This window comes from Halomonas smyrnensis AAD6, assembly GCF_000265245.1.
In the GTDB taxonomy this organism is placed as follows: Bacteria; Pseudomonadota; Gammaproteobacteria; order Pseudomonadales; family Halomonadaceae; genus Halomonas; species Halomonas smyrnensis.
In genome coordinates, this window is sequence record NZ_AJKS02000010.1 from 57,018 (window position 1) to 108,127 (window position 51,110).

Annotated in this window: 47 protein-coding genes (1 of these 47 only partly in view); 25 read left to right on the forward strand and 22 right to left on the reverse strand. The window is 70.5% G+C overall.

Annotation, left to right across the window (positions count from 1 at the left end; translation table 11 throughout):
* From UYS_RS0211730 to ehuR, 3 genes are all read right to left on the reverse strand, one after another.
* Positions 1–332, reverse strand: the 5' portion of a protein-coding gene (locus tag UYS_RS0211730; protein ID WP_016855705.1) for a nicotinamidase. Its footprint begins 238 nt before the window's first position; 332 of the gene's 570 nt are visible here — the first part of the coding sequence; its start codon is at positions 330–332; its stop codon lies off the left edge, out of view.
* Positions 333–400: 68 nt separating this feature from the next.
* A complete protein-coding gene (locus UYS_RS0211735; protein ID WP_016855706.1) occupies positions 401–1,336 on the reverse strand; it encodes a 2-hydroxyacid dehydrogenase in 936 nt (311 codons plus the stop codon).
* A 16-nt stretch (positions 1,337–1,352) separates the two neighbouring features.
* Complete coding sequence (ehuR, locus tag UYS_RS0211740) at positions 1,353–2,756, reverse strand: MocR-like ectoine utilization transcription factor EhuR (RefSeq protein ID WP_016855707.1); 1,404 nt, start codon at positions 2,754–2,756, stop codon at positions 1,353–1,355.
* Between the two features lie 206 nt (positions 2,757–2,962).
* Here ehuR and doeA point away from each other — a divergent pair, with 206 nt between their 5' ends.
* The 10 genes from doeA to UYS_RS0211790 all read left to right on the forward strand — a co-directional run bounded on the left by doeA (position 2,963) and on the right by UYS_RS0211790 (position 16,532).
* Positions 2,963–4,162: an ectoine hydrolase DoeA gene (doeA, locus tag UYS_RS0211745; RefSeq protein ID WP_016855708.1), complete on the forward strand. Its 1,200-nt coding sequence runs from the start codon at positions 2,963–2,965 to the stop codon at positions 4,160–4,162.
* A gap of 10 nt (positions 4,163–4,172) precedes the next feature.
* A complete protein-coding gene (doeB, locus tag UYS_RS0211750) occupies positions 4,173–5,213 on the forward strand; it encodes a N(2)-acetyl-L-2,4-diaminobutanoate deacetylase DoeB (RefSeq protein WP_016855709.1) in 1,041 nt (346 codons plus the stop codon).
* A 121-nt stretch (positions 5,214–5,334) separates the two neighbouring features.
* On the forward strand, positions 5,335–5,814 hold the full coding sequence (locus UYS_RS0211755) for an Lrp/AsnC family transcriptional regulator (RefSeq protein ID WP_040478371.1): 480 nt from the start codon (positions 5,335–5,337) through the stop codon (positions 5,812–5,814).
* A 170-nt stretch (positions 5,815–5,984) separates the two neighbouring features.
* On the forward strand, positions 5,985–6,854 hold the full coding sequence (locus UYS_RS0211760) for a carbon-nitrogen hydrolase family protein (RefSeq protein WP_016855711.1): 870 nt from the start codon (positions 5,985–5,987) through the stop codon (positions 6,852–6,854).
* 38 nt (positions 6,855–6,892) lie between these two features.
* Positions 6,893–8,512, forward strand: coding sequence for a biotin carboxylase (locus UYS_RS0211765; protein WP_016855712.1), 1,620 nt, complete (start codon positions 6,893–6,895; stop codon positions 8,510–8,512).
* Positions 8,513–8,568: 56 nt separating this feature from the next.
* Positions 8,569–9,558 carry a C45 family autoproteolytic acyltransferase/hydrolase gene (locus UYS_RS0211770; protein WP_016855713.1) on the forward strand — a complete coding sequence of 330 codons (990 nt, stop codon included), beginning with the start codon at positions 8,569–8,571 and terminating at the stop codon, positions 9,556–9,558.
* A gap of 35 nt (positions 9,559–9,593) precedes the next feature.
* Entirely contained in the window at positions 9,594–12,371 is a 2,778-nt protein-coding gene (locus UYS_RS0211775) for an aminotransferase class I/II-fold pyridoxal phosphate-dependent enzyme (RefSeq protein WP_016855714.1), read from the forward strand.
* A 183-nt stretch (positions 12,372–12,554) separates the two neighbouring features.
* Complete coding sequence (locus UYS_RS0211780; RefSeq protein ID WP_016855715.1) at positions 12,555–14,036, forward strand: NAD-dependent succinate-semialdehyde dehydrogenase; 1,482 nt, start codon at positions 12,555–12,557, stop codon at positions 14,034–14,036.
* Positions 14,037–14,307: 271 nt separating this feature from the next.
* Positions 14,308–15,717: an aminotransferase gene (locus UYS_RS0211785; protein WP_016855716.1), complete on the forward strand. Its 1,410-nt coding sequence runs from the start codon at positions 14,308–14,310 to the stop codon at positions 15,715–15,717.
* 140 nt (positions 15,718–15,857) lie between these two features.
* Complete coding sequence (locus UYS_RS0211790; RefSeq protein ID WP_016855717.1) at positions 15,858–16,532, forward strand: haloacid dehalogenase type II; 675 nt, start codon at positions 15,858–15,860, stop codon at positions 16,530–16,532.
* 7 nt (positions 16,533–16,539) lie between these two features.
* Here the strand turns inward: UYS_RS0211790 and UYS_RS0211795 are convergent, their stop codons facing one another.
* The gene (locus UYS_RS0211795) at positions 16,540–17,274 is read right to left on the reverse strand and encodes a DUF3047 domain-containing protein (protein ID WP_016855718.1); all 735 of its coding nucleotides are present in this window, start codon (positions 17,272–17,274) and stop codon (positions 16,540–16,542) included.
* Positions 17,275–17,473: 199 nt separating this feature from the next.
* On the opposite strand from UYS_RS0211795, the gene UYS_RS0211800 reads away from it, so the two are divergent.
* Positions 17,474–17,932: a DUF302 domain-containing protein gene (locus UYS_RS0211800; RefSeq protein WP_026068523.1), complete on the forward strand. Its 459-nt coding sequence runs from the start codon at positions 17,474–17,476 to the stop codon at positions 17,930–17,932.
* Position 17,933: 1 nt separating this feature from the next.
* Here the strand turns inward: UYS_RS0211800 and UYS_RS0211805 are convergent, their stop codons facing one another.
* The 7 genes from UYS_RS0211805 to UYS_RS0211835 form a co-directional block, all read right to left on the reverse strand.
* Complete coding sequence (locus tag UYS_RS0211805; protein WP_016855720.1) at positions 17,934–18,128, reverse strand: zf-HC2 domain-containing protein; 195 nt, start codon at positions 18,126–18,128, stop codon at positions 17,934–17,936.
* Positions 18,125–18,703 (reverse strand): sigma-70 family RNA polymerase sigma factor, encoded by a 579-nt coding sequence (locus UYS_RS0211810; protein WP_026068524.1) that lies wholly within the window; start codon positions 18,701–18,703, stop codon positions 18,125–18,127. Before UYS_RS0211810 ends, UYS_RS0211805 begins: the two co-directional genes overlap by 4 nt.
* A gap of 131 nt (positions 18,704–18,834) precedes the next feature.
* On the reverse strand, positions 18,835–19,473 hold the full coding sequence (locus UYS_RS17745; protein WP_016855722.1) for a DUF2064 domain-containing protein: 639 nt from the start codon (positions 19,471–19,473) through the stop codon (positions 18,835–18,837).
* A 34-nt stretch (positions 19,474–19,507) separates the two neighbouring features.
* The gene (locus UYS_RS0211820; protein ID WP_016855723.1) at positions 19,508–20,152 is read right to left on the reverse strand and encodes an ATP-binding cassette domain-containing protein; all 645 of its coding nucleotides are present in this window, start codon (positions 20,150–20,152) and stop codon (positions 19,508–19,510) included.
* Positions 20,149–21,828 carry an ABC transporter permease gene (locus UYS_RS0211825; protein WP_016855724.1) on the reverse strand — a complete coding sequence of 560 codons (1,680 nt, stop codon included), beginning with the start codon at positions 21,826–21,828 and terminating at the stop codon, positions 20,149–20,151. Before UYS_RS0211825 ends, UYS_RS0211820 begins: the two co-directional genes overlap by 4 nt.
* Positions 21,829–21,877: 49 nt before the next feature.
* Positions 21,878–23,113, reverse strand: a complete 1,236-nt coding sequence (locus tag UYS_RS0211830) for an ABC transporter substrate-binding protein (protein WP_016855725.1) — start codon at positions 23,111–23,113, stop codon at positions 21,878–21,880.
* A 57-nt stretch (positions 23,114–23,170) separates the two neighbouring features.
* A complete protein-coding gene (locus UYS_RS0211835; protein WP_016855726.1) occupies positions 23,171–24,259 on the reverse strand; it encodes a phosphotransferase in 1,089 nt (362 codons plus the stop codon).
* 443 nt (positions 24,260–24,702) lie between these two features.
* On the opposite strand from UYS_RS0211835, the gene UYS_RS0211840 reads away from it, so the two are divergent.
* From UYS_RS0211840 to UYS_RS0211855, 4 genes are all read left to right on the forward strand, one after another.
* The gene (locus UYS_RS0211840; protein WP_040478381.1) at positions 24,703–26,232 is read left to right on the forward strand and encodes an NfeD family protein; all 1,530 of its coding nucleotides are present in this window, start codon (positions 24,703–24,705) and stop codon (positions 26,230–26,232) included.
* A gap of 74 nt (positions 26,233–26,306) precedes the next feature.
* A complete protein-coding gene (locus UYS_RS0211845; RefSeq protein ID WP_016855728.1) occupies positions 26,307–27,077 on the forward strand; it encodes a slipin family protein in 771 nt (256 codons plus the stop codon).
* A 577-nt stretch (positions 27,078–27,654) separates the two neighbouring features.
* Positions 27,655–29,145, forward strand: coding sequence for a SulP family inorganic anion transporter (locus UYS_RS0211850; RefSeq protein WP_016855729.1), 1,491 nt, complete (start codon positions 27,655–27,657; stop codon positions 29,143–29,145).
* Between the two features lie 89 nt (positions 29,146–29,234).
* Complete coding sequence (locus tag UYS_RS0211855; RefSeq protein WP_016855730.1) at positions 29,235–30,089, forward strand: universal stress protein; 855 nt, start codon at positions 29,235–29,237, stop codon at positions 30,087–30,089.
* Between the two features lie 153 nt (positions 30,090–30,242).
* Here the strand turns inward: UYS_RS0211855 and UYS_RS0211860 are convergent, their stop codons facing one another.
* The 4 genes from UYS_RS0211860 to UYS_RS0211875 form a co-directional block, all read right to left on the reverse strand.
* On the reverse strand, positions 30,243–30,701 hold the full coding sequence (locus UYS_RS0211860; RefSeq protein WP_016855731.1) for a DoxX family protein: 459 nt from the start codon (positions 30,699–30,701) through the stop codon (positions 30,243–30,245).
* Entirely contained in the window at positions 30,698–31,507 is an 810-nt protein-coding gene (locus tag UYS_RS17750; RefSeq protein WP_016855732.1) for an HvfC/BufC N-terminal domain-containing protein, read from the reverse strand. The genes UYS_RS0211860 and UYS_RS17750 overlap by 4 nt, the downstream gene beginning before the upstream one ends.
* Complete coding sequence (bufB, locus tag UYS_RS0211870) at positions 31,504–32,391, reverse strand: MNIO family bufferin maturase (protein WP_016855733.1); 888 nt, start codon at positions 32,389–32,391, stop codon at positions 31,504–31,506. The genes UYS_RS17750 and bufB overlap by 4 nt, the downstream gene beginning before the upstream one ends.
* Positions 32,392–32,456: 65 nt before the next feature.
* Positions 32,457–32,738 (reverse strand): BufA1 family periplasmic bufferin-type metallophore, encoded by a 282-nt coding sequence (locus tag UYS_RS0211875; protein WP_016855734.1) that lies wholly within the window; start codon positions 32,736–32,738, stop codon positions 32,457–32,459.
* Between the two features lie 297 nt (positions 32,739–33,035).
* Between UYS_RS0211875 and UYS_RS0211880 the strand changes: the two genes are divergently transcribed.
* Positions 33,036–33,398: a RidA family protein gene (locus UYS_RS0211880; protein ID WP_016855735.1), complete on the forward strand. Its 363-nt coding sequence runs from the start codon at positions 33,036–33,038 to the stop codon at positions 33,396–33,398.
* Positions 33,399–33,501: 103 nt separating this feature from the next.
* Here the strand turns inward: UYS_RS0211880 and UYS_RS0211885 are convergent, their stop codons facing one another.
* The 3 genes from UYS_RS0211885 to UYS_RS0211895 are packed head-to-tail and all read right to left on the reverse strand — an operon-like array spanning position 33,502 to position 36,628.
* Entirely contained in the window at positions 33,502–35,013 is a 1,512-nt protein-coding gene (locus tag UYS_RS0211885; protein WP_016855736.1) for a PhnE/PtxC family ABC transporter permease, read from the reverse strand.
* Positions 35,010–35,744 carry an ATP-binding cassette domain-containing protein gene (locus UYS_RS0211890; protein WP_016855737.1) on the reverse strand — a complete coding sequence of 245 codons (735 nt, stop codon included), beginning with the start codon at positions 35,742–35,744 and terminating at the stop codon, positions 35,010–35,012. The genes UYS_RS0211885 and UYS_RS0211890 overlap by 4 nt, the downstream gene beginning before the upstream one ends.
* A 29-nt stretch (positions 35,745–35,773) precedes the next feature.
* The gene (locus tag UYS_RS0211895; RefSeq protein ID WP_016855738.1) at positions 35,774–36,628 is read right to left on the reverse strand and encodes a putative selenate ABC transporter substrate-binding protein; all 855 of its coding nucleotides are present in this window, start codon (positions 36,626–36,628) and stop codon (positions 35,774–35,776) included.
* 181 nt (positions 36,629–36,809) lie between these two features.
* On the opposite strand from UYS_RS0211895, the gene UYS_RS0211900 reads away from it, so the two are divergent.
* From UYS_RS0211900 to UYS_RS0211920, 5 genes are all read left to right on the forward strand, one after another.
* Positions 36,810–37,559 carry a FadR/GntR family transcriptional regulator gene (locus tag UYS_RS0211900; protein WP_016855739.1) on the forward strand — a complete coding sequence of 250 codons (750 nt, stop codon included), beginning with the start codon at positions 36,810–36,812 and terminating at the stop codon, positions 37,557–37,559.
* A gap of 66 nt (positions 37,560–37,625) precedes the next feature.
* Entirely contained in the window at positions 37,626–38,774 is a 1,149-nt protein-coding gene (dgoD, locus tag UYS_RS0211905) for a galactonate dehydratase (protein WP_016855740.1), read from the forward strand.
* A gap of 11 nt (positions 38,775–38,785) precedes the next feature.
* Entirely contained in the window at positions 38,786–39,766 is a 981-nt protein-coding gene (locus UYS_RS0211910) for a 2-dehydro-3-deoxygalactonokinase (protein WP_016855741.1), read from the forward strand.
* Between the two features lie 16 nt (positions 39,767–39,782).
* The gene (locus UYS_RS0211915) at positions 39,783–40,394 is read left to right on the forward strand and encodes a 2-dehydro-3-deoxy-6-phosphogalactonate aldolase (protein WP_016855742.1); all 612 of its coding nucleotides are present in this window, start codon (positions 39,783–39,785) and stop codon (positions 40,392–40,394) included.
* Complete coding sequence (locus UYS_RS0211920) at positions 40,391–41,266, forward strand: SMP-30/gluconolactonase/LRE family protein (protein WP_156821614.1); 876 nt, start codon at positions 40,391–40,393, stop codon at positions 41,264–41,266. Before UYS_RS0211915 ends, UYS_RS0211920 begins: the two co-directional genes overlap by 4 nt.
* Before the next feature lie 161 nt (positions 41,267–41,427).
* Here UYS_RS0211920 and UYS_RS0211925 read toward each other — a convergent pair whose 3' ends face one another.
* Positions 41,428–42,291 carry a MurR/RpiR family transcriptional regulator gene (locus tag UYS_RS0211925; protein WP_016855744.1) on the reverse strand — a complete coding sequence of 288 codons (864 nt, stop codon included), beginning with the start codon at positions 42,289–42,291 and terminating at the stop codon, positions 41,428–41,430.
* A 229-nt stretch (positions 42,292–42,520) separates the two neighbouring features.
* On the opposite strand from UYS_RS0211925, the gene zwf reads away from it, so the two are divergent.
* The 4 genes from zwf (at position 42,521) to UYS_RS0211945 (ending at position 46,108) form a co-directional block, all read left to right on the forward strand.
* Positions 42,521–44,029, forward strand: coding sequence for a glucose-6-phosphate dehydrogenase (zwf, locus tag UYS_RS0211930; protein ID WP_016855745.1), 1,509 nt, complete (start codon positions 42,521–42,523; stop codon positions 44,027–44,029).
* A gap of 1 nt (position 44,030) precedes the next feature.
* Positions 44,031–44,696 (forward strand): 6-phosphogluconolactonase, encoded by a 666-nt coding sequence (gene pgl, locus UYS_RS0211935; RefSeq protein WP_016855746.1) that lies wholly within the window; start codon positions 44,031–44,033, stop codon positions 44,694–44,696.
* A gap of 29 nt (positions 44,697–44,725) precedes the next feature.
* The gene (locus tag UYS_RS0211940; protein WP_026068526.1) at positions 44,726–45,388 is read left to right on the forward strand and encodes a bifunctional 4-hydroxy-2-oxoglutarate aldolase/2-dehydro-3-deoxy-phosphogluconate aldolase; all 663 of its coding nucleotides are present in this window, start codon (positions 44,726–44,728) and stop codon (positions 45,386–45,388) included.
* A 276-nt stretch (positions 45,389–45,664) separates the two neighbouring features.
* Positions 45,665–46,108, forward strand: a complete 444-nt coding sequence (locus UYS_RS0211945) for a hypothetical protein (protein WP_016855748.1) — start codon at positions 45,665–45,667, stop codon at positions 46,106–46,108.
* A gap of 94 nt (positions 46,109–46,202) precedes the next feature.
* On the opposite strand, the gene UYS_RS0211950 is transcribed toward UYS_RS0211945, so the two are convergent.
* From UYS_RS0211950 to ptsP, 3 genes are all read right to left on the reverse strand, one after another.
* The gene (locus UYS_RS0211950) at positions 46,203–47,954 is read right to left on the reverse strand and encodes a PTS fructose-like transporter subunit IIB (RefSeq protein WP_016855749.1); all 1,752 of its coding nucleotides are present in this window, start codon (positions 47,952–47,954) and stop codon (positions 46,203–46,205) included.
* Entirely contained in the window at positions 47,951–48,925 is a 975-nt protein-coding gene (gene pfkB / locus UYS_RS0211955) for a 1-phosphofructokinase (RefSeq protein ID WP_016855750.1), read from the reverse strand. The genes UYS_RS0211950 and pfkB overlap by 4 nt, the downstream gene beginning before the upstream one ends.
* Positions 48,925–51,110: phosphoenolpyruvate--protein phosphotransferase (gene ptsP / locus UYS_RS0211960; RefSeq protein WP_016855751.1), on the reverse strand; the 2,186-nt coding region annotated here is incomplete at its 5' end. The genes ptsP and pfkB, both read right to left, overlap by 1 nt.

Genomic DNA, 51,110 nt, shown 5'->3' on the forward strand with positions numbered 1-51,110 from the left:
TCGGCGTCGAAGGCGGTGGCCTTGCTGACGCGGAGCGTATCGGCGTCGAGGTCGAGCTCTGGGTGGAAGTCGGCGCCGGGGGTGTCCTGCACGCAGTGCACCGGCCAGGGGCCGCCGCGGTGGACGAAGCTGACATGATCGATGGGGTGCCAGTCCCGGGAGGCGACGATCGGCGCACCGCCGGCCCGGGCGGCGGCGATCTCGGCGTTGACGCCCGGCACCAGGGCGTTGCTGCCGGCGACGGCCAGGGCGCCGCCCTCGCAGAAGTCGTTCTGCATGTCCACCACCAGCAGCGCGTCCGCGGGGCCGTAGTCCAGCTGGGCTTGCGGCATCGTTTCCTCCTTCGGGGTCGCTGACGTCCCCTTCAGCGTATGCCCTGAGCCGGCGTCTGTGTCGGGCATCAGTAACCCGCCTCGGGGTCGATGGTCTCGACGTCCTCGCCGGCATCCATGGCGCGCAGCGCCTCGGCCACTTGGTCGAGCGCCTCGCCGAGCGGCGTGGGGCCGGCCATGTGCGGGGTGACCAGCACCCGCGGATGTGACCACAGCGGGCTCGATGCCGGCAGCGGCTCCTCGGGGAAGGCGTCGAGCAGCGCGCCGCGCAGCCGGCCTTCTGCCTCGCCGTCGCCCAGGGCGTCGAGCAGCGCCGCCTCGTCGATCAGGCTGCCACGCCCCGGGTTGATCAGGCTGGCGCCCTCGGGCAGCGCGGCCAGGGCCTCGGCGTCGATGATCTCGCGGGTCGCCGGCGTGCCGGGCAGCAGCAGCACCAGGCTCTTCACCTCGGGCAGCAGCTCACGCAGGCCGTCGCCGCCGTGATGGCAGCGCACGCCGGGCAGCGTCCTGGGCGAGCGGCTCCAGCCGTGCACCGGGAAGCCGTCGTCGGCCAGCGCCTGCGCCACCCTGGCGCCGATGGCGCCGAGTCCCAGCACCCCCACCGACCAGTCGGCCTTGTCGACCGGCGGACACTCGCGCCACTCGGTGCGTGCCTGCTGGCGGCGATAGCGGTCGAAGTCGCGCTGGAAGTGCAGCACGCCGTAGCGCGCGTAGTCGGCGATGGGCCCGGCCATGCCGGCGTCGCGCAGCTTGACGATGGGCACGCCCCGGGGCAGGGCGGGATTGTCGAGCATGGCGTCGACCCCGGCGCCGAGATTGACGATGCCCTTGAGCGCGGTGAGCTCGCCGAGCAGTGCGGCGGAGGGCTTCCAGGCCGCCAGGTAGTCGGCGCGGCGGCGCTCGTCGGCGGGGGCGGCGCTGGTGAGGATCTCGGCGTCGGGCAGGCGTTCGGCCAGGGCCTCGCGCCAGGCCTCGGCGGCGTCGGTGTGAACCAGGACTCGCATGACGTTCTCCTTCGTGTCAGTAGATGATCTGCATCGGCGGCGGTGCCTCGTCGAGCAGCGCGGCGAGGCGCGACAGGGCGCCTTCCAGGCGTTCGAGGTCCGGTTCGGCGCCGAGGCTCAGGCGGATGCGTCGCGGCGCCGGAGTTTGCTCGACCATGAAGGGCGTGGCGGTCGTGACGGTCATGCCTTCCTGCTCGGCCTGCTGCTGCAGCTCCTCGGGCCGCCAGGCCACGGGCAACGACAGCCACAGGTGCAGGCTGGAGGGGCGGGCGCTGAACTCGTGGCCGCCGAGCAGGCGGCCGGCCAGGCGCTGGCGCTCGCTCAGCCGCTGGCGCTGTTCGTCGGCCAGCTGCGCCAGGGTGTCGTCGGCGAGCCAGGTGTCGGCCAGCTCGAAGATCAGCGGAGTGGCCATCCAGGTGGTGGCGCGCATGCGCGGCAGGGTGTGGTGCAGCTGGCCGCGGGGCACGCTCAGATAGCCGGCGCGCAGCCCCGGCAGGGCGACCTTGGTCAGGCTGGTGACGTGGAAGCACAGCTGCGGCAGCCGGGCGGCCAGCGGCGTGAGCCCCGGCGGCTCGAGCAGCGCGTGGACGTCGTCCTCGATCAGCCATACGCCGTGGTGGTCGAGCACCCGCGCCACGGCGTCGCGTCGGGCCTCGTCCATGGTCGCCCCGGTGGGGTTGAGCTGGGTCGGGGTCAGGCACACGGCGCGCGGCCGCAGGCGCCGGCAGGCCAGGTCGAGGGCTTCGGGAATCACCCCGCGCTCGTCGATGGCCACGCCGCGCAGCTGGAAGCCCAGGGTGCGCGAGAGGGCGATCAGGCCGTGGTCGGTGAGCGCCTCGGTGAGCACCAGGTCGCCGTGCTGGACCACGGTGGAGATGGCCAGCATCAGGCCGTGGGCGGCGCCGTTGCACAGCACCCGGTCCTCGGGGCCGCCGGGCACGCCGAGGGTGTCGGCCAACCAGTCGCTGGCGCGCTCGCGCTGGTGGAGCAGGCCGGCGATGGGGCGGTTGGCGGCGATCACCTCGGGGCGCAGCTGCTCGGCCAGCGAGGCCAGGGTCTCGCGAAAGCGCAGCTGGTGGCTCGGAGTACACACCGGATGAGCGATGGAGAGGTCGACCAGCGTGCTCTCCTGGCGCGGCTCCTGGCCGCGCAGGTAGGCCGACTCCCGGGCGTCGTCCAGGGCGTTGATCCAGGTGCCGCTGCCCACGCGCGACTGCACCAGGCCCATCTTCTCGGCCTGGGCGTAGGCCCGCGAGACGGTCTGCACGCTCACGCCCAGCGTCTCGGCCAGCCGGCGGTGGGGCGGCAGCCGAGTGCCGGGCGTGAGCTCGCCCTGGCGGATCGCCTCGGACAGCGCGCGGGCGATGGCCAGGTACTTGGGGCCGCTGTCCTGAAGGAAGGGGGTCAGGTCGATTGTCATGATCCAATAAAGCCTTTGACCGTCGGCCAAGTGGGGGTGCTAGTATCGGCAGAAAGACATTGACTGAAATTGTCATGCATTGTGATGTCATCAATCATGACAATTCAAGCGGCCCCTCGCATGGCCGTCAACCGCCTTGGCGCCCCGGCATCTCCCGGCATGGAGATGGCCGGTATCGGTGACGTGATCGTTGGACGAGCGATTTCATGATTCAGGTTTCCCTTCCTTTCACTCGCGAGGAGTACGCCGGCCGACTGTGGAAGGTCCGCGCCGAGATGGCGAGCCGCGGCATCGACGTGCTGATCATCAGCGACCCCTCGAACATGGCCTGGCTGACCGGCTACGACGGCTGGTCCTTCTACGTGCACCAGTGCGTGCTGCTCGGGCTCGAAGGCGAGCCGGTGTGGTACGGCCGGCGCATGGACGCCAACGGGGCGCTGCGCACCTGCTGGATGGACCCCGAGAACCTCACCTACTACCCGGATCACTACGTGCAGAATCCGGACATGCACCCCATGGAGTACCTGGCCCAGTCGATCATGCCCGATCGCGGCTGGCACCAGGGCGTGGTGGGCATGGAGATGGACAACTACTACTTCTCGGCCAAGGCCTATCAGTCGCTGCTGCGCGAGCTGCCCCACGCCCGCTTCATGGACGCCAACGGCCTGGTCAACTGGTGCCGGGCGATCAAGTCGGCCCAGGAGATCGAATACATGCGCATCGCGGCCCGCATCGTCGAGGGCATGCATTCGCGCATCCTCGAGGTGATCGAGCCGGGCCTGCCCAAGAGCAAGCTGGTGTCGGAGATCTACCGGGTCGGCATCGAGGGCTGGAAGGACGAGCATGGCAAGGTCTACGGCGGCGACTATCCGGCCATCGTGCCGATGCTGCCCACCGGCAAGGACGCCGCCGCGCCGCACCTGACCTGGGACGACACGCCGTTCCGCGAGGGCGAGGGCACCTTCTTCGAGATCGCCGGGGTGTTCAAGCGCTACCACGCGCCGATGTCGCGCACCGTGTTCCTCGGCCGGCCGCCGGCGGAGTTCGTGCGCGCCGAGTCGGCGCTGCTCGAGGGCATCGAGCACGGCCTCGAGGTGGCCAAGCCCGGCAATCGCACCGCGGACATCGCCATGGCGCTGGGCGCGGCCATGGACAAGTACGGCTTCGACCGCGGCGGCGCGCGCTGTGGCTATCCCATCGGCATCAGCTATCCGCCGGACTGGGGCGAGCGCACCATGAGCCTGCGCCCCTCCGACGAGACGGTCCTCGAGCCCGGCATGACCTTCCACTTCATGCCCGGGCTGTGGGTCGACGACTGGGGCCTGGAAATCACCGAGAGCATCCTGATCACCGAAAACGGCTGCGAGACGCTGGCCGACTTTCCCCGCCAGCTGTTCGTCAAGTAAGGAGCACCCCATGAGCAAGCGACCGAGCCCCATCGCCGCCACCGTCGACTTCGAGGCCGACGGCGTCCAGCACGGCTTCCTCAAGCTGCCGATCTCCAACGACGAGTCGGCCTGGGGGGCGGTGATGATCCCGATCACCGTGGTCAAGAACGGCGAGGGCCCGACCGCGCTGCTGACCGGCGGCAACCACGGCGACGAGTACGAGGGCATCACCGCGCTGCAGAAGCTGTCGAGCTCGCTCGCCGCCGAGGACGTCAGCGGCCGGTTGATCATCGTGCCGATGATGAACACCCCGGCGGCCCAGGCCGGCAAGCGCACCTCGCCGATGGACGGCGGCAACCTCAACCGCAGCTTTCCCGGCGACCCCGACGGCAGCGTCACCGAGAAGATCGCCGACTACTTCACCCGCATCCTGGTGCCGATGAGCGACGCGGTGCTCGACCTGCACTCCGGCGGCCGCACCCTGGACATCGTGCCCTTCGCCGCCTCCCACGTGCTCGACGATGCCGACCAGCAGCGCCGCGCCCTGGACGGCGCCAAGGCGTTCGGCGCGCCCTACGCCATGATCATGTTCGAGCTCGACGCCGAGGCGCTGTTCGACACCGCCGTGGAGCGCCAGGGCAAGGTGTTCGTGGCCACCGAGCTCGGCGGCGGCGGCACCTCCACGCCGCAGAGCCTGGCCATCACCGAGCGTGGCATCCACAACTTCCTGGTCCACTTCGGGCTGGTCGAGGGCGAGATCGAGGCGCCCGCCGAGCCCCAGGTCTATCTCGACATGCCGGACGCCAGCTGCTACGTGCAGAGTGAGCACACCGGACTGCTCGAGCTGACGGTGGCGCTGGGCGAGACGGTGGAGCACGGCCAGGTGATCGCCCGGGTCTACGACATGACCCGCAGCGGCGCCGCGCCCATCGAGTACCGCGCCGAGCGCGACGGCCTGCTGATGGCGCGCCGCTTCCCGGCCAACGTCAACATGGGCGACACCATCGCGGTGATCGCCGAGGTGGTCGATTCGCTCGACGCCGGTCAGACCCAGCCCCAGCGCCAATGAGCGACGGCCAGGCAAGGCGAACAGCGCCGAAAGCGCGGAGTTTACGAGGGGTAAATGAGCATCTTGAGACGCTGTTCAACGCGGCATGGCCGAGCGCAATCAGCTGGGATGGTGGTCTGACATGAAGCTCGATCGCTACGATCTCAAGATCCTCGAGATCCTGTCCCGCGAGGGGCGCATCACCAAGTCGAAGCTGGCCGAGGCGATCAACCTCTCGGTCAGCCCCTGCTGGGAGCGGGTGCGGCGGCTGGAGAGGGCCGGCATCATCGAGGGCTACGGGGCGCGGATCGACCCTAACGTGCTGCGGCCGCGCACCCCGGTGTGGGTGCAGATCGAACTCAAGAGCCACAACGCCGAGAGCTTCGCCCGCTTCGAGGCCCTGGTGCGCGACACCCCCGAGGCCGTCGAGTGCGTGGCCGTGGGCGGCGGCGTGGATTACCTGGTCAAGTTCGAGGCCGCCTCCATCGACGCCTATCAGCGCCTGATCGACGCCTGGCTGATGTCCGACGTCGGCATCGAGCGCTATTTCACCTACATCGTCACCAAGCGCGTCAAGCGCCCCGATAGCGGATTCGCCGCCGGTGACTTCGTCCCCGACTGAGGACGACGGCCCGCGGCGCCCCTGCTGCGTTGATTCGCCCCGCCGCGCGTGGCATAAGCTAGAAGGGTGATGGGGTTTCCCCCCACGCCTGGCGATCCCTCCGGCGTAGCACGATGCGTGGCGCCGGCCGCCTGCAGTGATTCGAGATCGCCTGACGCAGAGGGTATGACATGTCCTATTTCACGATTGCCGGTGTCCAGATGCTTGCCCTGCATCACGGTGACAACACCGACGCCATGCGCCATCGCATCGATGTGCTGATGAGCCGCTTTCCCCAGGTGCAGATGGTGCTGTTCAGCGAGCTGATGCCGTTGGGCGCCTCGCCGCATCACGCCGAGCCGATGCCCAGTCACGCCGAGGCGGTGTTCTGCCACCTGGCCGAGAAGCACCGCATCTGGCTGATTCCGGGCTCGATGTTCGAGCAGGCCGGTGATGCTATCTATAACACCCTGTCGGTGATCAATCCCCGCGGTGAAGTCGTGACGCGCTACCGCAAGATGTTCCCGTTCCGCCCCTACGAGGCCGGCGTGGAGAGCGGCGAGGAGTTCGTCGTCTTCGACGTGCCGCAGGTGGGGCGCTTCGGCGTGTCGATCTGCTACGACATGTGGTTCCCCGAGACCACCCGCACCCTGGCGTCGATGGGCGCCGAGGTGATCCTGCATCCGACCATGACCGACACCATCGACCGAGACATCGAGCTGTCGATCGCGCGCACCAATGCCGCGGTCAACCAGTGCTATTTCTTTGACATCAACGGTGCGGGGGCCATCGGCAACGGGCGCTCCATCGTGGTCGGGCCGTCCGGCGACGTCATCCACCAGGCCGGCACCGGCGAGGAGATCATGCCCGTGGAGGTCGATCTGGGCCGCGTGCGCCGCGAGCGCGAAACCGGCCTGCGCGGCCTCGGCCAGCCGCTCAAGAGCTTCCGGGATCGGCGCGTCGACTTCACTCTGTATCGTCACGAGGGTGGCTCCTCACCCTTCCTCGATACCCTGGGGCCACTCGAAAAGCCACAACGAACTAATATTGAGGATTACTGACCGTCTCGCAGGAACAATTCCGGAACTGAGGAGCCCCCATGTTCGCCCGAATCCTCGATGGCCTGCGTCGCCTGTTCCATTCGTCCGCGGCCGCCGGTGATGCCGGCGCCGACCAGCCCGAGCGCTCCGCCCCTGCCGCGGCGGGGCGCGCGGCTTCCGAAGACCCTCAGGGAGCGATCACGATGAGCAGCAAAATAACTAGTATTGCCGATGTCCGTCGCCATTTTCTCAACAACAAGCGACCGATCTATTTCATCTCGGCGACCAACTTCAACCTGCTGGGGATCGGCGACTGGGTCGGCGGCTTTCGCCACATCAACTACATCGACTGCTTCGACCGGCGTCAGCGCAACGTCTTCGTGCCCCGGGAGAAGTTTCCCCGCGACTTCGAGGGCATCGAGGACATCAACAACTACCTCCTCGAGCACAAGGAGGTGATCGACTTCATCCACTCCCGTGCCCAGGGGGATGACGGCGGTATCGCCACCTTCCTGATGTTCGACGAGCACACCGAGGAGATCTGCGACCAGCTGGGGCTCAAGGTCGCCTTCCCGCCGGCGGCGCTGCGCTCGCGCATGGACAACAAGATCGAGACCGTGCGTATCGGCAACAAGGCCGGGGTGCCCAGCGTGCCGAACGTGCTGGCCAAGGTGGGCAGCTACCAGGAGCTGCTGGAGGCCAGCCGCGAGCTCGGCACCGACCTGGTGGTGCAGACCGCCTACGGCGACTCGGGGCATACCACCTTCTTCATCGCCAGCGAGGAGGACTACTACAAGGTCGCCGAGGAGATCGAGGCCGAGCCCGAGGTCAAGATCATGAAGCGCATCAACTGCCGCGGCTCGGCCATCGAGGCCTGTGCCACTCGCAGCGGCACCGTGGTCGGCCCGCTGATGACCGAGCTGGTGGGCTTCAAGTCGCTGACGCCCTACAAGGGCGGCTGGTGCGGCAACGAGATGTTCGCCGGGGCCTTCAGCCAGACGGTGCGTGACAAGGCCCGGGAGTACACCTTCAAGTTCGGCGAGGCGCTGCGCGAGGAGGGGTACCGGGGCTACTTCGAGCTCGACTTCCTGATCGACATGGACGGCGGCGATGTCTATCTCGGCGAGCTCAACCCGCGGGTCACCGGGGCCAGCTCGCTGACCAACGTGGCGGCCTTCGCCCACTCCGACATCCCGCTGTTCCTGTTCCACCTGCTGGAGTTCTCGGACCTGGACTTCGATCTCGATATCGCCGAGATCAATGATCGCTGGTCGCATCCCGAGAGCATCGACAGCTGGAGCCAGCTGGTCATCAAGCACACCGAGGAGAGCGTCGACCTGCTGACCGCCGCGCCGGCCTCGGGCGTGTGGAGAATGGGGGAGGACGGCCGCATCGCCTACGACCACTACGATTCGCATCCTCATGCCGCCGAGAACGAGTGCGAGGCCTTCTTCCTGCGCATCAGCGGCGAGGGCGATTTCCGCTACGAGGGGGCCGACCTGGGGATTCTGATCACCCGCGGTCGACTGATGGACGACGATTTCCAGCTCACCGAGCGGGCCAAGGCGTGGATCGAGGGCATTCGCGGTGAGTTCTCCGGCCAGCCCCTTCAGGATCCGGTGGTGGAGGAGGTCGCCGTCAGCCATGCCATCGGCGGCGGCAACTTCAAGATCCTATGAGCGGGAGACACCACGCTGGCCCGCCGCCGGGCGGGTCGGGGGGCGGGTCGGACAAGATGCTGGACTTTCGCACCGTGCGGGAGGCGTCCCCGGGGGCCAAGTGGCGGTCGCTGTTCGACTACCACTGGCCGGCCTACGAGCAGTGGTACCTGAGCGAGGGCGAGCGTGAGCGGCCGGCCTATCTGGCCTGCTACAACGCCTTGCGTCGCCATATGCCCGAGCTGGTGGACACCTATCGGACCCTGTGCGAGCTGGCCGGCGGGGGCGACCTCAGCGCTCGCTTGCTGAGCCTGTACCGGCCGCCGGCCTATATCACTGGCTGCTCCCAGGCGGTGCTGGCCCGGCCGTCGGCGACGGTGCTGGCCCGCAACTACGATTACCCGCCGGAGCTGTGTGAGGGCACCATCCTCTACAGCCGCTGGAACCAGCGTCGGGTGATCGCCATGTCGGATTGCCTGTGGGGTGTGCTCGACGGCATGAACGATGCCGGGCTGACGGTCTCCCTGGCCTTCGGCGGCCGCAAGGCGGTGGGCGATGGCTTCGGCGCGCCGATCATCCTGCGTTACGTGCTCGAGACCTGTGACGACGTGCCCCAGGCCGCCGAGGTGCTGAAGCGGGTGCCGACGCACATGGCCTACAATATCACCGTCGCCGACCGCAGCGGTCGCTATGTGACGGCGATGATCGCTCCCGACCGCCGCGCCAGCATCCGTCGCGTGCCGGTGGCCACCAACCACCAGAAGAAGATCGAGTGGTACGCCCATGCCCTGGCGTCGGAGACGCTGATCCGCGAGCGCCAGCTGTCGATCCTGGTGGACGACGAGGACACCAGCGAGGCGCGCCTCATCTCCGCCTTCGCCTCGCCGCCGCTGTTTCGTCATGACTACGGCCGCGGCCTGGGTACCATCTACACCGCCGTCTATCGCCCGACCGAGGGGCGAGTCGGCTTCCGCTGGCCGGGACTCGCCCTGGAGCTGGGCTTCGACGACTTTCCTGAGGAACGCATCACCGTGCGCTACGGGGCGCGGGGGCTCTATACGGGCTGAGAGGGTGCAGAACAAGAGCCACTAAGGGGACCGCCATGCACGAGAGCAGCCACACCGAAACGTCCTACACCGCGCTGGGGTTCTATCACAAGATTTCCCAACTGCGCGCCGATACCTGGAACGCGCTCAAGCGCGACCTCGGCCAGCTGGTGCGACTCAAGGGAGAGGGAGGCGAGCGCCAGCTGGTCAAGGCGATCGACGTCAAGCTGACTCGCCTGGAGATCATCGAGGACTACCACGCCTTCCCCTCCAAGGAGGATTTCCGGCACATCTGGGCGCTGTTCGACCGCGAGGAGTACGAGCTGCTCGAAAAGGTGGTCAAGCGCCTGGTGCGGGCGCTGATCAGCGAGTCCTACCGGCGTCGCCACGTCGACCTCAGCGAGACCGACGCCGATGCCGAGGATCTGGAAACCCTGGACGCCCTGAACCAGCTGCGTCGCGGCCACCCGGCCTCCAACAGCTCGGCTCAGCCCTACTTCGAGTTGCTGATCGTCGACAACTGCTCGCCCCAGGAAGAGGAGGTGGTGCGCGAGGCCTTCCACAACCTGCGCCGGCCCGAGGACCGCTTCGTCTATGACGTGGTCACCGCCCGCAGCTTCGAGGATGCCCTGATCGCGGTGCTGGTCAATCCCAACATCCAGGCCTGCCTGATCCGCTTCGACTTTCCCTTCAAGTCGAAGTACAACCTCAGCGCCCTGCGCGGCTATCTCGAGGGGTTGTCCGAGCAGTCGATAGAGACGCATTCCGAGGCGGAGCGCAGCATCCTGCTCAGCTCGATGATCCAGGAGCTGCGTCCGGAGGTGGACCAGTTCCTGGTCAGCAGCGGCGACGTGGAGAGTACCGCCAGCAGCGACATTCGCTACTTCAAGCGGATCTTCTACCGCGAGACCGACTACATCGAGCAGCATCACACCATCCTGCGGGCGATCGACGAGCGCTATCGCACGCCCTTCTTCGATGCGCTGCGCGAGTACAGCAAGAAGCCTACCGGCGTGTTCCATGCCATGCCCATCTCGCGCGGCAAGTCGGTGACCCGCTCGCACTGGGCGGGGCACATGATCGACTTCTACGGCATCAACATCTTCCTCGCCGAGACCTCGGCGACCTCGGGTGGCCTGGACTCGCTGCTGCAGCCCTTCGGGCCGATCAAGAAGGCCCAGGAATACGCCGCCCGAGCCTTTGGCGCCCGCCAGAGCTTCTTCGTGACCAACGGTACCTCGACCGCCAACAAGATCGTGGTCCAGGCGCTGATCAAGCCTCGAGACATCGTGCTGGTCGACCGCGACTGTCACAAGTCGCACCACTACGGCATGGTGCTGGCCGGGGCCCACGTCAGCTATCTGGATTCCTATCCCCTCAACGACTACTCGATGTACGGTGCGGTGCCGCTGCACGAGATCAAGAAGACCCTGCTTGCCTATCGTCGCGCCGGCGAACTCGATCGGGTGAAGATGCTGCTGCTGACCAACTGCACCTTCGACGGCGTGGTCTACAACGTGCGCCGGGTGATGGAGGAGTGCCTGGCGATCAAGCCGGATCTGGTGTTCCTGTGGGACGAGGCCTGGTTCGCCTTCGCTTCCTTCAACCCGACCTACCGGCCGCGCACCGCCATGCACGCGGCGCGCACGCTGCGCGACCGTTACCGCAGCGAGGCCTATCGCGAGGAGTACGCGGCCTGGAAGGCCGAGTTCGACGCCCTCGACCCCGACGACGACGCCACCTGGCTCGAGCGTCCGCTGCTGCCGGACCCCGATCTCGTGCGCATTCGCACCTACGCCACCCACTCCACCCACAAGACCCTGACCTCACTGCGTCAGGGCTCGATGATTCACGTCTACGATCAGGACTATCGTCAGCGCGTCGAGGCGCCTTTCCACGAGGCCTACATGACCCACACCTCGACGTCGCCCAACTACCAGATCCTGGCCTCGCTGGACGTGGGCCGCATGCAGGCCGAGATGGAAGGCTTCGAGCTGGTGCACGCCCAGGTCGAGGCGGCACTGTCACTGCGCGAGCAGCTGTATAATCATCCGCTGCTGCAGAAGTATTTCCGGGTGCTCAAGAACGCCGATATGGTGCCCGCGGAGTATCGGGAGTCCGGCGTCGAGTCCTACTACGATCCGGTGACCGGCTGGAATCAGATGGAAGAGGCCTGGGCGCGAGACGAGTTCGTGGTCGACCCCTCCCGGGTGACCATCGGCATCGGCGCGACCGGGGTCGACGGCGACGCCTTCAAGAACGAATACCTGATGAACAAGTACGGCATCCAGATCAACAAGACGTCGCGCAACACCGTGCTGTTCATGACCAACATCGGCACCACCCGGGGCTCCATCGCCTACCTGCTCGACGTGCTGATCAAGCTGGCCAAGGAGTTCGAGAACCGCTGGGAGGACAGCAGCCGTCCCGAACGCAAGATCATCGAGCACCGCGTCCACTCGCTGACCCGGGAGCTGCCGCCGCTGCCCGACTTCAGCCGCTTCCACGACGCCTTCCGTCGCGGCCCCGAGACCCCCGAGGGAGACATCCGCAGCGCCTACTTCCTGAGCTACGACGAGGAGAACACCGAGTACCTGCGCTTCGACAACGGCGAGCTGCAGGCCCAGGCGCGCCAGGGACGCGACGTGGTCTCGGCGAGCTTCGTGATTCCCTACCCGCCGGGCTTTCCGGTGCTGGTGCCGGGGCAGGTGGTCAGCGAGGAGATCCTGCACTTCCTGCAGGCCCTGGACGTCAAGGAGATCCACGGCTATCGCCCCGAGCTCGGCCTGCTGGTGTTCACCGAGGCCGCCCTGGCTGCGCCGCCGGCCTACTGAGGGCGGGACGAAAAAAATCGCAACTCTTTGGCGCCGGAACGAAAAAACGTCACGTCTCCGGCGCCCGACTTCAAAAACTCCTGCCCGCCTTCCTGCCTTACCCTGACTCCATCGCGCGGCAACCGCCGCGGAGCCATGTCATCGCCGATACGATCCTGCATCGGCGTTTCAGGGGAGGTGCTTATGACGCTGTCCAACATGCTCGACGACCCGCGCCTGTTCCGGCAGTACGCCTATGTCGACGGCAAGTGGACCCACGGCGACGAGGGCCGCGAGGACGCGGTCGTCGACCCGGCCACCGGCGAGGTGCTGGGCCATATTCCGCTGCTCGAGGCGGCGCAGATCGGCGCCGCCGTGGACGCCGCCGAGGCGGCCTTCGTGCACTGGCGGGCGCTGCGCGCCGACGAGCGCTGCGAGCGTCTGCTGGCCTGGTACGACCTGCTGCAGGCCCATCGCGAGGACCTGGCGCTGATCATGACCCGCGAGCAGGGCAAGCCGCTGCCGGACGCCCGCGGCGAGGTCGAGTACGGCGCCAGCTTCGTGCGCTGGTTCGCCGAGGAGGGCAAGCGCACCTTCGGCGAGACCATCCCCAGCCACATCCCCAACGCCGCGCTCGGCACGCTCAAGGAGCCGGTGGGCATCGCCGCGCTGATCACGCCCTGGAACTTCCCGCTGGCGATGATCACCCGCAAGGCCGCCGCCGCCATGGCCGCCGGCTGCCCGGTGATCGTCAAGCCGGCCCACGAGACGCCGTTCTCGGCGCTGGCGCTGGCCGAGCTGGCCGAGCGCGCCGGCATTCCGGCCGGCATCTTCAACGTGGTGCTGGGCGATGCCGCCCAGGTCTCGAAGCTGCTGTGCGATGAGGATCGCATCAAGGCGCTGTCCTTCACCGGCTCCACCCGGGTCGGCCGGCTGCTGATCGAGCAGTGCGCCCATACCGTCAAGCGGGTGTCGCTGGAGCTCGGCGGCAATGCGCCCTTCATCGTCGGCCCGGACATGGACCCCAAGGAAGCGGCCTTCGCCGCCGTGGCGGCCAAGTTCCAGACCGCCGGCCAGGACTGCCTGGCGGCCAACCGCATCCTGGTGCACGAGTCGATCCACGACGCCTTCGTCGAGCAGTTCGCCGAGCGCATGGCGGCGCTGACCGTGGGCAATGGCCTCGACGGCGAGGTCGACCTGGGGCCGCTGATCCACCGCCAGGCGGTGGAGAAGGCCGCGGCCATCGTCGACGACGCCGTCTCCCGCGGCGCCACCCTGGTGGCCGGCGACCAGAACCGGGCGCCGGGCGAGAACTTCTTCATGCCGACCCTGCTGACCGGGGTGACGCCGCAGATGAAGGTCTGGCGCGAGGAGAACTTCGCCCCGGTGGCGGGCATCACCGCCTACCGCGACGACGACGAGGTCATCGAGATGGCCAACGACACCGAGTACGGCCTGGCCGCCTACGTCTACACCCACGACATCCGGCGCATCTGGAAGCTGCTTCGGGCGCTGGAGTACGGCATGGTCTCGGTCAACTCGGTGAAGATGACCGGCCCGCCGGTGCCCTTCGGCGGCGTCAAGCAGTCCGGCCTGGGCCGCGAGGGCGGCGTGACCGGCATCGACGAGTATCTGGAGACGAAGTACTACTGTCTCGGCGCCCTGGGCTCGGTATCAGGGAGCTAGCTGCGCTCGGCCATACGGCGTTGGATCCTGTCTCGGGCGCGAGTCCGATCGAACATGCTCATTTACGGAACGTAAACTCCGCTGTTCTCTCCAGGATCCGCCTTGTCTGGCCGTCGCTCGCAGAGCTCTCTTGTTTTGAGGCAGAAGTTTTTTCAGCAAGCTGTGCCCGAGCGGCGCGGGTTTAGGAAGAGGATCGGCGGTGGCCGGTCCGCGCATGACGAACGACGAACCTCCTCCCCGACGGCGTCGGGGAGTCCTACTGGAGACACGCATGACCACCCATCAGGATCTGATCGACCGCGACCGCAAGGTGACCTTCCACGCCTCCACCCACCTGCGCGACTTCGCCCACGGCGACGCGCCGGGCCGCGTGATCACCGGTGGCAAGGGCATCAACATCGTCGACAAGGACGGCCGCGAGTTCATCGACGGCTTCGCCGGCCTGTACTGCGTCAACATCGGCTATGGCCGCACCGAGGTGGCCGAGGCCATCTACCAGCAGGCCCTCGAGATGTCCTACTACCACACCTATGTGGGGCACTCGAACGAGCCGCAGATCGCCCTGTCCGAGAAGATCCTCGAGCTGGCCGGCCCCGGCATGTCCAAGGTCTACTACGGCATGTCCGGCAGTGACGCCAACGAGACCCAGCTCAAGATCGTGCGCTACTACAACAACGTGCTCGGTCGTCCGCAGAAGAAGAAGGTCATCTCGCGCATGCGCGGCTACCACGGCTCCGGCATCGCCACCGGCTCGCTGACCGGCCTCAAGGCCTTCCACGACCAGTTCGACCTGCCGATGGACGGCATCCTGCACACCGAGGCGCCGTACTACTACCACCGCGCCGCCGAGCAGGAGGGCATGACCGAGCGCGAGTTCTCCAGGCATTGCGCCGCCAGGCTCGAGGAGATGATCCTGGCCGAGGGCCCGGACACCGTGGCCGCCTTCATCGGCGAGCCGGTGCTCGGCACTGGCGGCATCGTGCCGCCGCCGGAAGGCTACTGGGACGAGATCCAGGCCGTGCTCGACAAGTACGATGTGCTGCTGATCGCCGACGAGGTGGTGTGCGGCTTCGGGCGCATCGGCGCCGACTTCGGCAGCCACCACTACGGCATCAAGCCGGACCTGATGACCACCGCCAAGGGCCTGACCAGCGCCTACCAGCCGCTCTCCGCCGTGATCGTCGGCGACCGCGTGTGGCGTGTGCTCGAGCAGGGCACCGGCGAATACGGCCCGATCGGCCACGGCTGGACCTACTCCGGCCACGCCCTGGGCTGTGCCGCCGGCCTGGCCAACCTGGCGATCATCGAGCGCGAAGGCCTGACCGCCAACGCCGCCGAGACCGGCGCCTACCTGCAGGAGCGCATGGCCGCGACCTTCGGCGACCACCCGATCGTCGGCCAGGCGCGTGGCGTCGGCATGCTGGCCTCGCTGGAGTTCTCCGCCGACCCGGAGAAGCGCGCCCACTTCGATCCGTCGCTCAAGGTCGCGCCGCGCATCGCCGCCGCCGCCCTCGAGGAGAACCTGATCGCCCGCGCCATGCCGCAGGGTGACATCCTCGGCTTCGCCCCGCCGCTGGTCGCCACCCGCGACGAGGTCGACGAGATCATCGCCCGCACCGAGCGCGCGGTGAACAAGGTCACCGACGAGCTGACCCGCGAAGGCGTGCTGCAGACCGCCTGATCGTCCCCCGCCTCCAGGAACGCCGCGGCCCCGCCCGCGGCGTTTCTGGTTCCGGGTGCCGCACCGGCCCCTCTTCCCCTTGTGTCGGGCGCGATGCTGCCCCAGTCTTGGGGAGGTTTTTCTGATGGAGGAAGACGCCCATGGCGACGCTACTGGCCTTCGATGTCTATGGCACCCTGATCGATACCCACGGCATAGTGACCGAGCTGGAGCAGCAGCTGGCCGCCCCCGAGCAGGCGACGGAGTTCTCGCGCCGCTGGCGCGACAAGCAGCTCGAGTACAGCTTCCGGCGTGGCCTGATGGGGACCTACGTGGACTTCGCCCGCTGCACCCGGGAGGCCCTCGAGTACACCGACCGGGCGCTGCAGACCCGGCTGTCCGAGGCCGACAAGGACCACCTGATGAGCCGCTACGCTCAGCTGCCGGCCTTCCCCGATGCCGCGCCGGCATTGGCGCGGCTGGCCGAGGCCGGGATCAGCTGCGTGGCCTTCTCCAACGGCAGCCAGGAGGCCGTGACCCGGCTGCTCTCCGCGGCGGGGCTGCGCGATCGTTTCGAGGAGATCGTCAGCGTCGACGAGGTGAAACGCTTCAAGCCCGACCCGTCGGTCTACTTCCACCTTCGCCAGAGCCTCGAGGCCGAGCCGGACGATACCTGGCTGGTCTCCAGCAACGCCTTCGACGTGATCGGCGCGCGTCATGCGGGCCTGCACGCGGCCTGGGTGAGGCGCAGCCCGGAGGCCCCCTTCGACCCCTGGGGCATCGAGCCCGACTTCACCGTGGCCGGCCTCGATGCGCTGGCCGATCGGCTGACCTGAGCCGGCCTCATCCCGGGCAGTCGGGCGGCGTGGGCGAGGCGGAGAGGCCGAGGTGGGTGAACCAGGCCGTGGCATCGACGCCGGCGTTGTCACCGTCGCTCATCAGGGCGAGGCCGTCGATGCTGGCCGGGCGGCTGCCGAACAGGCGCCGGTAGTCCGCGCCGACGTCGCGCACCTCCGCCACCCACTCGCCGACTCGCGCGTCGCCGCTGCGCAGCGCCAGCAGCTGGGCGCGATCGGTGAAGGCGTTGGGCCAGGCGCTGTCGGCCGGCTGGGTCGAGGCCCAGACGTAGTTCACCGACTCCACCTGCCAAGGCAGCAGCCCTGTCTTGCGGGCCACGTAGACCCGGGCCGGGTAGTCGTCGCCGTCCTTGCGCGTCTCGTCGAGCCCCGGGTGGGTCTCCGAGACGCGCCAGCACCAGTGCAGATAGGGCGTCGCCTCGAGGTCGATCTCGCGCTCCAGGTACTTGGCCGAGGCCTGCCCCCGGGCGCGGGCCCGAAGCGCCCGGGTGCCCGCCAGGTCGACGACCCGGTACTCGGTCTCGCCGGCGAAGGCCCGGGTCGGCCAGTCGTGAATCGCCTCCGGCGGGAAGTGCAGGTCGTCGGCCGCTCCGGCGAGGCCTGCCCCGGCCAGCAGCGGTCCGGCCAGCAGCGGTCCGGCGAGCAGCGCGGCGAGCCGCCGACGGCCCGTCGGGCGACCCGGGTATGTCTGGGGGGAAACGCGTGGCGATCGAATCGTCATGGGGGCACTCCAGGGATCGGGGAACCGGGCTCGGTCGAGGACGCCCGGCCATCCTTACAGCGTCGTCGGCCGACGGCCGCGTCGGGGCCCCGCCTATCCGTCGTCGTCGGCCCCGATCGGTCGCCCCGGCGGGCGGACTTGCCAGGGCCGCCGGGGTTGGCCACGCTGTGCGGGCCATCCACGAGAAGGAACAGACATCATGAGCAGAGCAGTGATCGGGGCGGCCCTGGGCCTGCTGCTGGCCGCGGCGCCGGTCGTGCAGGCGGAGACCCACGGCATCATGCATCTCGAATCGGACGATGCGTTCGAGCGCGTCGACCAGCGGCTGCGCGCGGCGATCGAGGAGAAGGGGCTGACCCTGATGACCGTGGTCGACCATGCGGCCAATGCGCAGCGCGTGGATCTCGCGCTGCCGCCGACCCGCACCTTCGTGTTCGGCAACCCGGCGGCGGGCACGCCCATGATGCAGTGCCAGGGCAGCATGGCCCTGGACCTGCCGCAGAAGATGGTGGTGAGGGAGACCGACGAGGGCGTGCGCCTGGAGTGGAACTCGCCCCACTACCTGGCCGAGCGTCACGGCCTGGAGGGCTGTGAGCTGCCCCTGGAGAAGATCGACGGCGTGCTCGAGGGCCTGGCCGGGGCCGCCGCGGGCCGCTGACTCAAGCCGGCGGTTCGTCGCTGTCCTCGGGGCCGAAGCGCCGGCCGGCCTCGTGCAGCAGCGTGAACTGCCGGTTGCACTCCCGGCAGGCGCCGCACATGGCGAGGTGCAGCCGCAGCGAGAGCCGCTCCTGGAAGCTGAGGGGGCGGTCCTGGCGCAGCGACATCAGGCGGGTCGCTTCTTTGCACATCATCATGAGGCATCTCCCTCGAGCCAGCCCTGCTCGATGCAGGCGCGCAGTTTCAGCCGGGCGCGATGCAGCATGACCCAGCAGTTGTTCTCCTTGATCTCGAGCTCCCGGCAGATCTCCTCGGTGGAGAGGCCCATCAGCTCGCGCAGGGAGAAGATCCGTGCGGCGCTGTCGGGCAGGGCGATCATGCAGGCGTCGAAGACGCGCCAGAAGTGCTCGCTCTCGAAGGCGGCCTCGGGCTCGCCCCAGCTCTGGGGCCTGGCATCCGGCCGCCAGTGGCCGCTCTGCTGGAACTGGCGGTCGATCGCCTCCTCGTCGTTCTCGTCCGCCAGCGGCTGCCACTGCCCATGGCGCTTCTGGGCGCGCATGGCGTCGAGGATCTTGTACTTGAGGATGCCGAAGACCCAGGTCTCGTAGCCCGAGCGCCCGGCGAAGCTGTCGTTCTTCTCGATGGCGGACATCATGGCCTCCTGTACGGCATCCTCCGCCCGGCTTCGATCCCGCAGATGCATGAGGGCGAAGGAGACCAGTCGCGGCCTCACTGCCGTGAGCCGCTCCATTCGGTGTGCCTTGTCGTCCATTACTCGGTCGCCATCCCCATCGCTTGTCGTCGTGATGGGGAACGAGTCTATCAGCAGGGTTTTGCCGTCGTGTAGTGAGACTCCGTTTAAACCATCGTGGATGGTCTTGGGTCGTGTCGTGCCGATCTTCCTTACAGGGCGGGACGCGAGTCGCGGCGCCCCCGATGGCGAGGCGCGAGGAAGTCGACGCCGAGCGCCTCGCCCAGCCGGGCCAGCCGGGGGAGATCCTCGGGGCGATCGACGTCCCAGAGCCGGGCCGGACAGGCGAGGCGCCAGCCCATCGCCATGGCGCGTTCGCGGGTCTGGGCCATGACCCGGTCCGTGCCCCAGTCGACGCCCTGGAACAGGCCGGGGTCGGCGCGTCGGGCGCCGACCAGCGCGTAGCCGCCGTCCTCGACCGGCACGCAGACGCCGTCGGCCTCGGTCAACGCCGCCGTGCAGCGTCGCAGCAGCGCCGGGGTCAGCGCCGCGGCGATCGCGGCCTCGGCCCCCGGTGGCAGGTCGGTGTCGGCATGCAGGAACAGCAGCGTTCGGCCCCGGGCCTCGGCGGCGCCGGCATTCATCTGCCGGGCGCGGCCGGGCGCGCTCGCGATCACCCGCGTGGCCAGCGGTCGCGCCCGGGCCGGCGTCTCGTCGCGGCTGCCGCCGTCGACCACCAGGAGCTCCACACCGCCCGCCTTCATCGCCTGCAGGCGGGTCAGGGTCGCCTCGATGATGGCGGCCTCGTTCAGCGTCGGAAGGACAATGCTCAGCCGGGGCGGGGTCGACATCGCGGTTCTCCAGAGGGATCGGCTGGGCATCGCGTCACCGGCCCGCGGGCGAGAGCTCGATCACCGGCCCGCCGGCGGCCTCGGCGTCCTCGCGGTCGTGGGTGACCAGCAGGCTCGGCAGGCCGGCCTCGCGCAGGTGCTCGAAGACCAGTCGACGCATCGCCTGGCGCAGGTGGGTGTCGAGCTTCGAGAAGGGCTCGTCGAGCAGCACCGCGCTGGGCGCCGAGAGCAGCAGGCGCATCAGCGCCACCCGCGCCTTCTGGCCGCCGGAGAGCGTGGCCGGGTCGCGCTCGCCGAACCCGGCCAGCCCGACATGCGCGAGCGCCTGCTCGACCCGGGCGGCCTTGTCGGCGCCGGTGCCGGCGAGGCCGAAGCGCAGGTTGCCGGCCACCGAGAGGTGGGGGAAGAGCAGCGGGTCCTGGAACAGCAGGCCGATGCCGCGGCGTTCGGCGGGCAGGGGCGTGAGGTCGCGGCCGTCCAGCAGGATGCGGCCCGAGGCCGCGAACTCGGGCGCCAGGAAGCCGGCCAGGAAGGCCAGCAGGGTCGACTTGCCCGAGCCGGAGGGGCCCATGACGGTGAGCACCTCGCCCGGGCCGATCTCGGCGTCGAGGGCGACCAGGGGCGTGTCGCCCAGGCGGATGTGGAGGTCGCGAAGTGCGAGTCGATGGGGCGTGGTCATGGGGCTCCCTGCATGCCGCGGCGGTGGGACCATAGCAGTTTCGGCAGGCCGATGGCGATCGCGAAGCCCGCCAGCGGCAGGCCCGCCTGGACCAGCGCCCAGACCCCGATCACCCGGCGGTTGCCGCCGGCGGCCAGCGACACCGCCTCGGTGGTGACGGTGCTCACCCGGCCCGCGCCGAGCAGCTGGGTGGGGAGGTACTGGCCGATGCTCACGGCCAGGCCCACCGCGCAGGCGGTGAGCAGCGGGGCCAGCAGCATCGGCAGCCGGACCCGCCAGAAGACCGCGTTGGGCGAGGCGCCGAGGGTCAGGGCGAGCCGGGTCCAGCGCGGGTCGATCCGTCGGTAGGCCTCCGAGAGCGACAGGAAGACGTAGGGCAGCACGAACAGCAGGTGGCCGAAGACGATCAGGCCGTGGGACGGCCGGGTACCGAGCTGTTCCATCACCACCACCAGCCCGAACAGGAAGGCGATCTGCGGCACGATCAGCGGCAGGTAGAGCAGCCACAGCGCCTTCGAGGCGGTGCGCCCGGTGCGCTGCTCGTTCTCGAGTGCCGCCAGCACCAGCGCTGCGGCGAGCAGGGTGGCGCCCAGCGCGATCAGCACCGTCGAGGCGAGGGGCTCGCCGAGGGCGGGCAGCGCCTGGGCCCAGTGATCCAGCGTCATGGTGCGGGGCAGGGCGTCGGGGAAGCGCCAGAATCCGGCCACCGAGGTGATCGCCAGGCCGCCGACGCCGGCGAAGGCGATCCCGGTGGCGAGCAGGATCGGCAGCTTGCCGGCGAGGCGCAGGCCGGCCTCGCCCCGGTCGCGCCCGCCGCGGGCGATCCAGGCCGTCATCAGCCTCGCCATGAGCCGCTCCAGCCCCCACCAGGCGAGCAGTGCGGCGGCGGTGACGCCGAGCTGCAGGATCGCGCCGGCCGAGGCCAGGAAGCGCTGGTCGAGGTCGGGGTCGCTGAACCAGGTGAGGATCGACACGGCGAGCGTCGGCGGCAGGGTCGGGCCGAGGATCATCGCCACGTCCACCACCGAGGAGGCGTAGGCGATCACCGCGAACACCGGCAGGCGGATCAGCGGATAGAGCGCCGGCGCCACCACCTTGAGCCAGGCGATGGCGGGGCGGTAGCCCAGCGAGCGGGCCATGGCCACCCGGCGCTCGGCGTCGAGCTGGGGCAGCGCGGCCAGGCTCATCAGCAGCAGGAAGGGCACCTCCTTGATGACGAGTCCCGCGATCAGCGAGAGCCCCCAGGGATCCTGCACGATCAGCAGGTCCGGCGGCTGCTCCCAGCCGGTCAGCGCCGGCGAGGCCAGCCGCGCGAGCAGCCCCGTGGGGGCGATCAGGAAGGCCAGCCCGAAGGCCGCGGCGGCGTGGGGAATCGAGAGCAGCGGCGAGACCAGCCGTCGGATCCAGCGATCGAGCCGGCTGCCGCTCGCCGCGGCCAGGTAGAGCAGCACCACGGCCAGCGACAGGGCGGTGGCGACGAGGCCGCCGGCGAAGCTGATGGCGACCGAGCGGCCGATGCCCGGCTGGGCGGCCAGCGCCCGCCAGGGCGCCAGCGAGAGGCTCTCGCCGCCGAGCGCCGGCAGGTAGCCGAAGGCCGGCAGCAGGGCCATGGCGAGGCCCGCCAGGATCGGCGCGACCAGCAGGGTGACGATCAGTGCGGGGGCGAGGCGCAGCATCATGGGGTCGGCCCCGCGTCGCCCGCACCGCAGGGGGTAGCGCTCGTCCTCATCGGCCGACGTAGCGCGCCTGCCAGGCGTCCTGCAGTGACGTCATCCAGCTGGGGTGCGGCTCGGGCAGGGTGCGCGCGAGGGCGCCCGCCGGCAGCATCGCCGGGTTCTCCGCGTCCAGCGCGAACCGCGCCTGGTCCTCCGCCGGCAGCCGGGCGACGTCGAGCACGGTGCGATCGCCCCAGACGTCGAGGTCCTGCTTGGTCGCCTGGGCCTCCGGGGACAGCAGGTAGTCGGCGATGACCATGGCGCCGGCCTGGTGGGGCGAGTTGTAGGGGATGGCGACGAAGTGCACGTTGCCGAGGGTGCCGCTGTCGGGCACGTAGCTGCGCGTGCTCGGGGGCAGCTCGTAGTCGGCCACCGCCGCGGCCGGCTCCGAGGGGGTGAAGGTGAAGGCCAGCGAGAGCGCGCCGTCGCCCATCAGGCGGCGCATCTCGGGGCTACTGGCGGGGAACTGGCGGCCGCCGCGCCACAGGTGCGGGTGCAGGGCATCAAGGTAGTCCCACAGCGGGGCGGTGACGGCGGCGAAGTCGCTCTCCTCGACCGGCGCGTAGAGCGCCTCGTCCCGGTCGGTGAGCTCGATCAGCGCCTGCTTGAGGAAGGTGCTGCCGGTGAAGTCGGGAATCCGCGGGTAGGTGAAGCGCCCCGGATTGGCCTTGGCCCAGGCGAGCAGCCCTTCGATGTCCTGGGGGAGCGCGTCATGCGCGTCGCCATTCCCGCGCAAGGCGTCGCTGTCATAGTAGTAGGTGATCTGCGACCGGCCCCAGGGAGACTCGTAGCCCTCGGTGGGCAGGGTGAAGTCGGTCACCACCTCGGGGTTGTCCGCCGGGCGGGTCAGGGCGAAGTTCGGCAGCGCGCGGGCGAAGGGGCCGAACAGCAGGTCGCTCTCCTTCATGGCGGCGAAGTTCTCGCCGTTGAGCCAGATCAGGTCGACGTTGCCGGCGGTGTCGTTGCCGGCCTGCTTCTCCGCCAGCACCCGGGAGACCGCCTCGGCGGTGTTGCCGACCTTGACGTGCTCGAGGTCGATGTCGAAGCGCTCATCGACGCGCTCGGCCACCCAGTCGATGTAGTCGTTGGTGCGCTGGTCGCCGGCCCAGGCGTACCAGTAGACCGTCTGGCCGCGGGCCTCCTCGAGCACGGCCGGCCAGTCGGCCGGGTCGGGGGCGGCCATGAGCCCCGTGCTGGTCAGCAGGGCCGGCAGCAGGGCGGCTAGCCGGAGAGAGGGTGCGCGCATCGTGGATCCTCTTGGTGAAGGTGAAGGTGAAGGTGAACAGGGGCAAGGGGGCATGCGTCAGGACGCAAGGCGGCGTTGCAGGTCGCGATGCTCGCCGCGCACGTGCTCGATGGCGGCCACCGACAGGTAGTGGTCCACGCGCTCGCGCACGTGGGCGATCAGGGCGTCATCGCTCAGCGCCGCGGACCAGTCCTCGCCGCGCCGCCGCGCATCCTGCGCCCGCCGATGGCTGGCGCGCCACTTGGCGCACCAGGTCAGTGACCAGAGCCACATGGCGCGCCGGCACGCCAGCAGGGTCTCGACCTCCCCCGCGAGCCCGGTGGCCGCGAGCCAGTCGCGGTAGAAGGCGGCCACCTCCCCGGGCGTCAGCTCGGCACGGCTATGGAGATCCCAGGTGGTGGAGGTGTAGAGGCTGGCGTGAGCCAGGTCGAAGCCGACCAGGCCGTAGCGGCACTTCTCCAGGTCCACCAGCACCGCGCGGCCGTCCTCGGTGATCAGGAAGTTGCCGGGATGGGCATCGAAGCTGATCAGGCGGGGCCCGGCCCCGGGGCCGGGCGGCAGGCGGCGGGGCAGGGCGGCCAGCTCGGCCTCGATCGGGGCGCGGGCCGCGTCCGGGAGACCTGCCTGCTCGAGGAAGCGCGCCTGCTCGTCCAGCTCCTCGCGCATGGCGGCCCAGGGATCCGCGGGCGAGAGCAGCGGTGCCCGGGCCTCGGCCGCCGGCACCGCCAGGGTGTGGAGGCTGGCCAGCGCCTCGGCGAGGCGGGGCAGGTCCTCGGGCAGGCGCGCCGGGCGGCCGCGGACGGCATCGACCAGCAGCCCGCCCCGGGGCAGCGTCGGGTCCGGCGGCAGCAGGCCGTGCAGCGCGGGGGCGTGGCCGCCGCGGCTGGCGCGGGAGAAGCAGGCCGCCTGGTAGGCGAGGTTCGCCGCGGGGTCGAGGCGCATCTGGCTCTGCTTGGGCAGTCGCGCCACCCAGTCGCCCCCGCTCCGCTCGAGCCACAGATGGTGGTGGGCGAGACCCGTGTCGGCCATCGGGCGCAGCGCCGCGATGCCCGCGTCGAGGCCCGTGCGGGCCAGGGCCGCGGCCAGCGGGTCGCGGAGGGTCGACGGGACCCGCGGCGTGTCGCGGCGAGAGTCGGTGTCCGGCATGACGCTCCTTGTTCGGGGACGATGGTCATGGATGGTCGCATGAGGGCGCCTCACCTTACACGCACCTCGACGATGCGGCTGCACGCCCGCCTGGCCCGCAGGAGATCACGCCAGTGGGCCGGCGCCGGGTCTCCGTCGCGCCATGGGCCGAGCGGCGACGACAGACGGCGCTGCGATCGGCCGCAGGGCGCGAGTCGCAGCGGGCAACGAGGGGGAAGGGCATCGGCGCGTCTCGGCGAGGCTCGTGGCGTCATCGACGGGGCGTATTCCTTGCGCGGCCGGCCGCGTGTCGCGGCGATGCCGCTCTCTGGCGGGGGGAAGGCCCGCGCCGAGCCTTCTTCGGGGGCGACGACTACACTGATCGGCAGGTGCCAATGATAGGGATCTTGCTCGGTGTGGCCAGCCCTCACCCGTATGCCGAGATCCCGGGCGAGGTGCCCATGATGTTTCGATCGTCCCTGCCGCATCGCGTGCTGCTCTGGTTCAGCCTGGCCTGCCTGCTGCTGGGCGGGCTCGCCGCCTGGCAGGCGAGCGCCCAGCAGGAGCGGGGCACGGCCCTGGTGATGACGCTCGACGGCGCCATCGGCCCGGCCACCGGCGACTACTTCCTGCGCGGCCTGGAGATCGCCGCCGAGCGCGAGGCGAGGCTGGTGGTGGTACGGCTGGACACGCCCGGGGGCCTCGACGCCTCCATGCGCGACATGATCTCGGCGATGCTGTCCTCGGAGATTCCGGTAGCGTTCTATGTCTCGCCCGGCGGCGCCCGGGCGGCCAGCGCCGGCACCTACCTGCTCTATGCCAGCCACGTGGCGGCCATGGCGCCGGCCACCCATCTCGGCTCGGCCACGCCGGTGCAGATCGGCGGCGGGGGCGGGCTGCCCGGCATCGGCGAGCCGGAGGCGCCGGACGACGCCGATGCGCAGGATGCGGCGCCCGCGTCCGACGGCAAGGGGAAGCCGGCCGCCGCGACGGAGGGGAGCGACGTGGCGCGCGACGAGGCTGGCGAGGCCTCGGCCGGGGAGGGCGACGACACCGCGGGGGGGGATCAGCAGGCCGCCCCCAAGCGCCGCGGCGAGACCGCCATGGAGCGCAAGGTGCTGGAGGACGCCGTGGCCTATATCCGCTCGCTGGCCGATCGCCACGGCCGCAACGCCGACTGGGCCGAGGACGCGGTGCGCGAGGCGGTCAATCTCACCGCCCGGGAGGCGCTGGAGCGGAACGTCATCGACGTGCTGGCGAGCGACCTCGACGATCTGTTCGCCCAGCTCGACGGCCGCGAGGTGGTGATGGAGGACGGCACCGTCACGCTCCAGACCGCGGACCTGGTCGTCGAACGCTTCGATCCCGACTGGCGCACCCGGCTGCTGGAGGTGATCACCAACCCCAACGTGGCCTACTTCCTGATGATCATCGGCTTCTACGGCCTGATCTTCGAGCTCTCCAATCCCGGCAGCCTGGTGCCGGGCACCATCGGCATCATCTGCCTGCTGCTGGCGCTGTTCGCCTTCCAGGTGCTGCCCGTCAACTATGCCGGCCTGGCGCTGATCCTGGTGGGGCTGGGGCTGATCGTCGGCGAGGCGCTGATGCCCAGCTTCGGCATCCTGGGCATCGGCGGCATCGTGGCCTTCGTGATCGGATCGGTGATGCTCATGGACGCGGATACCCTGAATATTTCCCTGCCGCTGATCGGCGGCGTGGCCCTGGTGGCGGCGGGCCTGATGCTGTGGGTGATGACCCGCTTCCTGGGCCTGCGCCGGCGCACGCCGCGCACCGGCCAGGAGGAGCTGATCGGCACCGAGGCGTTGGCGCTGGAGGACTTCCAGGGCGACGGACATGTGCGGCTGCACGGCGAGCGCTGGAAGGCTCGCAGCGAGCAGCCGCTGCGCCGCGGACAGACGGTGCGGGTGGTCGCCATCGACGGGCTCACCGTCGACGTCGAGCCGCTTCGGGCCGCGGCCGCCGAGCGCCGATAGCGCGAGGTGTCTCGACCCTGGGGCCGATACGTCCCTGAAACCGATACGCCCTTGAAACCGAAAGGAGACACGACATGCTGATTTCCTATCTCGTGCCGCTGGTATTGGTGCTGATGCTGATCGCGGCCTCGATCCGCATCCTGCCGGAGTACAAGCGCGGCGTGGTGTTCTTCCTCGGGCGCTTCCAGGCGGTGAAGGGGCCGGGGCTGTTCATCATCATCCCGGGCATCCAGAAGATGCAGGTGGTCGATCTGCGGGTGATCACCATGGACGTGCCCGAGCAGGACGTGATCTCCCAGGACAACGTCACGGTGAAGGTCAACGCGGTGCTCTACTTCCGGGTGGTGGACCCGGAGCGGGCGATCATCCAGGTCGAGCACTACGTCAACGCCACCAGCCAGCTGGCCCAGACCACGTTGCGTTCGGTGCTCGGCAAGCACGACCTGGACGAGATGCTCTCCGAGCGCGACCGGCTCAACGACGACATCCAGGAGATCATCGACGCCTCGGCGGAGAGCTGGGGCATCAAGGTGGCCAACGTGGAGATCAAGCACGTCGACCTGGACGACAGCATGATCCGCGCCATCGCCCGCCAGGCCGAGGCGGAGCGCGAGCGCCGCGCCAAGGTGATCCACGCCGAGGGCGAGCTGCAGGCCTCGCAGAAGCTGCTCGAGGCCGCCAACGTCATGTCCGCCAATCCGATGGCGCTGCAGCTGCGCTACCTGCAGACCATGAGCGACATGAGCAACAAGAACGCCTCGACCATCGTGGTGCCGCTGCCCATCGACCTGGTGGACGCCTTCAAGTCGATGGCCGGCGCCGTCGGTGACCAGGGGAATCAGTGATGGCAGGCGGCAGCATGAACAGTCATCGTGTCCTCGGGGCTGATCCGTCGACAGGTCCCGGAGCGCCGGACCGGCGAGTGGCGCTGTGAATCCATCCGTGGGCGCTACTTTTGCCATCCATGGCAAAAACCCCCTCTACGACCTGTCCCCGGCGCCCCTCGTCGATCTTCGGGTCTCGCCGGATGCAGCGATCCGGCGGGTCTGGTAGACTCCCGCGCTCCTGACGGGATAGCCGGATCAGCCCGGTGTCTCGTCGATCCAACGCAAGGGAACCGACATACCGTGATGCCCTCTCGTTCCGGGCTGGCCACGCCGCCCTAGCCTTTCCCTCCCGAATTCGGGCCGCGATGACGTCTTCACGATGTCATCGCGGCCGGGCATCGTCTCGATGTCCTGGGCGCCCCGCGCCCGCCTTGCACCGTCAGTCTCTTTCCAGCAGCGCCACCGCGCGCTCGACAGGCCTCGGCGCTCGACCCGCGCCACGGCATCGGCCTCCTCGCGAGGCCGGGAAGAGCTGCGCATGACACGACCCTGACGCCTTCATGGCATCCACCTCCACCCTCGACTGGACCGCAGCATGACTCGATCCCTCAAGCAAGACTGGTTCTCCAACATCAAGGGCGATCTCCTGTCGGGCATCGTCGTCGCCCTGGCGCTGATTCCCGAGGCCATCGCCTTCTCGATCATCGCCGGCGTCGATCCCAAGATCGGCCTCTACGCTTCCTTCTCCATGGCGGTGATCATCGCCTTCGCCGGCGGCCGGCCGGGCATGATCTCGGCGGCCACCGGCGCCATGGCGCTGCTGATGGTCACGCTGGTCAAGGAGCACGGGCTCGAGTACCTGCTGGCCGCGACCCTGCTCACCGGCGCGCTGCAGATCGTCGCCGGCTACCTGCGCCTGGCCGACCTGATGCGCTTCGTCTCGCGCTCGGTGGTGACGGGCTTCGTCAACGCCCTGGCGATCCTGATCTTCATGGCGCAGCTGCCGGAGCTGACCAACGTCACCTGGCATGTGTATGCCATGACCGCGGCGGGCCTCGGCATCATCTACCTGTTCCCCTACCTGCCGGTGATCGGCAAGGCGCTGCCGTCGCCGCTGGTGTGCATCCTGGTGCTGACCGCCGTGGCCATGATCACCGGCCTCGACATCAACACCGTGGGCGACATGGGCGAGCTGCCCGACACCCTGCCGGTGTTCCTGTGGCCGGACGTGCCGCTCAACCTCGAGACCCTGTCGATCATCTTCCCCTACGCCATCATGCTCACCGTGGTGGGCCTGCTGGAGTCGATGATGACCGCCACCATCGTCGACGACCTGACCGACACCGAGAGCGACAAGAACCGCGAGTGCAAGGGCCAGGGCATCGCCAACATCGGCACCGGCCTGCTCGGCGGCATGGCGGGCTGCGCGATGATCGGGCAGTCGGTGATCAACATCAAATCCGGCGGCCGCGGTCGCCTCTCGACCCTGTTCGCCGGCGTGATGCTGCTGATCATGGTGGTGTTCCTCTCCGACTGGGTGTCGCAGATTCCCATGGCGGCGCTGGTGGCGGTGATGATCATGGTCTCCATCGGCACCTTCAGCTGGGCCTCGATCCGCGACCTGAAGAAGCACCCGCTGTCCTCCAACCTGGTGATGCTGGCCACCGTGGCGGTCACGGTGGGCACCCACAACCTGGCCATGGGCGTGTTCGTCGGCGTGCTGCTGGCGGCGCTGTTCTTCGCCAACAAGGTCGGCAACATCCTCTACATCGGCGTCGAGCAGGCCGAGGCGGGCAGCCGCCGCGTCTATCGCGTGGTGGGGCAGGTGTTCTTCGCCTCCTCCGAGCGCTTCGGCCGCGCCTTCGACTTCAAGGAGAGCGTGGAGAAGGTCACCATCGACCTGTCACGGGCGCACTTCTGGGACATCACCGCCGTGCAGGCGCTGGACCGGGTGGTGATCAAGTTCCGCCGCGAGGGCACCGAGGTCGAGCTGGTCGGCCTCAACGAGGCCAGCGCCACCATCGTCGACCGCTATGCCATCCACGACGACCCGGAAGCCGTCGAGAAGCTGATGGGCGGCCACTGAGCCGCCCGTCGGCGGCCGCCCCTGTGACGGGGCGGCCGGATGGTGTAGAACGAAAGCCAGACAATCCACGCCAGCTTCAGGACAGACAGATGACAGAACAGGTGATGGCCGCCATCGACGGCTCGCAGTTTTCCGAGGGCGTCTGCGACTACGCCGCCTGGGCCAGCCTGGCGCTCGAGGCGCCGCTGACCTTCCTGCACGTGGTCGACAATCATCCGCAGACCGCCGAGGCCGATCTCTCCGGCAACATCGGGCTCGGCTCCCGCGAGCATCTGCTCGAGGAGCTGTCGCAGCTCGACGAGCAGCGCGCCAAGGTGGCCCAGGAGCAGGGCCGACTGATGCTCAAGGCGGCCCAGGAGCGCGCCGTCGCGGACGGCGTGGCGGAGCCCGGCAGCCGCCAGCGCAACGGCACCCTGGTCGAGACCCTCGCCGAGCTGGAGGACGAAATCCGCCTGCTGGTGGTGGGCAAGCGCGGCGGCAGCGCCCATCAGGACAGCGAGCACCTGGGCTCCAACCTCGAGCGGGTGGTGCGCGGCCAGCATCGACCGATCCTGGTGGTGCCCCAGGCCTTCAAGCGCCCCGAGCAGGTGATGATCGCCTTCGACGGCAGCAACACCACGCGCAAGGGCGTCGAGCTGCTGGCGAAGAGCCCGCTGTTCTCCGGCATCGCCTGCCACGTGGTGATCGTCGGCGCCGAGACCGGCGACAACCGCTCCCAGCTCGACTGGGCGCTCTCAACCCTGCGCGAGGCCGGCCATGAGGCCGAGGGCGCGATCCGCGCCGGCGAGGTGGAGGAGACCCTGCGTGCCTACAAGCAGGAGCACGACATCGATCTGGTGGTGATGGGCGCCTACGGCCATTCCCGCATCCGCCACCTGCTGGTGGGCAGCACCACCACCGAGATGCTGCGCCACGCCAGCGAGCCGGTGCTGCTGCTGCGCTGAGCCGCGCCATCGCTCTTCAGGGCCCCGCCACGGCGGGGCCTTTTCGTGTCATCGTGCCCTGCAAGCGTTGTGCGTCGGCACCGGGCGCACACCATGAGCCATCGCCCCGCGGGGGCCCCTGGCGCTGCCCGGCGTGGCCCGGGGCGTGCCGCGTCAGGCCGCCGACACCCAACGGCCCAGCAGCCGGTCCAGCGACAGCGCGCCGGGGCCGCGCAGCAGCAGGGTCAGCAGCCCCGTGGCCCAGAGGCCGTGGGTGACCCAGGCATCGGGATAGACGAAGGTCTGGATCACCAGCGTCATGATCAGCAGCCCCAGGGCGGCCAGGCGGGTCGCCAGGCCCGCCCACAGCAGCAGCGACAGCCCGAACTCGGCCAGCGTCGCCAGCCAGGCGGCGAGCACCGGCGAGATCAGCGGCAGGGCGTACTCGTGCTCGAACAGGAAGAAGGTGCTCTGGCTGATGGTGACGCCGTCGACCTTGGTCAGCGCCGAGCGGAAGAAGACGCTGCCGAGCACGAGGCGTGCCAGCAGGGCCACGAGATCGACGGGCAGCCGATCGAGGGCCGGCTCCAGGCGTCGATAGTAGAACCTGAGCGGTGATATCGGCATGTTCATGGGGCGGCCTCCTCGTTCGGCTCGTCATCATCGGGCGCAGCATGGCGCTCGCACAGCGCGCCGAGGCCGAGCAGGGTGCCCAGCGCCTCGCCGGCCGCCGTCTCGCCGTGGGCCTCGGCGACCGCCGCCAGCGCGTCGCCCAGCGCCGTGTCTCGAGGCGCCCGAAGCCTGCCATACAGCGCGGCGGTGACGGCGTCGACGGGCGTCAGCAGCACCTGCTCGCCGCGGCGCACCGCCAGCCAGTCCTCCTCGCCGGCGGCGACGGATTCGCCCGGCGCCTCGCCGCGCTCCAGCCGCTGCCACAGCGCACCCACCGCGAAGCGACAGCGCACCCGCCGGGTGGCCGGCCGCGGCGTCACGCAAAGGCGTGCCGGGTCGGGATGCTCGGCCAGCCGGGTGGCGTCCAGGACCGGCGCCTCGGCGGCAGGGCCGACGTCGAGCCGGGCGCGCTCCAGCCGGCAGACGTCGCTCGCGTAGCGATAACCGGCCAGCGGCGGCAGGTCGTCGAGGAAGTCGGCGAAGCCGGCGCCGTAGTGAGACAGCCGCGGCTCCCGGGGCAGGTGATCGCGGGCGTAGTCGCCGGCCGCGGCGGCGAAATAGCGCGGGCCGAGCAGCGTGCGGGTATGGGGAAAGGCGGTGGCCAGCGCCTCGATCAGGCTCTGGCGCACGTTGTTGCGATAGACGTCGAGCCCGGCGGGCCGGCCCAGCTCGGCGGCCCCGTCGTCCATGGGAGCGGCATCGGGGGCGGCATCGGGAGTGCGCAGGGCGGCGGCGAAGCGTCGCTGCCACTCGGCCAGGGCGCTCATGCCGGCATCCTCGTCAGCGTGGCCGTCGATGCCGCCGGCAGGTCGGCGGCCCGATGAGCGCGGGCCCGCTCGGCCTCCTCGAGCCAGCGCTCCAGCGTCGGCACCTCGGCGTCCCACTCGATCAGGGTCGGCGCTTCGGGGGCGGAGGGCACCCAGCGGCGATACAGCGACCAGACGGCCTCGGTGACCGGGCCGGCGTGATCGTCGATGCGCAGCGGCGGGTCGACGGCGGTGTCCAGGCTGTGGCCGGCCAGGTGCAGCTCGCCCACGGCATGCCAGGGCAGGGCGCCCAGGTAGGCGTCGAGGTCGCGGTTCAGGTTGAACGCGCTGATATAGGCATTGTTGAGATCCAGCAGCAGCCCGCAGCCGGTGCGGGCCACCAGCTCGGTGAGGAAGTCGGCCTCGTCGAGGGTGTTGATCGGGATCGTCACGTAGAGGCTGGGATTCTCGATCAGCAGCCGGCGTCCCAGGGCCTGCTGGACGATGTCGATGTTGCGGGCGAGCAGCGCCAGGCTCTCCTCGGTGAGCGGCACCGGCAGCAGGTCGTTGTAGCAGTCGCCGTCGAGCCGGCTCCAGGCCAGGTGTTCCGACACCAGCGCCGGCTGGAGCCTGTCCACCAGCCGGGCGAGCCGCGCCAGATGAGCCGCATCGGGGCGCTCGGCGCCGCCCAGCGACAGCCCCACGCCGTGCACCGAGAGCGGGTAGCGCTCGGCCAGGGCCTGGAGCCGCTCGCGGTCGGGGCCGCCGGCGCTCATGTGGTTCTCGGCGTGCAGTTCCAGGAAGTCCGCACGCCGGGGCGCGGCGAGCAGCGCCGGTGCATGCTGCGGCTTGAGGCCGATGCCCACGGCACCGGGGGGCAATGAGAGGGAAGGGGGCAGCGACATGGCGATCTCCTCGGGGGCCGGCCCGCCGCGCGGCGGGCCGGGAGGGCTTCCGATTGGGGCTGGGCTCAGGGACGCTCGATCTCGCTCAGGCTGCCCATGCCGTGGGGCGTCTCGATGCTGGTGCAGGTGCCTTCCGGCACCAGCGTCCAGGCGTTGCCCTGGTAGTCCACGGTGGAGGTGCCGGCGCAGGTGGTGCCCGGGCCCGCCTTGCAGTCGTTCTGGCCGGCCAGGGCCACGCCGTAGCACTTCTCCATGGCTTCGCCTTCCTGGGCCTGGGCGGCGCTCATGGCGCCCGCCTGGGCGATGGCGGTGGTGAACACGGCAGCCAGCATGGTGGAACGCTTCATGGGATTTCTCCTCTGGGTCGTCGGGTGCGCTCTTGGCGATGTCGCGTTGCGCCCCTCTCTGTCGGGTCGCCGGGGAATGGCTTACAGCGCGACGAGCGCTCGGCGGCCGCGATGCCGACGAAGACAGGGGATGCATGAAGGTTGCGCCGTCCATGCGAGTGATATTTCTGATCAGGTTTTAAAAGTTGGCGAATATCACTGTCATGGGGAGGAATTTTGGTGAGCATGACGGATCGTCCGCCCTCGTGCTGCGGTAAGATCATGGGCCCTTCATTCCTCGACTTCAGGAGCGATGCCATGACCATCCAGCGCCATGACACCAAGGCCCGCATGAGCCGTGCCGTGATCCACAACGGCGTGGCCTACCTGTGCGGCCAGGTGGCCGGCCCCGAGGCCCGCGAGGGCGACATCACCGCGCAGACCGAGAGCATGCTGGCGCGGGTCGATGCGCTGCTCGCCGAGATCGGCTCCGACCGCGAGCATCTGCTCTCGGCGACGATCTATCTCAAGGACGGTGGCGACTTCGCGGCCATGAACGCCGTGTGGGACGCCTGGGTGCCCGAGGGCCATGCCCCGGCCCGCACCTGCGTCTGTGCCCCGATGCCGGCCGATGAGCTGCGCGTGGAGATCACGGTCACCGCGCTGGTGAAGGACGCCTGAGCCGGCGTTCGAGCCGCCGCTCCCGGGGAGCGGCCATGAAACGGAAAAAGGCCGACGCGAACGCGTCGGCCTTTTTCGTTGGCGGGACGGCGGGGGGATCGGTTCAGCGCAGGCAGGGGTCTTCCTGCGGCACCTCCCGCGGCCTGAGCCGGCGCGAGAGCGCATCCACGGCGATGTTGAGGCCGGCGGTGACCAGCAGCAGGAAGGCCGCCGTGTCGAACATCAGGTACTGGAAGTTCTCGTCGATGTAGTAGCCCAGCGTCGCCACCCCCAGCATGCCGAGGATCGCCGTCTCGCGCAGGATCACCTCGGCGCGGTAGTAGAGCAGGGCCAGCAGGCTCGGATAGACCCGCGGCAGCAGCTCGTAGGCCAGCCGGCCCGAGGCGGGCAGCCCCGGCATGCCGGGCTCCAGACCGTCGGCGTGGCGGGCGACGAGGAAGGCGATCAGGGCGCCGTTGTGCAGCGCCAGGGCCAGCCAGGCGGGCAGCAGCGAGGGGCCGAGCAGCAGCAGGAAGACGAAGGCCAGCATCAGCTCCGGCGTCGATCGCAGCAGCACCAGCAGCCCGCGGCCGGCCAGCCGGCTCGCGGGATGGCCGAAGTGGCGGCTGGCCAGCGGCCACAGCGCCATCGCCACCAGCAGCGCGCCGACGGTGCCGAGCAGCGCCAGCAGCAGGGTGTTGCCGATGGCCGGAGCGAGCTCGGGGATGCTGGCGAACCAGTCGACCAGCCCCGCCCCGTCGCCGGCCAGCAGCGGCGCGGGCCACAGGTCCTGGCTGACGAAGCGCCACAAGAGCCCGCCGTCCACCGCCGGCCAGGGGCCGAGCAGGAAGACGCCGCCGACCAGCAGCAGCGGCACCAGCCGCCGGTGGCTCCACCAGGGCAGGGTGGCGATCAGCAGGTAGAAGCACCACAGCAGGGCGCCGGCCTCCGGGTAGCGGCCCTCGCGGAAGGCCGTCTCGAGCTGGAAGCCGAGCGTCGGCAGGCCGACGAAGCCCAGCAGCACGCTGGCGCGCAGGCCGCATTCGAAGCGGTAGCGGATGTAGGCGGCGAGCTGGGTCCAGGCCAGCGGGAGCTCGGCGTAGAGGAAGCGCGACAGCCGGCCGACGCCGGGCGGCAGGGCATCGGCCGGTGCGCGCGGGGTCTGCTCGAGGATCTCGGCGAACACCTTGGCGAAGATGCCGGCGTAGGGAATCGCCAGCGCCGCCAGGGCGGTCAGCGCCGAGAGCCCGAACACCTGCAGGAACAGCAGCGCCCAGAACAGCTCGTGGATGGCGCGCACGAAGGCGCAGCCGGCGCGCACCAGCCGTGAACGGGCGAACAGCAGCGCCAGCGGGAAGCCCAGCACCACGCCCGCGAGCGTGCCCCACAGCGCCACCGAGACGGTCAGCCCCAGGGCGTGGAAGGGCGACTCGACGGAAGCGAAGTCGGGCCAGGCCAGGCCCTGGAGCATCCGTCCGAGTTCCGTCCAGGGGTCGCGGGTGACCACCGACAGATCGGCCAGCGGCGCAAGCAGCAGCGCCAGGGCGATCAGCGTCAGGGTATGGCGGGCCAGGCGCGGGCCCGTGGCGCGGCCGGCCAGCCAGGCCGGCCGGCGCGGCAGGGCGGCATCGCTCATGCGCGCCCCCGGGAGCAGGGCAGAGACGCCGGCGAGGGCGCCGCGGGCTCGGGCGCCTCGGCTGACGCGGCGGTATCGTCGGCGTCCGGATAGAGGGCGTCGAGGTCGTCAAGGCTCAGCGTGGAGGCCGGGGCGTCGATCACCAGCCGGCCGTCGCGCAGGCCCCAGACGCGGTCGAAGCGGGTCAGCGCCAGCTCGCGCTGGTGCAGGGCGATCACGCTGGTGGTGTGGCGCTGCTCGATCAGTCCCAGCAGGCGGTGGGCCTGGTGGGGATCGACGCTGGCCACCGGCTCGTCGCCGAGGAACACCTCCCGCTGCTGGTAGAGCGCTCGGGCGATGGCGGTGCGCTGGCGCTGGCCGCCGGACAGCTGGCCCACGGGGCGGCGCATCAGCCCGTCCAGGCCGACCAGTTCGCACAGCGCGGCCACCTCGCCCCAGGGGCCGCGCAGCGGCCGCACCAGGTTCCACAGGTTGGCCAGCGCCGAATGCTCGGCGAGCCGGCCCATGTAGACGTTGTGATAGACCGCCAGCCCCGGCACCAGGCCGTGATGCTGCGGGCACCAGGCGACCGCCCCGCCAAGCCGCTCCCGCAGCGCCGCCAGCAGCGTGGACTTGCCGGCGCCGCTGGGGCCGAGCAGGGCGACGCGCTCGCCGCGTGCCAGGTGCAGATGCACCCGGGGCAGCACCACCCGCTCGCCGTGGCCGAGATCGACCCCGTCGAGCGTCAGCAATGGCTCGTTCGTGTGTTCCGTCGGCGCCATCAGCGCAGCAGGCCGAGCTCTTCCGCCACGTCCTCGATCGGCGCGTACATGGCGTTGTCGGCGGGGATGAAGGCCGAGCGCGGGAAGCTGTCGAGCAGCGCGGGGTCGTCCATCTCCAGCAGCGCCGCGCGGACCCGGTCGGAGAAGCCCTCGCCGTAGCGCTCGTCGGCGTCGCCGCGCAGGGTCCACTGGTAGTCCGGGTAGCTCGGCGTGGTCCAGATCACCTGCACCTGGTCGGTGTCGACGCGGCCGTCCTCCACGGCGGCGTCCCACACCGCGTAGTTGACCGCGCCCAGCTCGTAGGTGCCGGCCTCGACCAGGGCGATGGTGCGCGAGTGGTCACCGGAGAAGCCGACCCGGGAGAAGATCTCGTCCGGGGCCTCGCCGAAGCGCTGGCGCAGGTAGTGCTCGGGCATCAGGCGCCCGGAGGTGGAGGTCTTGGAGCCGAAGGTGAAGCTCATGCCCTCGACCGCGTCGGGCAACTGGTCCCCGTCTTCCAGCCTCGTCGACCGGTGGGCGATGAAGTAGGTCTCGAAGGCCGCGTCCTCGGCGCCCTGGGCGATGGCCCGGGAGTCCGGCACCAGGCGGCGCGCCTGGACGCCGGAGAGACCGCCGAACCAGGCCAGCTGGACCTGGTCGTTGCGGAAGGCGGTGACCGCCGCGCCGTAGGACTTCACCGGCACGTACTCCACCTCGACGTCGAGCCGCTCCTCGAGGTAGTCGGCGACCTTGGAGAAGCGCTCGACCAGACGCGACTGGTCCTCGTCGGGAATGGCGGTGAAGCGGAAGGTGTCGGCGGCCGCACCCTGGGCGAGCAGGGCGAGGGCGGCGGCGGAAGCGGCGATCCAGCGCATGGGCGGTCTCCTGGAAGGAATCGGGAGGGGTATTGTTGTGGCTGGTGGCGGGCATGGCAAGTCCGTCGACCGGGAGCCATTGGACCAAAGGCGCATGACGCGGGGGTGTGGTTGGGCTTACACTCTCGCGATAAATGTCAGACATTTTGCGCTGACGCCACTCGGCCATGGGGAGCGATCGATGAGTCTCGAGGCACTGGGCCCGCATCAGGGCGATGCCGATGCGCTGGCGCGGCGACTGGCCCGGGCGCTGCTGGGCGGCGACTGGCAGCCCGGCGACGCCTTCCCCAAAGAGCTGGACATCGCCGCCCACTGCGCCGTCAGCCGCAACCTGGTGCGCAACGCCCTGGCCAGTTTGACCGCCGCCGGCCTGCTCGAGCGCACCGCCGGGCGCGGCACCCGGGTGCGCGAGGTCGGCGACTGGCACCTGCTCGACCCGCAGATGAGCGACTGGCTGGTTGGCCTGGCGCATCCCCAGCCGCAGCTGGTGCGCGAGCTGCTGGCCTTTCGCTACTCCGCCGAGCCGGTGGTGGCGGAGCTGGCCGCCCGCGCCGCCGGCCCCGACGATCTGGCCCGCCTCGAGGCGGCCTTTCGCGGCATGGCGGCGACCGCCGACGCCTCGCAGCAGGCCGCCCAGCACGTGGAGTACGACGTGGCCTTCCACGAGGCCATCTACGAGGCCAGCCACAACCTGATCTGGCGCCAGATGGGCCACCTGCTGCGGCCGTCGATCCTGGCCCTGGTGCAGCACTCCCAGCGTCCCGCCCGCGGCGACGACGGCCTCGGCGACAGCCTGGAACGCCACGGCGCGGTGCTCGAGGCGATCAGGGACGGCGACGGGCCGCGCGCCGCCCGGGCCGCCCGCGAGGTGCTGGGCCGCACCGCCCGCGACCTGGGCGTCGACACCGAGACCGGCGCCCGCGCCGACTGATACCGGCGGTCGCCCCGCGGCGGCCGTTCACGCTTGACCGTTCATGCTTTCAGAAAGGAGCCATCCATGAAGATCACCCGACTCAAGACCTGGCAGGTGCCGCCGCGCTGGCTGTTTCTCAAGATCGAGACCGACGAGGGCGTCTACGGCTGGGGCGAGCCGGTCATCGAGGGGCGCGCCGCCACCGTCGAGGCCGCGGTCCACGAGCTGTCCGACTACCTGATCGGCCAGGACCCGCACCGCATCGAGCACCTGTGGAACACCCTGTACCGCGCCGGCTTCTACCGCGGCGGGCCGATCCTGATGAGCGCCATCGCCGGCATCGACCAGGCGCTGTGGGACCTCAAGGGCCGCGACCTGGGCGTGCCCGTGCACCAGCTGCTGGGCGGCGCCGTGAGGGACAAGATGCGCATGTACGCCTGGACCGGCGGCGACCGGCCGAGCGACGTGGGCGAGGGCGCCAGGGCGCTGGTCGACCAGGGCTTCACCGCCTTCAAGATGAACGGCACCCCGGAGCTGCAGATCGTCGATTCCCACAAGAAGATCGACGAGGCCGTGGCGCGGGTCGCCGAGGCCCGCGAGGCGGTGGGCCCCGACGTCGGCATCGGCATCGACTTCCACGGCCGCGTGCACCGGCCCATGGCCAAGGCGCTGCTGCGCGAGCTGGAGCCCTTCCATCCGATGTTCGTCGAGGAGCCGGTGGCCCCCGAGCACCTGCCCTGCCTCAAGCACATCGCCGGCGGGCTCGGCTATCCGCTGGCCACCGGCGAGCGCCTGCACACCCGCTTCGAGTTCCGCGACCTGCTGGCCGACGGCATGATCGACATCGTCCAGCCCGACCTCTCGCACTGCGGCGGCATCAGCGAGGGCCTGAAGATCGCCGCCCTGGCCTCCGCCCACGACGTGGCCATGGCCCCGCACTGCCCGCTCGGCCCGCTGACGCTCGCCACCTCGCTGCACGTGGATGCGGTCAGCCACAACGCCTTCATCCAGGAACAGAGCATGGGCATCCACTACAACAAGGACAACGACGTGCTCGACTACCTGGTCGACAAGTCGGCGCTCGGCATCGAGGACGGCTTCTGCGCCATTCCCCAGGGGCCGGGGCTGGGCGTGGAGATCGACGAGGCCTTCGTCGAGGAGCGCGCCAAGGTGGGCCACCGCTGGCGCAACCCGGTGTGGACCCATGACGACGGCTCCATCGCCGAATGGTAAGCGAGGCCGAGATGACGCAAGCGATTTCCATGCGGCTGGCCTGGGTCGCCGTCGATTGGGGCTCCAGCAACCTGCGCGCCTGGGCCCTGGGCGCGGGCGGCGAGGTGCTGGCCGAGGCCGAGGCCGCCCGCGGCATGCTGGGTCTGGCCCCGGCCGACTATGAGCCGGCGCTGCTGGCCGTCATCGGCGACTGGCTGCCCGCCGAGGGCCGCGTCACGGTGCTGGTCTGCGGCATGGCCGGCGCCCGCCAGGGCTGGCGCGAGGCGCCGTACCGGCCGGTGCCCACCGCGCTCGACGCCCTGGCCGAGGGCGCGGTGCGCCCGGCCGTCGAGGATGCGCGCCTCGACGTGCGCCTGCTGCCTGGCCTGTGCCAGGGCGCGGACGCCGGCGGCTTCGACGTGATGCGCGGCGAGGAGACCCAGCTCGCGGGGCTCGCGGCCCTCGCGCCCGGCGTCTCCGGCCTCGTGTGTCTGCCCGGCACCCACGCCAAGTGGGCGACGCTCGAGGACGGCCGCGTGCAGGGCTTCCACACCTACCTGACCGGCGAGCTCTATCGCCTGCTGGCCAGTCAGTCGGTGCTGACCCACTCGCTCTCCGAGGACGATCTCGAGGACGCGGCCTGCCGCGAGGCCTTCACCGCCGCCGTGGCCGAGGCCGCCGCCGCGCCGGAGGCCTTCACCCGGACGCTGTTCGGGCTGCGCGCCATGGACCTGCTCGACGACGCCCTGCCGGGCGGCGAGGCCCGCGGCGCCGTGCTGGCGGCCAGGCTCTCCGGGCTCGCCATCGGCCTGGAGCTGGCCGGTGCCTGCCGTCATCTCACCGCGGGCCAGGGCGTGCGGCTGATCGGCGGCGAGGCGCTGTGCCGTCGCTACGCCCTGGCGCTCTCGGCGCTGGGCCACGACAGCGAGATCATCGCCAACCAGCGCGCGGTGCTGGCCGGCCTCGGCCTGGCCCAGGCCGCCCTCGCACACGCTTCCCCTGACCATGACTGAACAGGAGTCTCGTTCCATGTCCCTTCCGCTGATCGGTATCCTGCGCGGCATCACCCCCGACGAGGCCGTCGACGTCGGCGAGGCGCTGCTCGCCGCCGGCCTCGACCGCCTCGAGGTGCCGCTGAACTCCCCCGAGCCGCTGGAGAGCATCCGCCGCCTGGCCGAGGCGCTGGGCGATCGTGCCGCGGTCGGCGCCGGCACCGTGCTGACGCCCGAGCAGGTGCGCGACGTGCACGCGGCCGGCGGCCGGTTGATCGTGTCGCCCAACTGCCGCCCGGCGGTGATCGAGGAGACCCGCCGGCTGGGCATGGCGTCCTATCCCGGCATCGTCACGCCCTCCGAGGCCTTCGATGCCCTGGACGCCGGCGCCACGGCGCTCAAGCTGTTCCCGGCGGTGCAGGTCGGACTCGAGGGCATGAAGGCGGTGCGCGCCGTGCTGCCGGCGGGCACCGCGCTCTATGCCGTGGGCGGCATCGGCGTCGACAACTTCGCCCAGTGGCGGGCCGCCGGCGTCGACGGCGCCGGGCTCGGCAGCGCCCTCTACAAGCCCGGCCTCGGCGCCGAGGAGGTCGGCGAGCGGGCGCGCCAGCTGGTCGAGGCCTGGCGGGCCGCGGATCCGGCGTCATGAGCGAAGCGGCGCGTATGGCGGCGGCCGGCGGCTGCGAGCTGGGCGAGGGGCCCCAGTGGCACGCCGCGTCCGGCCGCCTGGTGTGGTGCGACATCCTCGGCCGGCGGCTGCACTGGCTGGAGGCGGAGAGCGGCGAGACCGGCGTGATCGACCTCGACCACATGGCCTCGCTGGCCGCGCCGCTGGACGACGGCGGGATGCTGGTGGTGGGCGAGGATCGCCTGAGCCGTCTGGACCCCGCCTCCGGCGCGATCGAACGGCTGATGGGCTTCGAGGCCGACAACGCCGCCACCCGCAGCAACGACGCGCGGGTGGATCGTCATGGCAGCCTGTGGCTGTCGAGCATGGGCCGGGGCGCCGAGGACGGCGCGGGCAGCCTCTACCGGCTGCATCGCGGCGAGCTTTCGCGGCTCAGGACCGGGCTGACGATTCCCAACGCGATCTGCTTCTCGCCTCAGGGCGAGCACGCCCACTTCGCCGACACGGCGCGCGGCATCGTCTATCGCTGGGCGCTGGACGCCGAGGGCTGGCCGGTCGGCGAGCCCGAGCCGTGGGGGGACGTCACTCGGCGCGAGGGCAATCCCGACGGGGCGGTGATCGACGCCGAGGGCGCCATGTGGCTGGCGCTGTGGGGCGCCGGCCGGGTGGTGCGCCTGGACCGCGAGGGCCGCGAGATCGGCGCCATCTCCGTTCCCGTCTCCCAGCCCTCCTGCCCGGCCTTCGGCGGCCCGGGGCTGGCCTCGCTCTACATCACCACCGCCCGCGAGGGCATGAGCGCCGAGCAGCGGGCCCGCGAGCCCGGCGCCGGCGATCTGTTCGTCGCCGATCTCGCGGTGCCGGGGCTCGCCGAGCCGACGCTGCGTCTGGGGTGAGGCGCCAGCGCCGGGAAACGACGAATGGGAGGAGCTCTCCGGCGACAAGCTTATGCGAGGGCGCTGTGAACCCTTCCCTGGGCGCTACTTTTGACATCCTTGTCAAAAACCCCTCGCGCCAGCTTGTCCCCGGGTGGGCTGTGTCGTGGTAGGGATAGCCCTCAGCCGGCGTCGCCCATCGGGTAGCGGGTCTCGCGCAGGCTGTCCTTGATCTTCTTCAGGTGGGGCAGGAAGTCCTCGCCGCGGCGCAGGGTCACGCCGGTGGCCAGCACGTCGATCAGCGCCAGCTGGATCATGCGCGAGGTCATCGGCATGTAGTGGTCGGTGTCCTCCGGCGCCGAGACCGCCAGGGTCTCGGTGCATTCGTCGGCCAGCGGCGAGTCCGGCGCGGTGATGCCCAGCACCACGGCGCCGTTGTTGCGCGCCACCTGGGCGATGTCCACCAGCTCGCGGGTGCGGCCGGTATAGGACATGATCACCACCACGTCGCCGGTGTGACAGGCGGCGGCGATCATGCGCTGCATCAGCACGTCGATATAGGCCGACACCGGGATGTTGAAGCGGAAGAACTTGTGCTGCGCGTCCTGGGCCACGGCGCCCGAGGCGCCCAGGCCGAAGAAGTGCAGCTGCTTGGCCTGGGTCAGGTAGTCGACCACCCGCTCGACCCGCGCCGGGTCGACCTCGCGCCGGGCGATGTCCAGCGCCGCGATGGTGGCACCGAAGATCTTGCCGGTGTATTCGGCCGCGGCATCGCCGGGTTCCACCGCCTGGCTGACGTAGGGCGTGCCGCCGGCCAGGCTCTGTGCCAGCTTGATCTTGAAGTCCGGATAGCCCTTGGCGTCGAAGCTGCGGCAGAAGCGGTTGACCGTGGGCTCGCTGACCGAGGCCGCATGGGCCAGGCTGGCGATGCTCATGCTGGTGGCGGCGGTGGGGTCGGCGAGGATGACGTCGGCGACCTTGCGTTCGGATCGGTTGAGCTCATCGAGGCGACGGCGAATGCGGTCCAGCAGATCGTGACTGACCATGCGCGAGGGAGTCTCCGTGAAGCGGTAGCGGCGTCGGTCGCCGCCGGTGTGTCGATATGATGTGGTGATTTAACTACATTATGTCCACTATCCTAGCGCGCGCGGGCGGGTAACGGCCAGCCGTGACCGCTCGGGCCTCTCCGCATTTAGTAGTAATTTTACAGAAGTTTTTGGAGATGGTCGGCGCGATAGGCTATTATTTTGTTAATTTAACCAGATGAGGGTGGTCATGAGCCAACACAAGCGGCCCCAGGAAGGAGGCTCCTTCGGCGATTTCGGCACGGCAATCGATCTGGCCCTGTTCGGAGCGCTCGGCGATCTGGCCCAGCGCAAGCTCTTTCCGGCGCTCTTCCACCTGGAGCGCGAGGGGCTGCTCGATCCCGCCACGCGGCTGCTGGGGCTGGCCCGTCAGGAGCTGGACGTGGACGCCTTCAAGGCGCGCGTCGAGAAGTCCTTGAAGACCTACGTCAAGGCCGAGGAGCTCGACCGCGAGGCGCTGGCCCGCTTCATGGCGCGGCTCGACTTCCTGCAGCTCGACTTCACCAGGCCCGAGGGCTACGCCGGCATCCGCGAATGGCGCCAGGGCGCCGAGCATCCGATGGTGGTCTACCTGTCGGTGGGAGCCAAGATCTACGGCGACATCTGCCGTCACCTGGACGCCAGCGGCAGCCTCGACGCCACGAGCCGCGTGGTGGTGGAGAAGCCGATCGGCCATGACCTCGCGTCCTCGGCCGAGGTCAACGACGCCATCGGCGCGGTGTTCCCCGAGTCGAGCATCTACCGCATCGACCACTACCTGGGCAAGGAAACGGTTCAGAACCTGATCGCGCTGCGCTTCGCCAACCCGCTGTTCGGCACCCAGTGGAACCAGAACCATATCTCCCACGTGGAGATCACGGTGGCCGAGAAGGTCGGCATCGAGGGGCGCTGGGGCTACTTCGACGAGGCCGGTCAGCTGCGCGACATGGTGCAGAACCACCTGCTGCAGCTGGTGTGCCTGATCGCCATGGACCCGCCGGCCAACCTCGACGCCGACGCCATCCGCGACGAGAAGGTCAAGGTGCTCAAGGCGCTCAAGCCGTTCACCGACGAGATGCTGGGGCGCGACGTGGTCCGCGGCCAGTACATCGGCGGCACCATCGACGGCCAGTCCGTGCCGGGCTACCTCGACGAGGAAGGCGCCAACATCTCGAGCCACACCGAGACCTTCGTGGCGATGAAGACCGAGGTGGCCAACTGGCGCTGGGCGGGCGTGCCCTTCTACCTGCGCACCGGCAAGCGCATGCCGGGCAAGATGTCGCAGATCGTCATCCACTTCCGCCAGCAGCCGCACTACATCTTCGATCCGGACCAGCGCGACCTGGCCGCCAACAAGCTGGTGATTCGCCTGCAGCCGGAGGAGGGCATCGCGCTGGAGGTGCTGACCAAGGACAGCGGCCTGGACAAGGGCATGCGCCTGCGCCGCGGCCCGCTGCACCTGGACTTCAACAGCGCCTTCCCCAAGGCGCGGATCCCGGACGCCTACGAGCGCCTGCTGCTCGAGGTGATGAAGGGCCAGCAGTACCTGTTCGTGCGCCGCGACGAGGTCGAGCACGCCTGGCAGTGGTGCGACAGCCTGATCGAGGCCTGGAACAACCGCGCCGAGCCGCCGCGCCGCTACCCGGCGGGCTCCTGGGGCCCGGTGGCCTCCATCGCCATGATCACCCAGGACGGTCGCAGCTGGTACGAGGACTATTGAGATGAGCCAATCCCGTGAGCAACTGGCCCGGCAGCTCGCCGAGGCCGTGGCCGAGGCCCTTCGGGCCGACCTGGCCGAGCGCGAGCGCGCCCTGCTGGTGGTGTCCGGCGGTTCCACCCCGGTGCCGTTCTTCGAGGCCCTGGCCGCCATGGACCTGCCTTGGTCCCGGGTCGACGTGACCCTGGCCGACGAGCGCTGGGTCGCGGAAGACGCCGACGACAGCAACGCCCGCCTGGTGCGGGCCCACCTGATGCAGGGGCCGGCCGCCGCGGCCACCTTCGTGCCGCTGACCAGCGCCGCCGCCACCCCCGAGGAGGGCGTGGCCGAGGTCGGCGAGCGCCTCGCGGCGCTGTCCTGGCCGGCCAGCGTGGTGATCCTGGGCATGGGCGGCGATGGCCACACCGCCTCGCTGTTCCCGGACAGCCAGGAGCTTGGCCTGGCGCTGTCCACCGCCGACTCGGTGGTGGCGGTGCGCACGCCGAGCCAGCCCCAGCCGCGCATCACCCTGAGCGCCGACCGGCTGCACCGCTGCCCGCGTCACTTCCTGCACATCACCGGCGAGGAGAAGCGCACGGTGCTGGGCCGTGCGCTGGCCGGCGACGACACCCGGGCGCTGCCGATCCGCGCCTTCCTGGCCGGCCCGCTCGGCATCTACTGGGCGCCCTGAGCCCCGGACCCCTTTCTGGAGCCATGACCATGACCATCGACAAGCAGCTGCCTTCCACCCGCACCACCGAGATCGACAGCATCTGCCTCAAGGCCGAGGTGATCCCGGTGCTCGCCATCCAGCGCGTGGAAGATGCCGTGCCGCTGGCCACCGCCCTGGTCGAAGGCGGCCTCAGCGTGCTCGAGGTGACCCTGCGCACCGACTGCGCGCTGGAGGCCACCCGCCGCATCAAGGAGGCGCTGCCCCAGGCCAGCGTCGGCATCGGCACCGTGCTGACCCCGGCGCAGTATCGCCAGGCCGAGCAGGTCGGCGCCGACTTCGTGGTGACCCCGGGCACCACCGAGGCGCTCTATCGCTACGGCGTGGAAAGCCCGGTGCCGATGCTGCCCGGCGTGGCCACCGTCTCCGAGCTGATGATCGGCTGGCAGTACGGCTATCGCCGCTTCAAGTTCTTCCCCGCCGAGGCCAGCGGCGGCGTCAAGGCGCTCAAGGCCTTCGCCGGCCCGATCCCCGAGGCGCGCTTCTGCCCGACCGGTGGCATCAGCCTGGACAACGCCGGCGACTACCTGTCCCAGCCCAACGTGATGTGCGTGGGCGGCTCCTGGCTGACGCCGAAGTCGCTGGTCGAGGCCGAGGACTGGAACGCCATCCGCCGGCTGGCCCAGGAGGCCGCGGAGCGTTTCCACCACTGAGTCTTTCGGTCGACCCTATCGGGTTCTCTCTCGACAGCCACTGGCTGTCCTTGCGCCCCGGCCATCATGGCCGGGGCTTTTTTCGTGCACCACGGGCGATCAGGGCGGGGCGTGTCGCGTCCACGGCGGTGCGCGGCCCGCGCGCTCGAGGCATAGACGTTAGTCTAATGCGTGTGAAATCAGCGTGATGGAGAAGTTGGCCCGCCCCTTGCTTTGTCAGGGTGACGTCGCCCGCGTCGCGGCGCCCGTCCCTTCGACAACACGAGGAAGCGACCCATGAACGATATCGCCCCGCTTACCCTGCTCGCCCAGGATCGGCTGACGCTGGCCAGTGGCCTCGAGAGTCGGGACCTGCAGCGCTACCGCCGGCTCGCCCAGGCGCTGGCCAAGCGCCACGCCGACATCAGCCGCGTGGTGGCCGATCTCGGCGCCGAGTGCGAGCAGCAGCTCGAGGCCCTGACCGAGGCCGCCGAGCGCATGGAGCTGACCGCCTGCGTCAGCCGCGACGAGGCGTCCGCGATTCCCACGGTCGAGGCCATGGGCGTCGACCAGGCGCTGAAGGAGGCGCTGGACGCCGCCGACGAGGCCAGCCGCCTGTCGCGCCTGCTGCTGGACACCAACGCCACGCCGGAGCTCGAGACGGCCCTGCTGGCCTTCGCCCGCCACAAGCAGCAGGAATGCAGCCAGCTGCGCGAGTGCCTGGCGGTGCACGTGAAATAGCCCCCACGCGACGCTCGCCCGAAGACGACAACGCCCCGGCAGGCCGTCATGGCCTGCCGGGGCGTTGTCGTGTCGGCCGTCGTCAGGCGAGGCGTCAGGCGCCGGCCTCGACCGCCACCGCCTGGCCGCCGCGCTTGAGCGCCGCGTAGCCGAGGCCGGTGATCAGCGAACCGATGACGATCGCCGCCAGGTACAGCAGCACCGGGGTGATGGCGTTGGGGATCAGCAGCACGAAGATGCCGCCGTGGGGGGCCATCAGCTTGGCGCCGAACAGCATCGACAGCGCCCCGGTCACCGCGCCGCCGACCATGCTGACCGGGATCACCCGCAGCGGGTCCTTGGCGGCGAAGGGAATGGCGCCCTCGCTGATGAAGCACAAGCCCAGCACGAACGACGCCTTGCCGGCCTCGCGCTCGGGCTCGGAGAACTTCGCCTTGGCGACGAAGCTCGAGAGGCCCATGCCGATCGCCGGCACCATGCCCGCGGCCATGATCGCCGCCATGGGCGCGTAGGTCTCGGAGGCCAGCAGGCCGACGCCGAAGGTGTAGGCGGCCTTGTTCACCGGTCCGCCCATGTCGAAGCACATCATGGCGCCCAAAAGCCCGCCCAGCAGCAGGGCATTGGTGGAGCCCATGTTCTCGAGGAAGGCGGTCAGCCCGGAGAGGATCGCCGCCACCGGCTCGCCGACGATGTAGATCATGGTCAGGCCGGTCACCAGGCTCGCCACCAGCGGGATGATCAGGATCGGCTTGAGCGACTCGACGCTGGCCGGCAGCCTGACGTAGCGGGTCACCGCCTTGGCCACGTAGCCGGCGAGGAAGCCGGCCAGGATGCCGCCGATGAAGCCGGCGCCGATCTCGGAGGCCAGCATGCCGCCGATCATGCCCGGGGCGATGCCGGGGCGGTCGGCGATGGAATAGGCGATATAGCCGGCCAGCACCGGCACCATCAGCGCGAAGGCCGTGCCGCCGCCGATCTGCATCAGCGCCGCGGGCAGGGTGCCTTCCTCCTGGAAGGCCTCGATGCCGAACACGAACGACAGCGCGATCAAGAGGCCGCCGGCCACCACCATCGGCAGCATGAAGGACACCCCGGTCAGCAGGTGCTTGTAGACGCCGCGCTCCTTGAGGCTCTTCCTGGCCTCGCCGCCTGCCGCCGGGGCGCTGCCGTCTTCCACCGCGGCCTCGGCCAGCGCCGCCTCGAGGGTCGGCTTCGGCTGCTTCAGCGCGCTGCCGGTGGAGGTGCGATAGATCCGCTTGCCGGCGAAGCGGGTCGGGTCGACCTCGATGTCGCAGGCCAGGATCACCACCTCGGCGTCACGGATCTCCGCCTCGGTCAGCTGGTCCTGGGCGCCCACCGAGCCCTGGGTCTCGACGCGGATGGGATGGCCCAGCGCCCTGCCGGCCTCGGCCAGGGCCTCCGCCGCCATGAAGGTATGCGCGACCCCGGTGGGGCAGGCGGTGACGGCGACGATGGACCGACCGCCGGGCGCGCCGGCCTCGGGCGCCGGCGTGGCATGGGTCTCGCCGCCGGGCACGAAGGCCTCGGCCTCGCGCCGGGCGCGCTCGAGGAAGCCGCCCGGGTCGGGCAGCGCCTGGTCGATGGTGGCGCGGAACAGCGACTTGCCCTTGAAGCGCTGCGGGTCCGGCACGTGGTCGGCGGCGACGACGACCAGGTCGGCGGCCGCGATGGCCTCGGCTGAGACCGGCTGCACCGGCGCAAGCTCGCCGTGCATCTCCACGGTAGCCTGCCAGCCCAGCCGCTCGGCGGCCTGCTCGAGGCGCCGGGCGGCGAGGAAGGTGGTGGCCATGCCGCTGGGGCAGGCGGTGATGAGGATAACGTTCATGCGAGGGCTCCCCCGGCGTCGTCGCCGCCAAGGCGGTGGACGCGCGTCTGTTGTTGGAGTGACGGGAAATCGGTGGCGCGGGCGTCGCCCACGCCGACATGGCGGACCGCCTCGGCGGACAGCGCGGTGGCCAGGCGCAGCGCCTCGTCGGGCGCGTGGCCCTCGAGCACGCCGTGCAGCAGCGCGGCCAGCAGGGTGTCGCCGGCGCACACGGTGCTGGCCACGGTCATGGCCGGTGGCAGCGCCTGCCAGGCGCCGCGGTGGCTGACCCACAGCACGCCCTCGGCGCCGGCGGAGAGCACCGCCTCCTCGATGCCGGCCTCGTGCAGGCGGCGGGCGGCCGTCAGGCGGGCGGCCTCGCTATCGAGGGGCATGCCGGCCCAGGCGGCGAGCTCCTGCTCGTTGGGCTTGACCGCGGTGGGGCCGGCGGCGATGGCGGCTTCCAGTGCCGGGCCGCTGGTATCGACCCACACCGGCAGGCCGGCGCCGCGCAGCCGCGCGATCAGCTCGGCCAGCGCCTCGGGCGTGACGCCGGGCGGCAGGCTGCCGGCGATCACCACCGCCTCGGGGCGGCGGGCGTCATCGGCGGCCAGCGCCTCGAGCCGGTCGAGCAGCGCCTGCCAGGCCTCGGCGTCGATGGCCGGGCCCGGGCCGTTGACGTCGGTGACCCGGCCGTCGGCCTCGGCCAGCTTGGCGTTGATGCGGGTCTCGCCGGGCACGCGCAGGAAGGCGTCCTCGAGCCCCGCGGCCTCAAAGGCGCGCAGGAAGGGGCCGTCGTTGTCGGCGCCGAGGAAGCCCGAGACGCAGACGTCATGGCCGAGGGCCGCCAGCACCCGGGCCACGTTGACGCCCTTGCCGGCGGCCGCGAGGTGGGTGGCGCTGGTGCGGTTGACCTCGCCGGGCGCCAGGCGCGCAAGCGATATCGACAGGTCCAGGGCCGGATTCAGGGTCAGGGTCAGCAGGCGAGCCATCAGCGGGCCTCCAGGGCGTCGCGGACCGCCTCGCCGGTGGCCTGAGCGAGCGCCAGCGCGGCCTGGGCGCGGGCCTCCTCGAGGTCGAACTCGCGCAGCCGCGCCTTGACCAGCGGCACCTGGCGGGCGCTGACCGAGAGCTCGTCGACGCCCAGGCCGACCAGCACCGGCACCGCGGTGGCGTCACTGGCCAGCTCGCCGCACACCCCGACCCACTTGCCCTCGGCGTGGGCCGCGGCCACGGTCATCTCGATCAGCCTGAGCACCGACGGGTGCAGGCCGTCGGCCTGGGCCGAGAGCTCGGGATGGTCGCGGTCGATGGCCAGGGTGTACTGGGTCAGGTCGTTGGTGCCGACCGAGAAGAAGTCGACCTCGGCGGCGAGCGTCGGCGCCAGCAGGGCGCTGGAGGGCACCTCGATCATCACCCCGAGCTGGACGTCGTCGCTGCGCTCGCCGGCCGGCAGCTCCTCGAGCAGCCGGTCGAGGATGGCGCGGGCGGCGCGAAACTCGGCCACGTCCTTGACCATCGGCAGCATGATGCGCAGCGGCCGGGCGTCGCGCTTCGGCTCGGCCGAGGGTGCGGCGGCCATCAGCAGCGCGCGGAGCTGGGTCTCGAGCACCTCGGGCCGGGTCAGCGCCAGGCGGATGCCGCGCAGGCCGAGGAAGGGGTTGCTCTCCTGGGGCACCGGCCAGTAGGGCAGCGGCTTGTCGCCGCCCACGTCCAGGGTGCGTGCCACCAGCGGGCGGCCGTCGAGGGCGTCGAGGGCCTCGCGGTATTCGCCGATCTGGGTCGCGAGGTCCGGCAGCGAGGCGTGGGCCATGAACACGAACTCGGTGCGCAGCAGGCCGACGCCCTCGGCGCCGCGCTCCACGGCATCGGCGGCGTGGGCGGTGTTGCCGAGGTTGGAGGCCACCTCGACGCGATGGCCGTCGCGGGTGCGGGCCGGCTCGAAGCGGGCCTCCCAGGCCTCGGCCTCGCGGCGGCGGCGCTCGGCCAGGCTGCTGCCAGCCAGCACGCACCCGGACGAGCGCACCGCGGACAACCCCCCGCGCTCGCCGTCGAGGATCAGCTCGGTGCCGTTGGAAAGCGACAGGATGCGCTCGCCGGCGCCGACCACGGCGGGGATGCCCAGCGCCCGGGCCAGGATGGCGCTGTGGGCGGTGGCGCCGCCGCGGGCGGTCAGCAGGCCGCGCACGCGGCTGGTGTCGAGGCGCGCCACGTCGGACGGGCCGATGTCGTCGGTGACCAGGATGTAGGGATGATCCGGCGGCTCGGGCAGCTCGACCCGGCACAGGATGCCCAGCACCCGGCGGCCGACGTCGCGCAGGTCGGCGGCGCGTTCGGCGAGCAGCTTGTCGGCCAGGCGCTCCTGGGCCTGGGCGGCGGTGTCGATCGCCTCCCACCAGGCGGCCTCGGCGGAGGCGCCCTCGTCGATGCCCTCGCGGGCGGCCTGATGGAGTTCCGGGTCGCCGAGCATCTCCTCGTGCATCGACAGGATCTGCGAGACCTCGCCGCCGCGGGCGTGCTGGATCAGCGCCTCGAGCTGCTCGCCGCCCTCGCGGAGGGCCTCATTCAGCCGGCGGCGCTCGGCGGCCGGGTCGGCGGCGCGGGCCGGGTAGTCGAAGCTCGGCGTGGTCAGCACGAAGGCCGGGGCGATGGCGAGCCCCGGCGAGGCGGCCACCGCCGGGTGGGCGATGTCGTCGGCCAGCGGCGCCAGCGCCGGGGCGTTCTCCGGCGCCGTGGTCACCGGCTCGCGGTAGGCATCGAAGGGTTCGACGTGCTCGCCGAGGCCGTCCTCCACGGCCCGGCAGACCGCGTCCAGCGCGGCCTCGGCGGTGTCGCCCTCGGCGGTGAAGATCAGCTGCTGGCCGCGGCGGGCGCCGAGGTTGATGACCTTGGTCAGGCTGGCGGCCGAGACGGCCTCGCTGCCGCCCTCGGCCAGGCGCACGCGCACCGTGGTGCCCTGGGCGCGGGCGACCTGGACCAGCTGCTTGGCCGGGCGGGCGTGCAGGCCGTGGGCGTTGAGCACCGTGGCCAGGCGCTGGCGGGCGGCGGCGGACTCGCCGGCCAGCCGCGCCAGCAGGGCGTCGGCGTCGAGCCGGTGCAGGGTCTCGGGGGCGTCGCTCTCGAGCAGCGCCAGGATGCGCTCGAGCAGGCCGCGGTGGGCCTGGCCCTGGGCCGCCA

Coding starts and splice junctions, on each gene's coding strand:
- UYS_RS0211735 (WP_016855706.1), bottom strand. CDS start 1,336: ATGCGAGTCCTGGTTCACACCGACGCCGCCGAGGCCTGGCGCGAGGCC.
- ehuR (WP_016855707.1), bottom strand. CDS start 2,756: ATGACAATCGACCTGACCCCCTTCCTTCAGGACAGCGGCCCCAAGTAC.
- doeA (WP_016855708.1), top strand. CDS start 2,963: ATGATTCAGGTTTCCCTTCCTTTCACTCGCGAGGAGTACGCCGGCCGA.
- doeB (WP_016855709.1), top strand. CDS start 4,173: ATGAGCAAGCGACCGAGCCCCATCGCCGCCACCGTCGACTTCGAGGCC.
- UYS_RS0211755 (WP_040478371.1), top strand. CDS start 5,335: ATGAAGCTCGATCGCTACGATCTCAAGATCCTCGAGATCCTGTCCCGC.
- UYS_RS0211760 (WP_016855711.1), top strand. CDS start 5,985: ATGTCCTATTTCACGATTGCCGGTGTCCAGATGCTTGCCCTGCATCAC.
- UYS_RS0211765 (WP_016855712.1), top strand. CDS start 6,893: ATGTTCGCCCGAATCCTCGATGGCCTGCGTCGCCTGTTCCATTCGTCC.
- UYS_RS0211770 (WP_016855713.1), top strand. CDS start 8,569: ATGCTGGACTTTCGCACCGTGCGGGAGGCGTCCCCGGGGGCCAAGTGG.
- UYS_RS0211775 (WP_016855714.1), top strand. CDS start 9,594: ATGCACGAGAGCAGCCACACCGAAACGTCCTACACCGCGCTGGGGTTC.
- UYS_RS0211780 (WP_016855715.1), top strand. CDS start 12,555: ATGACGCTGTCCAACATGCTCGACGACCCGCGCCTGTTCCGGCAGTAC.
- UYS_RS0211785 (WP_016855716.1), top strand. CDS start 14,308: ATGACCACCCATCAGGATCTGATCGACCGCGACCGCAAGGTGACCTTC.
- UYS_RS0211790 (WP_016855717.1), top strand. CDS start 15,858: ATGGCGACGCTACTGGCCTTCGATGTCTATGGCACCCTGATCGATACC.
- UYS_RS0211795 (WP_016855718.1), bottom strand. CDS start 17,274: ATGACGATTCGATCGCCACGCGTTTCCCCCCAGACATACCCGGGTCGC.
- UYS_RS0211800 (WP_026068523.1), top strand. CDS start 17,474: ATGAGCAGAGCAGTGATCGGGGCGGCCCTGGGCCTGCTGCTGGCCGCG.
- UYS_RS0211805 (WP_016855720.1), bottom strand. CDS start 18,128: ATGATGATGTGCAAAGAAGCGACCCGCCTGATGTCGCTGCGCCAGGAC.
- UYS_RS0211810 (WP_026068524.1), bottom strand. CDS start 18,703: ATGGACGACAAGGCACACCGAATGGAGCGGCTCACGGCAGTGAGGCCG.
- UYS_RS17745 (WP_016855722.1), bottom strand. CDS start 19,473: ATGTCGACCCCGCCCCGGCTGAGCATTGTCCTTCCGACGCTGAACGAG.
- UYS_RS0211820 (WP_016855723.1), bottom strand. CDS start 20,152: ATGACCACGCCCCATCGACTCGCACTTCGCGACCTCCACATCCGCCTG.
- UYS_RS0211825 (WP_016855724.1), bottom strand. CDS start 21,828: ATGCTGCGCCTCGCCCCCGCACTGATCGTCACCCTGCTGGTCGCGCCG.
- UYS_RS0211830 (WP_016855725.1), bottom strand. CDS start 23,113: ATGCGCGCACCCTCTCTCCGGCTAGCCGCCCTGCTGCCGGCCCTGCTG.
- UYS_RS0211835 (WP_016855726.1), bottom strand. CDS start 24,259: ATGCCGGACACCGACTCTCGCCGCGACACGCCGCGGGTCCCGTCGACC.
- UYS_RS0211840 (WP_040478381.1), top strand. CDS start 24,703: ATGTTTCGATCGTCCCTGCCGCATCGCGTGCTGCTCTGGTTCAGCCTG.
- UYS_RS0211845 (WP_016855728.1), top strand. CDS start 26,307: ATGCTGATTTCCTATCTCGTGCCGCTGGTATTGGTGCTGATGCTGATC.
- UYS_RS0211850 (WP_016855729.1), top strand. CDS start 27,655: ATGACTCGATCCCTCAAGCAAGACTGGTTCTCCAACATCAAGGGCGAT.
- UYS_RS0211855 (WP_016855730.1), top strand. CDS start 29,235: ATGACAGAACAGGTGATGGCCGCCATCGACGGCTCGCAGTTTTCCGAG.
- UYS_RS0211860 (WP_016855731.1), bottom strand. CDS start 30,701: ATGAACATGCCGATATCACCGCTCAGGTTCTACTATCGACGCCTGGAG.
- UYS_RS17750 (WP_016855732.1), bottom strand. CDS start 31,507: ATGAGCGCCCTGGCCGAGTGGCAGCGACGCTTCGCCGCCGCCCTGCGC.
- bufB (WP_016855733.1), bottom strand. CDS start 32,391: ATGTCGCTGCCCCCTTCCCTCTCATTGCCCCCCGGTGCCGTGGGCATC.
- UYS_RS0211875 (WP_016855734.1), bottom strand. CDS start 32,738: ATGAAGCGTTCCACCATGCTGGCTGCCGTGTTCACCACCGCCATCGCC.
- UYS_RS0211880 (WP_016855735.1), top strand. CDS start 33,036: ATGACCATCCAGCGCCATGACACCAAGGCCCGCATGAGCCGTGCCGTG.
- UYS_RS0211885 (WP_016855736.1), bottom strand. CDS start 35,013: ATGAGCGATGCCGCCCTGCCGCGCCGGCCGGCCTGGCTGGCCGGCCGC.
- UYS_RS0211895 (WP_016855738.1), bottom strand. CDS start 36,628: ATGCGCTGGATCGCCGCTTCCGCCGCCGCCCTCGCCCTGCTCGCCCAG.
- UYS_RS0211900 (WP_016855739.1), top strand. CDS start 36,810: ATGAGTCTCGAGGCACTGGGCCCGCATCAGGGCGATGCCGATGCGCTG.
- dgoD (WP_016855740.1), top strand. CDS start 37,626: ATGAAGATCACCCGACTCAAGACCTGGCAGGTGCCGCCGCGCTGGCTG.
- UYS_RS0211910 (WP_016855741.1), top strand. CDS start 38,786: ATGACGCAAGCGATTTCCATGCGGCTGGCCTGGGTCGCCGTCGATTGG.
- UYS_RS0211915 (WP_016855742.1), top strand. CDS start 39,783: ATGTCCCTTCCGCTGATCGGTATCCTGCGCGGCATCACCCCCGACGAG.
- UYS_RS0211920 (WP_156821614.1), top strand. CDS start 40,391: ATGAGCGAAGCGGCGCGTATGGCGGCGGCCGGCGGCTGCGAGCTGGGC.
- UYS_RS0211925 (WP_016855744.1), bottom strand. CDS start 42,291: ATGGTCAGTCACGATCTGCTGGACCGCATTCGCCGTCGCCTCGATGAG.
- zwf (WP_016855745.1), top strand. CDS start 42,521: ATGAGCCAACACAAGCGGCCCCAGGAAGGAGGCTCCTTCGGCGATTTC.
- pgl (WP_016855746.1), top strand. CDS start 44,031: ATGAGCCAATCCCGTGAGCAACTGGCCCGGCAGCTCGCCGAGGCCGTG.
- UYS_RS0211940 (WP_026068526.1), top strand. CDS start 44,726: ATGACCATCGACAAGCAGCTGCCTTCCACCCGCACCACCGAGATCGAC.
- UYS_RS0211945 (WP_016855748.1), top strand. CDS start 45,665: ATGAACGATATCGCCCCGCTTACCCTGCTCGCCCAGGATCGGCTGACG.
- UYS_RS0211950 (WP_016855749.1), bottom strand. CDS start 47,954: ATGAACGTTATCCTCATCACCGCCTGCCCCAGCGGCATGGCCACCACC.
- pfkB (WP_016855750.1), bottom strand. CDS start 48,925: ATGGCTCGCCTGCTGACCCTGACCCTGAATCCGGCCCTGGACCTGTCG.